Raw genomic sequence first — 57,671 nt, forward strand, 5'->3', positions numbered from 1 at the left:
GGATGCTGGAGGTATCAGAAGTGCGAATGCTGACATGAGTAGCGATAATGCGGGTGAAAAGCCCGCACGCCGTAAGCCCAAGGTTTCCTGTTCAACGTTCATCGGAGCAGGGTGAGTCGGCCCCTAAGGCGAGGCAGAGATGCGTAGCTGATGGGAAGCAGGTTAATATTCCTGCACCGTCGTATGATGCGATGGGGGGACGGATCGCGGAAGGTTGTCTGACTGTTGGAATAGTCAGTTTTTGACTCATAGAAGGTGCTTAGGCAAATCCGGGCACGTAATTCAAGGGGTCGAGACGAGCGGGTTTATCCTGCGAAGCAATCGGAAGTGGTTCCAAGAAAAGCCTCTAAGCTTCAGTCATACGAGACCGTACCGCAAACCGACACAGGTGGGCGAGATGAGTATTCTAAGGCGCTTGAGAGAACTCGGGAGAAGGAACTCGGCAAATTGGTACCGTAACTTCGGGAAAAGGTACGCCCCGGTAGCTTGATTGGTTTACTCCATGAGGGCGAAAGGGTTGCAATAAACTGGTGGCTGCGACTGTTTAATAAAAACACAGCACTCTGCAAACACGAAAGTGGACGTATAGGGTGTGACGCCTGCCCGGTGCTGGAAGATTAAATGATGGGGTGCAAGCTCTTGATTGAAGTCCCAGTAAACGGCGGCCGTAACTATAACGGTCCTAAGGTAGCGAAATTCCTTGTCGGGTAAGTTCCGACCTGCACGAATGGCGTAACGATGGCCACACTGTCTCCTCCCGAGACTCAGCGAAGTTGAAATGTTTGTGATGATGCAATCTACCCGCGGCTAGACGGAAAGACCCCATGAACCTTTACTGTAGCTTTGCATTGGACTTTGAATCAATCTGTGTAGGATAGGTGGGAGGCTTTGAAGCGGGGACGCCAGTTCTCGTGGAGCCATCCTTGAAATACCACCCTGGTTCATTTGAGGTTCTAACCTTGGCCCGTTATCCGGGTCGGGGACAGTGCATGGTAGGCAGTTTGACTGGGGCGGTCTCCTCCTAAAGTGTAACGGAGGAGTTCGAAGGTACGCTAGGTACGGTCGGACATCGTGCTAATAGTGCAATGGCATAAGCGTGCTTAACTGCGAGACCGACAAGTCGAGCAGGTACGAAAGTAGGACATAGTGATCCGGTGGTTCTGTATGGAAGGGCCATCGCTCAACGGATAAAAGGTACTCTGGGGATAACAGGCTGATTCCTCCCAAGAGTTCATATCGACGGGGGAGTTTGGCACCTCGATGTCGGCTCATCACATCCTGGGGCTGTAGCCGGTCCCAAGGGTATGGCTGTTCGCCATTTAAAGTGGTACGTGAGCTGGGTTTAAAACGTCGTGAGACAGTTTGGTCCCTATCTGCCGTGGGCGTTGGAAATTTGAAGGGGGCTGCTCCTAGTACGAGAGGACCGGAGTGGACGAACCTCTGGTGTACCGGTTGTCACGCCAGTGGCATTGCCGGGTAGCTAAGTTCGGAAGAGATAACCGCTGAAAGCATCTAAGCGGGAAACTCGCCTTGAGATGAGATTTCCCGGAGCCTTGAGCTCCTTGAAGGGTCGTTCGAGACCAGGACGTTGATAGGCTGGGTGTGGAAGTGCAGTAATGCATTAAGCTAACCAGTACTAATTGCCCGTACGGCTTGTCCCTATAACCTTGGCAGTGACAAGGTTGAGATGACAGCTGTTTGTTGATACCAGATTCAAAAACTAAATACTTCTTCCGGATTCAGAGTGGCGCCCAGCACAAGCGAAGCGCACTCGTACAAGTTATGCCTGATGACCATAGCAAGTCGGTACCACCCCTTCCCATCCCGAACAGGACCGTGAAACGACTTTGCGCCGATGATAGTGCTGCAACCAGTGTGAAAGTAGGTTATCGTCAGGCTAATTAATAAGTAGTAATGCAAAACCCCACCAGGTGACCCTGGTGGGGTTTTTTGCTTTTCGCCCACAGAAAACCCCTGTTGTGAGTTTGTTTTTGCAATAAAACATCTGATCCAGATCAAGATGTCTGCTATCGTCATGACGATGATAAATACTTTTGCATCACATTCTCATAAGAAAAAGGGTGTTCATGAGACAGCTATTACCGATCGCGACCGCAACACTGCTCAGCGCCGCCCTGAGCGCCTGTCATAACAACAGCAATGACAGCACCCCGGCCCCGATTCCGGCCGCCAAATACAGCGCCGAACTGACCCGCACGACCCATGGCGTCGTCCACGTGCGCGCCGATAATTTCCGCGGCATCGGCTATGGCATGGCCTATGCCTATGCCCAGGACAATGTCTGCATGTTCGCCGATTCGCTGCTGACCGCACGCGGTGAGCGCTCGCAATTCTTCGGTCCGGATGCGCACGCAACCGCACGCACCGGCGACGAATACGGCGCCGCCAGCGGCTTCATGGACCTCAGCAACCAGGAAAGCGACTTCTTCTTCAAGGGCTACGTCGACCTCGAGCAGCTGCGCGCCGGCTACGCCGCCGGCGGCCAGGAATCGCGCGACGTCCTCGAAGGCTATGTGGCGGGTTACAACCGCTACATCACGGAATATGCCGGCAAATACCCGGCGGCCTGCAACGGCGCCAAGTGGGTGCGTACCATCAGCGTCGACGACATGTACCTGGTCCTCGCCGAAAAGTCGCTGCACGCGTCCGGTGAAGTCTTCGCCAGGGAAATCGTGGCCGGCGCGCGCGATCCGAACGCCGTGGTGCGCCTGGCCGCACGTTCGAACCGCAAGCCGGACATGGGCTTCGTGGCGGCGCGCCTCGACAAGCTGCATTATGAAGGCTTCGGCAGCAATGGCCTCGCGGTCGGCAAGGACCTGTCGACCAGCGGACGCGGTCTCCTGCTCGGCAATCCGCACTTCCCCTGGACCAGCACCGACCGCTTTTACCAGGCCCACCTGACCGTCCCAGGCCGCTACGATGCGATGGGTGCGATCCTGGGCGGCATGCCGGCGATCGTGATCGGCTTCAACCGCGACGTGGCCTGGACCCACACCGTCACCGCCGCCAACCACTTCACGACCTTCCGCCTGCCGCTGGACCCGGGGGACGCCACCGGCACCACCTACCTGGTGGACGGCGAAAAGATCAAGATGACGTCGAAGACGGTGACGATCGACGTGCTGCAGGCGGATGGCTCCACGGCCAAGCGCAGCAAGACCTTCTACTTCAGCAAACAGGGCGCGGTGCTGGTCAAGCCGGAAGCCGGCCTGACCTGGAGTACGGCTGCCGCCTACGTGTTCGCCGACCCGAACCGCAACAACACGCGCATGCTCGAGCAATGGCTGGGCATCGGTAGCGCGACCAGCGTGCAGACGCTCAAAGCCTCGCTCGACAAGACCGTCGGCCTGCCATGGGTGAACACCCTGGCGGCCGACCGCGCCGGCAATGTACTGTTCGCCGATGCCAGCGTGGTGCCGCACATGACTACCCAGAAGTTCGGCAGCAACTGCCTGCTGCAGCCGGCGCTGCTGATGTTCGATGGTTCGCGCGCCGCCTGCGGCTGGGGCCAGGATGCGAACGCGCCGACCGGCATTTTCTCGCCGGCGAACGGTCCCTGGACCATCCGCACCGATTACGTCGGCAATTCCAACGACAGCTATTGGCTGAACAACACGCGCGCTCTAATGACCGGCCCGGCGCCGCTCGGCTATTCGCCGCTGTACGGCCGCGTCGGTGTCGAGCAGCGTCTGCGCAGCCGCATCGGCTTCATCCAGCTCGAGGACAGGATTGCCCAGCGCAAGACCCTGCAGACTAGCGACCTGCAGGAGCTGATGTTCGCCGAACGCGTCTATGCGGCCGAACTGGTGCTGCCAGACCTGTTGCCGGCCTGCGCCGTGAGCCAGGATGCGACTGTAGTGCAGGCGTGCTCGGTGCTGCGCAGCTGGGACCGCAAGGCGAACGTCGACAGCCGCGGCGCGCTGCTGTTCCGCGAGTTCTGGAATATCGCGACCACACTGCCGAACAAGTGGGCGGTGCCGTTCGATGCGGCCGATCCGGTGCATACGCCGGCGGGCGTGGCCCCGGCTGCGGTGCCGGCGATGCTGGCGGCCATCAAGACCGCCGCTACCAAGCTGCAGGGCCTGGGCATCCCGCTCGACGCCATGCTGGGTGATTACCAGGCCGATACCCGCAACGGCGTCAGGGTGGCGCTGCACGGCGGCCTGGGCGACGTCGACGGCGCCTACAACTCGATCCGCTGGAACACGGAGATCAGCAAGACCGGCTACAACAACCCATACTGGGGCGCCAGCTATATCCAGACCGTGACCTTCGACGCCGACGGACCGCAAGCCCAGGGCATGCTGGTGTACGGCCAGTCGACCGATCCGAAATCGCCTTACTATGCCGACCAGATCGGCGTGTATGCGCGCAAGGAATGGCCGGCGCTGCCGTTCACCCAGGAGAAGATCAAGGCCGATCCGGCCTACAAGATGATCACGCTGTCGCAGTAAGGCAGAAAGCTTCAGTCATCACGCTTGCGAGAGTGGCGCAGGATCCTGCGCCACCGCGGTCGCGGCCTTGCCCTTGCTGATGCTCTCGCCGTCGCTGCGGCGCAGGCGCCAGAACACCAGCGAGGACAGCATGGTCGTCACCGCCAGCGTGATGAAGGCGTGGTGCAGCGCCTGCGTCACCATCACCTGGTTGGTCTGCGGCACCCGCCCCAGGAACCAGGCCGTCACCAGCGACCCGGAGGCCAGCCCGAAGCTCATCGACAGCTGCTGGAACGAGCTGGCGATGGTGCTGGCCATGCTCGAATCCTTCTGCTCGACGTCGGAATAGGCCAGCGTGTTCATGCTGGAGAACTGCAGCGAATTGAAGAAGCCCTGCAGCAGGCCGATGCCGGCGATCGCATACCACGGCGTGTTCACGCCGACCAGCGAGAACAGCGCGATCGTCATCCCCATGCAGATCGTGTTCACGACCAGCACCTGGCGGTAGCCGAAGCGCGCCAGGAGTTTCGGCGCGACCAGTTTCATGCACATCGCCGCGGCGGCGGTCGGCATCATCAGCAGGCCCGATTGCCAGGCCGGCAGCTTCAGGCCGAGCTGGTACAGCAGCGGCAGCAGGAAGGGCAGGCCGCCCACGCCGATGCGCGTGATGAAGCCGCCCAGCACCGAGGCGCGGAAGGTGCGGACCTTGAACAGCGACAGCCGCAGCAGGGGGAATTGCGCTTCCCTGGCATGCCACACGTAGGCCACCAGCAGCGCCACCGACAGCGCCAGCATCAGGCCGGCCGTGATGCCGTCCAGCGTATGCTCGCCGAATACTTCGAGCAGCCAGGACAGGATGGCGGTGCCGGAACTGAACAGGATCAGGCCGATCACGTCGAGCGGACGCGTCTCGGCGCCGCGGTAGTCGGGCATGTGGTTCAGCACGAAATACAGCGCCAGCAGGCCGACCGGCACGTTGACGAAGAAGATCGCGCGCCACGACAGCCAGTGCACGATCAGGCCGCCGACCGTGGGGCCGAGCAGGGGCCCGATCAATGCCGGCAGGATCACGAAATTCATGGCCTTCAGCAGCTCGTTCTTGGGGAAGGTGCGGATGATCGCCAGGCGCCCGACCGGCATCATCATCGCCCCGCCCAGGCCCTGCAGCAGGCGCGCCGCCACCATCATCGGGGCATTCAGCGACAGCCCGCACAGCACCGAAGCCAGTGTGAAGACGGCGATCGCGGTGGCGAACACGCGCCGCGTGCCGAAGCGGTCGGCCATCCAGCCGCTCACCGGGATACCGACGGCCAGGCTGAGGATGTAGCTGGTGGCGACGGACTTCAGGCTCAGCGGCGTGACCTCCAGGCTGGCGGCGATGCTGGGGATGGCGGTATTGAGGATGGTGGCGTCGAGCTGCTCCATGAACAGGGCAGTCGCCACCAGCCATGGAAGGTAGCGTTTGACGGTGCTGGTGTCGGTCATCGGGATCTGCGCAATTCTGCGTTCGGTCGCGACGCCCGGGGCAGGCGCCGCCTGAGCAGATTGTTACATAAATCGGGCGGCGCCGATTTTTAATACCAGGAAGCCAGAGCCAGCAGGGCATCGCCCCCGGGCGGGGGCGACGTGCGAGGGCGGCGTGTTGACGTGTTGCGTCTTAGAAGCCGTAAGACACCCGCAGCAGCGCCAGGTTGACGCCGCCGTTCGGATGCTTGATGCCGCCGTTCGAGTAGTGCTGCAGGCGCACGCCCACGTCCCACTTGTTCGCGAACACGTAGCCGGCGCCGATGTGGTCGGCGAATTCGAATGCGGTCGACAACTGGCGGTGCGTGTTCGTGTACACGCTCGAGAACACGCTGGCGCCGATGCCGGCTTCGCCGTAGAAGCCAAGCTTGTCATCGGCTTCCCAACGGAATACCGGCGTCACGCCGACCACGGCCAGGTTCTTGCGGTTGTCCTGGATGTCGTCCCAGCGGTTGGCACGCCAGTAGGCGACGTTGGCATCCCAGTAGCCCGACAGGTGGTAGCCGCCGCGGGCGAACCAGTTCTTGTTCCAGTTCTTCTGGGCCGACCAGCGCACCACCTGGACGTGCTCGCCGCCACCGGCTTCGATCGCGACCGAATCCAGGCCGCCGAACTCGTCTGCGGCAAAACTGGCCTGGGAAGCGGCCAGCGCGGCCACGGCGGCGAGGGACATCGCGATGTTTTTAGCGGAAACCATATTCTGTATGCCTTTTGTGAATGAGCGCCGTGGAAATAAAAGAGGGTACGGCGAATACCGGTATTTTAGCTGTGCCGCGATTTTTACGTGGTCGACTCGCCAATTGTTAGAATCGACATGACGTTTTTACCACTGAGGACAGCAATGACTTCCACGACACTGACATTTCTCGGCATCGGCCTGATGGGCAAGCCGATGGCGACCCGGCTGGCCCGGGCCGGCTATCCGCTGCGCGTCTGGAACCGCAGCCCGGCCAAGGCGGCAGCACTGCGCGATGCCGGCGCCCAGCCTTGCGCAAGCTTGTCCGAGGCGGTGCAGGACGCGGACATCGTGATCTCGATGCTGGAAGCGGGGCCGGTGGTCAGCCACGTGCTGGATGCCGCACTGGCGCACCTGGCGCCCGGCACGCTGTGGATCGACATGAGTTCGACGCGCCAGGACGAAGCGCTCGCCTTTGCCGCCCGGCTGGCGGCACGCGGCTGCCGTTTCGTCGATGCGCCGGTGTCCGGCGGGGTGCAGGGTGCGGAGCAGGGCACCCTGGCGATCATGGCCGGCGGCGGTGCGGACGATGTTACCCAGGCCGAGCCGGTGCTGCAGGTGCTGGGCCATCCCCGCCACGTGGGGCCGGCCGGCAGCGGCCAGGTAGCGAAAATGTGCAACCAGCTGATCGTCGGCGCCACCATCCATATCGTGGCCGAGGCGCTCCTGCTGGCCGAGGCGGCCGGCGCCGATGCCGGCGCGGTGCGTGAAGCGATCCGCGGCGGCTTTGCCGGCAGCCGCGTGCTGGAGGTGCATGGCCAGCGCATGCTGGAGCGGAATTTCGTGCCGGGCGGGAAGGTGAGTACCCAGATCAAGGACCAGCGCAACGTGCTGGCGGCGGCCGCGGCGGCCGGGGTGAGGCTGCCGCTCACCGATCTGGTGACGCGGCAGTACGAGACGATCGAGACCGAGCTGGCGGGGGCCGATCACGCTGCGGCGTTGATTGCACTGGAGCGGATGAATCCCGGCAGGCGCCTGGGAACTGGCGTAGACCAGTTGCCTGAAGCGTGAACGCATGCGAACTTGGGCCCCTGCCTTCGCAGGGGCGACGGTTCATCGGTTAACTATTCCAGAAGCCAAACCCATCTCCACCAGCCGCACCCAGTAACTCGCCCCGATCGGCAGCAGTTGGTCGTTGAAGTCATAACTGCCATTGTGCAGCTGGCAAGGCCCGAGTCCGTGCCCGCCCAGGCGGTGTTCGCCTTCGCCATTGCCGATGAAGACATAGCAGCCCGGCTTGGCCTGCAGCATGAAGGCGAAATCCTCGGCCCCCATGGTCGGTTCGACATCGGCGTTGACGTTGTCCGGCCCCACCACGGCGCGCATCGCCTCGATCGCGAACGCGGTTTTTTCGGCGTCGTTGACCAGCGGCGGGTAATTGCGCTTGAAGGTGAAGTCGACGCCGGCGCCGAAACCGGCGGCGACGCCGCCCGCGATCTCGTTCATGCGGCGCTCGATCAGGTCCAGCACGCCGGTCGAGAAGGTGCGCACGGTGCCGATCAGCACGGCCTCGTCCGGGATCACGTTGGTGGCGCTGCCGGCGTGGATCTGGGTGATCGACAGCACGGCCGTGTCGAGCGGGTTCTTTTCGCGCGAGATGATGGTCTGCCAGGCTTGCGCGATCTGCACCGCCACCATCACCGGGTCGATGCCGCGGTGCGGCTGGGCCGCGTGCGCACCTTTACCCTTCACGACCACGCGGAACTCGTTACTGGAGGCCATCATCGGCCCCGGTACCACGGCGAAGGTGCCGGCCTTGATGCCCGGCCAGTTGTGCATGCCGTACACCGCGTCCATCGGGAACTTGTCGAACAGCCCATCCTCGATCATGCGGCGGGCGCCGGCGCCGCCTTCCTCGGCCGGCTGGAAGATCAGGTAGACGGTGCCGTCGAAGTTGCGGTTCTGCGACAGATAGTGGGCTGCGCCCAACAACATCGCCGTATGGCCGTCGTGGCCGCATGCATGCATCTTGCCCGCGTGGCGCGACGCATGCTCAAATGTGTTGAGCTCCTGCATCGGCAGCGCGTCCATGTCGGCGCGCAGGCCGATCGCACGGTCGGACGTGCCGCTCTTGATGATGCCGACCACGCCGGTCACGCCGAGGCCGCGCACGACCGGGATGCCCCAGTCGGTCAGGCACTGCACGACCACGTCGGCGGTGCGCTGTTCTTCGTAGGAGAGCTCGGGGTGGGCGTGGATGTCGCGCCGGATCGTTTCGAGCTCGGTTTGAAAAGCGAGGATAGGTTCGACAAGTCTCATATTCTTCTCCCTGGGTGCCTGCCTGGCAATACATGGTCGAGCCTATTTTAGCCCGACCCGAATGCCGAAGGCCAGCACCCATACAAGCACTGCCGGAATCGTTTACAGTAGTGGATTCTCGACGTTTTTTCCCGGATTGATTCGATGACCAAGACCCTTGTCAGGGCCACCTGCCCCCATGATTGTCCCGATACCTGCGCCATCCACGTGACCGTGGAAAACGGCGTGGCGACGGAGATCAAGGGCGATCCGGACCATCCGACCACGGCCGGCGTGCTGTGCACCAAGGTATCGCGCTACATCGACCGCACCTATCATCCGGACCGCATCCTGACCCCGCTGCGCCGCGTCGGCAAGAAGGGAGAAGGCCGGTTCGAACCGATCAGCTGGGACCAGGCGCTGGACGAGATCGCCGCTCGCCTGAAACCGATCGCCGCCCGCGATCCGCAGGCGATCCTGCCCTACAGCTATTGCGGCACCATGGGCCTGGTGCAGGGCGAGGCGATGGCGATGCGTTTCTTCCATAAACTGGGCGCTTCGTTCCTGGACCGCACCGTGTGCGCGACCGCCGGCTTCACGGGCTACAAATACACCATCGGCGGCTCGATCGGCACCGACATCGAACAGTTCCAGGACGCCAAGCTGATCGTCATCTGGGGCGGCAATCCGATCGCCTCCAACCTGCATTTCTGGATGCGCGTGCAGGAAGCCAAGCGGCGCGGCGCCAAGCTGATCGCGATCGATCCCTACCGCTCGCTGACGGCGGAAAAATGCCACCAGCACATCGCCTTGATGCCGGGCACCGATGCCGCGCTGGCGCTGGGGCTGATGCATGTGCTGATCGAGGAAGACCTGCTCGACCACGACTATATCGCGCAGCACACGGTCGGCTTCGAGCAACTGAAGGAGCGGGCGGCCGAATGGACGCCGGAGCGCACCGCCGAGACCTGCGGCATCAGCGTCGAGGAAGTCGTGAACCTGGCGCGCGAGTACGGCGGCACCGCGATGCGCGGCGAGCCGGTGGCGATCCGCCTGAACTACGGCGTGCAGCGGGTGCGCGGCGGCGGTATGGCGGTACGTAACATCACCTGCCTGCCGGCGCTGGTGGGCGCCTGGCGCCACGCGGCCGGCGGCGCCCAGCTGTCGACCTCGGGCTCGTTCCCGGCCAACCGCGCGGCGCTGCAACGCCCGGACCTGCTGCGGGGACCGCGGCCGCGCACGATCAACATGAACACCATCGGCGACGACCTGCTGCGCGACAGCGCGCCCGATTTCGGCCCGAAGATCGAAGCCGTCATCGTCTACAACGCGAACCCGGTGGCGATCGCGCCCGATTCGGCCAAGGTGCAGCGCGGCTTCGAACGCGAAGACCTGTTCACGGTGGTGTTGGAGCACTTCCTGACCGACAGCGCCGACTACGCCGACATCGTGCTGCCGGCTACCACCCAGCTGGAACACGTCGACGCCCACCTGGCCTACGGCCACCTGTACATGATGGCCAACAATGCGGCGATCGCGCCGCTGGGCGAATCGAAACCGAACACCGAGATCTTCCGCCTGCTGGCCAGCCGCATGGGCTTTACCGATGCGGCCTTCCGGGAAAGCGACGACGAGATGGCGGCCACGGCCTTCAACAACAAGGATGCGCGCGCCGTCCACTTCGACTGGGAGTCGCTCAAGCGCATCGGCTGGAGCAAACTGAACATGCCGGCCGCGCCGTTCGCCGACGGCGGTTTCCCGACCCCGTCCGGCAAGTGCGAGTTTTACTCGAGCTCGATGCTGGCCGACGGCCTCGATCCGCTGCCGACCTATATTCCGAACTACGAATCCGTCGCATCCAATCCCGAACTGGCGGCGAAGTACCCGTTGGCGATGATTTCACCGCCGGCCAGGAACTTCCTCAACTCAACCTTTGTCAATGTTCAGAGCCTGCGCGCAACCGAGGGTGAACCGCACCTGGACATCCATCCCGACGACGCTGCCGTGCGCCGCATCGCCGACCACGACATGGTGCGCATCTTCAATGACCGGGGCTCGTTCGTCGCGCGTGCCCGTGTCACCCCGAAAGCACGGGCCGGCCTGGTGGTCGGCCTGTCGATCTGGTGGAAAAAGCTCGCCAGCGACGGCAAGAACGCCAACGAAGTGACCAGCCAGCGCCTGACCGACATGGGCCGGGCGCCCACCTTTTACGACACCCTGGTGCAGGTCGAAAAGGTCGAACCATGAACCCGCGCACCATGACCCCGAGACATGACATTCTTATCGCGAATCACCCCGTGGTTGCGCCCCGTGCTGCTCGCCGGCACGGCGGCGGGACTGCTGGCCAGCTGCTCGACGCTGAATTACTACGGGCAGGCGGCGCAAGGCCAGCTTGAACTCCTGTCGGACGCCCGTCCGATCGACGACTGGATCGCCGACCCCGGCACCAGTTCCAGACTGCGCCTCCGCCTCGAGACGGCGCGCCAGATCCGCCGCTTCGCTGTTAGCGAAATGGCTTTACCCGATAACAACAGCTACAAGAACTACACCGCGCTCAAGCGCCAGTACGTGCTGTGGAACGTGGTCGCCACGCCCGAGTTGTCGCTGAAACCGCTGGAGTGGTGCTTCCCGGTGGCCGGCTGCGTGAATTACCGCGGCTACTACAGCAAGGAGGCGGCCACCGCCTATGCCAGGGAGCTGAAGGCCGAGGGCAACGACGTCGAAGTCGGCGGCGTGCCCGCGTATTCGACGCTGGGCTGGTTCAGCGACCCGCTGATCTCGACCTTCATCAACTACCCGGATGCCGAGCTGGCGCGCATGATCTTCCACGAGCTGGCGCACCAGGTGGTCTACGTGCCGGGCGATTCCCAGTTCAACGAATCCTTTGCCAGTACGGTGGAAGAGGTGGGCGTCGAGCGCTGGATGGAGCGCTTCGGCAACCAGGCCATGCGCGAAGGCTATGCGCGCTACAAAAGCCGCAAGCACGATTTCCTGGCGCTGCTGCTGAAGTACCGTAAGGCGCTCGAGCAGAACTACGCCATCGTCGACCGCAGCGATGCCGAGAAGCGCGTGGTCAAGGCGCGCCTGTTCCAGGGCCTGAAGGACGAGTACCAGGTCCTGAAAGGCAGCTGGGGCGGCTATGCCGGCTACGACCGCTTCTTCGAGCAGCCGCTGTCGAACGCCCACCTGGCGTCGATCGCCACCTACGAAGACTTCGTGCCGGCCTTCCGCACCATGCTCAAGCGCGACCGCAGCTTCCCGAGCTTCTACAAGTCGGTCAAGCGCCTGGCCGAGCTGGACCGCAAGGAACGCCACCGCATCCTCAAGGCGCTGGCGCCGCAACTGCCAGCCACGCCGCTGATGGTGCAGCGCAGCGACGCTCCCGCGTCGCCCGCCGTCGCCCCTTCTCACTAGACGCTGTGTTCCAATTGCTATAAAAATGCTTGCTATCGGGCGCGCTGCCCGATAGCATCATATTTATCAATAGAGAACGACCGTGCGTTTTTTCGGCGGCACATAAAACAGAGACGGAGACGAGGCATTGATGGACAAGATTTGGCTCAAGTCGTACCCTCCCGGCGTGCCCGCGGATATCGATCCCGACCAGTACGGATCCCTGGTGCAGCTGCTCGAAGAATCGTTCCGGAAGTACGCGGCCAACAAGGCTTTCGTCTGCATGGACAAGTTCATGACCTATGGCGAGCTGGACGCCATGTCGAAGCGGCTGGCGGCCTGGCTGCAAAGCCGCGGGTTGCAAAAGGGCGCGCGGGTGGCGGTCATGATGCCGAACGTGCTGCAGTATCCGGTGGCGCTGGCGGCGATCCTGCGCGCCGGCTACACGGTGGTGAACGTCAATCCGCTGTACACGCCGCGCGAGCTCGAACACCAGCTCAAGGATTCCGGCAGCGAAGCCATCATCGTGCTCGAGAACTTCGCCCACACGGTGCAGCAGGTGCTGGGCAAGACGCCGGTGCGCCACGTGGTCGTGGCCAGCATGGGCGAGCTGCTGGGCGCCAAGGGCCTGCTGGTGAATTTCGTGGTCCGCTCGGTCAAGAAGATGGTGCCGGAGTTCTCGATTCCGCACATGGTGCGTTTCAGGGACGCGCTGATCCAGGGCCGGCGGATGCCGTTCACGGCGCCGCGGATCGCTGCCTCGGACGTCGCCTTCTTGCAGTACACCGGCGGCACCACCGGCGTGTCGAAGGGCGCCACGCTTACCCACCGCAACGTGATCGCCAACGTGCTGCAGTCGGAAGCCTGGCTGAATCCGTCGATGAGCCAGCCGCCGGTGGTCGATTTCCCGACCATCGTGTGCGCGCTGCCGCTGTATCACATCTTCGCGCTGACCGCGTGCGCGCTGCTGGGCATGCGGGTGGGGGCGCTGAACATCCTGATCCCGAACCCGCGCGACATCCCGGGGTTCATCAAGGAGCTGGCGAAGTACAAGGTCAACATGCTGCCGGCCGTGAACACGCTGTACAACGCGCTGGTGAACCACCCGGACTTCCGCCACGTCGACTTCTCCAGCCTGAAGGTGGCGAACGGCGGCGGCATGGCGGTGCAGAAGGCGGTCAACGACAAGTGGCACGCCCTCACCGGCACCAACATCATCGAGGGCTACGGCCTGTCGGAGACGGCGCCGGTGGCCACCTGCAACCGCAGCGACACGGCCGGCTTCACCGGCACCATCGGCCTGCCGGTGCCGTCGACCGAGATCGCCATCGTCGACGACGACGGCCGCGCGCTGCCGCTGGGGAGCATCGGCGAGATCGCGATCCGCGGCCCGCAGGTGATGAGCGGCTACTGGAACCGGCCGGACGAGACGGCCAAGGTGATGACGGCCGACGGTTATTTCCGTTCGGGCGACATCGGCATCATGGACGACAACGGGTACGTCAAGATCGTCGACCGCAAGAAGGACATGATCCTGGTGTCGGGCTTCAACGTCTATCCGAACGAGCTGGAAGAAGTGATCATGGCGCATCCGGGCGTGCTGGAATGTGCCGTGGTCGGCGTGCCGGACGAGCATTCCGGCGAGGCGGTCAAGGTGTTCGTGGTGCGCAAGGATCCGGCGCTGGACGCCGAACAGCTGATGGCCTACTGCAAGCAGGAGTTCACCGGCTACAAGAAACCGAAGTACATCGAATTCCGCGACGAACTGCCGAAGACCAACGTCGGCAAGATCCTGCGGCGCGCGCTGCGCGAAGAGAAGCAGGCGGCGTGAAATGGATTCAAACGGTTGTCGGCTTAAAACCGTCGTTGGCTTGATATTGTCGTTGGCTTAAAAACCGTCGTCCCCGCGAAGGCCGGGACCCAAGTTCTGCTGGCGTTGCCGCTACGCTTGCAAACTTGGGTCCCCGCCTGCGCGGGGACGACGTGCGTATGGCGCGGGCCGCCATTTACATGAGCGCACATCGACGTTTGTAATTGAACTGAACAAGAAACAAGAAACGAGGCAAACAATGGACAAATTCTGGCTGAAGTCGTACGAGGCGAAGGTGCCCCAGGAAATCGACTGGACGCAATACCGCTCCCTCACGCACCTGCTGGAGGAAGCCTTCCAGAAGTATGCCGACCGCAAGGCCTATGCCTGCATGGGCAAGTCCATGACGTTTGCCGAACTCGATCGCCTGTCCGCCCGCATGGCGGCCTGGCTGCAAAGCCGCGGCCTGCAGCCGGGCGCGCGCGTGGCGATCATGCTGCCCAACGTGCTGCAGTATCCGGTGGCGATGGCGGCCGTGCTGCGCGCCGGCTACACCATCGTCAACGTCAACCCGCTGTACACCGCGCGCGAACTGCAGCACCAGCTGACCGACTCGGGCGCCGAAGCATTGGTGGTGCTGGAGAACTTCGCCCACACGGCGGCCGAAGTCGTTGGCCACACCCGCGTCAAGCACGTGGTGGTGGCCAGCATGGGCGACCTGCTGGGCATGAAAGGCTTGCTGGTCAACTTCGTGGTCCGCAGCGTCAAGAAGATGGTGCCGGCGTGGTCGCTGCCGGGCGCGGTGTACTTCAGGCGCATGCTGGACGAAGGCGCGGGCCTGACCCTCAAGCCGGTGAACGTCGGCCGCGACGACGTCGCCTTCCTGCAGTACACCGGCGGCACCACCGGCGTCTCCAAGGGCGCGGTACTGACGCACAAGCAGGTGATCGCCAACGTGCTGCAAAACGAAGCCTGGTTTGGCCCGACCCTGGGCAAGATCCCGGCCGGCGAGCAGCCGCAGTTCGTGTGCGCGCTGCCGCTGTACCACATCTACGCGCTGACCGTGTGCGCACTGCTGGGCCTGCGCGTGGGCGGCATGAATCTCCTGATCCCGAATCCGCGCGACATCAAGGGCTTCATCAAGGAACTGGGCAGCTACCGCATCAACATCTTCCCGGCCGTGAACACGCTGTACAACGGCCTGCTGAACAACCCGGATTTCGCGAAGCTGGACTTCTCCGGCCTGCTGGTCTGCCCGGGCGGCGGCATGGCGGTGCAGAAGCCGGTGGCCGACAAGTGGCTGGCCGTGACCGGCATTCCGATCGTCGAAGGCTACGGCCTGTCCGAGACTTCGCCGGTGGTCACCGCCAACCGCTGCGACATCAAGGAATTTACGGGCACCATCGGCCTGCCGCTGCCCTCGACCGAGATCCGCATCCTCGACGAGACCGACCGGGAAGTCCCGTTCGGCACCCGCGGCGAAATCGCGGTGCGCGGCCCGCAGGTGATGAGCGGCTACTGGCAGCGTCCGGACGAAACCGCGAAGGTCATGACCGCGGACGGCTTTTTCAAGACCGGCGACATCGGCGTGATGGACGAACTGGGCTACACCCGCATCGTCGACCGCAAGAAGGACATGATCCTGGTGTCGGGCTTCAACGTCTACCCGAACGAAGTCGAGGAAGTCGTGATGGCGCACCCAGGCGTGCTCGAAGTGGCCTGCGTCGGCGTACCCGACCAGCATTCGGGCGAGGCCGTGAAGCTGTACGTGGTGAAGAAGAACGCGGCGCTGAACAAGGACGAGCTGCAGGCTTACTGCAAGGAGCAGCTGACCGGCTACAAGCGTCCGAAGTACATCGAGTTCCGCGAGACGCTGCCGAAGACGAATGTGGGCAAGATCCTGCGGCGCGAGTTGCGGGATGAAAAGCAGACGGCGTGAAGCTTTACTGCGCCAATCGAGCCATTTTACCGTTAGCTTAAAACCGTCGCCCCTGCGAAGGCAGGGGCCCAAGTTCTGCGAGCGCTATCGATACGCGTGCAACTTGGGCCCCTGCCTGCGCAGGGGCGACGTTCCAGGGCAGCGGGCCTAGATCGACGTTACTTCGACGCCCACCTTCCCATCCACAACCCTGAACCCCGCCAACGTCCGCTGCGCCGTCCGCGCATCCCGCACCTCGTCCAACCCCATGAACCGGGTCCGCGTCTCCTTCGGCGTCACCTCCAGCAGCATGTAGCCGCGCCGGTCGCTGCGTCCATATTTGATGTGCGGATTGAGCGCCACCTGCTGCGCGGTACGTTCCTGCGGCCGCGAGCTCGACGTCACCGACGTCCCGACGAATTCGGTGGCCACCAGCGGATTGGCCTTCGATACCGGCCGGCCGAAGTCGGCCCGCAGCTCGCTCGCATAAAAGGTGTGCACGTCGCCGCCCAGCACCAGCGGATTGGCGGCGCGGGTTTTCAACAAGGTATCCAGCAGGCGCCGCCGCGCCGCCGGGTAACCGTCCCAGCCGTCGGTCCAGAAGCGGCCGCCGTCCGGTCCCGTCACCGGCACCTGGCTCGATTGCGCCATCAGCGTCTGCTGGGCCAGGATATTCCAGCGCGCCTTCGATGCACGCAGCCCGGCCTCGAGCCGGGCTTCCTGCTCGCCGCCCAGCATGCTGCGGCGCGGGTCGAGCAGGGACGGGCAGGCGCGCGCGTTCACCGACGAGGAGCCGCCGGCGTTCGGGCGCGGACAGACCTGCACGGCGCGGTACTGGCGGTCGTCCAGCACGTAGAAGCGCGCCAGCCGGCCCCAGTCGTAGCGCTGGAACATGCGCACGCTGGCGAAGCTCGTCGGCGGCGGCAGGCGCAGCGGCATGTGTTCGTAGAAGGCCTGGTAGGCCGCGGCGCGGCGCGCGGCGAAGGTGGGCGATAAACGCTCGTCGCGCCCGGCGGCGTAATCGTTGGCGACTTCGTGGTCGTCCCAGGTCACGATCCAGGGCGCGACCAGGTGCGCGGCCTGCAGGTCCGGATCGGATTTGTACTGGGCGTAGCGGCGGCGGTAATCGTCCAGCGTGAACGATTCGTCGCTCCTCACCTGGCGCTGCGGATGCTGCAGGCGGTACGGCCCCCATTCATAGATGTAGTCGCCGAGGAAGGCCACCAGGTCGGGGGACGCTTGCGCGATGTAGCGGTGCGCCGCATAGCTGCCGAACTCCCAGTGCTGGCACGAGGCCACCGCCAGCTTCAAGAGGTCCGGCATCGCCCCTGCGGCAGGGGCGGTGCGGGTGCGGCCGGCCGGGCTGACGGCGTCGCCCAGCATGAAGCGGTACCAGTACCAGCGCGCCGGCTGCAGGCCGGTCACGTTCACGCGCACGCTGTGCGCGAGTTCCGGCGTGGCGACCGCCGTGCCCCTGGCCGCGATCTTGCGAAACGCCTCGTCGTGCGCGACTTCCCAGCGCAGCGCCACCGCCAGCCTGGGGCTGCTGGCGGCGTTCAGCGGATCGGGAAGGATGCGGGTCCACAGCACGACCGCATCGGGCAGCGGGGCGCCGGAAGCGACGCCGAGCCCGAACGGGTAGCCGGCGCCATTGGGCGGCGCCGCGTGGACGATGGAGGACGCCGATGCGGCGGCCGCGAGACGCGCCGCATCGAGCAGGAACAGGCGGCGCGCCGGCTGCACAGGCAAATGCTTACGGCTCGATCATCAGGGAGTCGAGCGGCGGCAGCTGGCGCGGCTTGCGGTCCGGGCCGGTGGCGACATAGGTCAGCGTCGCTTCCGTCACTTTGACGACGTGGGTCTGCAGGCGGTTGCGTTCGGCGTAGACTTCGACGTACACGGTGATCGAGGTGTTGCCGACCTTGGTGATGTCGGCATAAAAGGAGAGCAGGTCGCCCACGAACACCGGATTCTTGAACAGGAAGGAATTGACGGCGATGGTGGCCACGCGGCCATTGGCGCGGCGCACCGCCGGCAGCGAACCGGCGACGTCGACCTGGGCCATGATCCAGCCGCCGAACACGTCGCCGTACACGTTGGCGTCGGACGGGGAGGGCATCATCCGCAGCACCGGCATTTTGCCTTCGGGCAGGCGCAGCGTGGATGGGGTCTGGTTTTCTGGCTGGGTCATCTCGAAATCTCGGTAAAGGCTACAATCATCCCAGATTACAACATATATTTTGCCTACCTGTCATGCGACGCTCATCCGCCAGTTCCCCTCCGCCACCGTCCGATCCGAATGTCCAGCGTAACGACTGGACCACCATCCGCACGCTGCTGCCTTACCTGTGGGTCTATAAATGGCGCGTGCTGGCGGCCATGATCTGCCTGGTCGGCGCCAAGCTGGCCAACATCGGCGTGCCGCTGGTCCTGAAACGCATCGTCGACAGCCTCAGCATCAGCCCGACCAACCCGCACGCGCTCCTGATCCTGCCGCTGGGCGCCCTGGTGGCGTATGGCGCGCTGCGCTTCTCGACCACGCTGTTCACCGAACTGCGCGAATTCCTGTTCGCGCGCGTGACCCAGCGCGCCGTGCGCACCATCGCGCTGCGCGTGTTCCGCCACCTGCACGCGCTGTCGCTGCGCTTTCACCTGAACCGCCAGACCGGCGGCATGACGCGCGACATCGAGCGCGGCACGCGCGGCGTCAGCTCGCTGGTCTCGTACTCGCTGTTTTCCATCTTGCCGACGCTGGTCGAGATCACGCTGGTGCTGGGCTACCTGGCGCTGCACTACGATAAGTGGTTCTCGATCATCACCGGCATCGCGCTGGTGACCTACATCGCCTTCACCATCAGCGTCACGGAGTGGCGCACCCACTTCCGGCGCACGATGAACGAACTCGATTCGAAGGCGAATACCAAGGCCATCGACTCGCTGATCAACTACGAGACCGTCAAGTACTTCGGCAACGAGGACTACGAAGCCAAGCGCTACGACGAAGGCCTGCAGCACTACGAGCGCGCCGCGGTGCGCTCGCAGACCTCGCTGTCGCTGCTGAACAGCGGCCAGTCACTGATCATCGCCGCCGCCGTCACCGCCATCCTGTGGCGCGCCACCCAGGGCGTGATCGACAAGAGCATGACCCTGGGCGACCTGGTGCTGGTGAATTCCTTCATGCTGCAGCTGTACATCCCGCTCAACTTCCTGGGCGTGATCTACCGCGAGATCAAGCAGAGCCTGGCCGACATGGAGCGCCTGTTCGGACTCCTCGAGCAGAACCGCGAGGTGGCCGATTCGAAGGATGCCAAGCCGCTGGTGACGCAGGGCGCCCGGGTCGAGTTCTCGCACGTCGAATTCAGCTACGACCCCAAGCGCCAGATCCTGTTCGACGTCGATTTCAGCATCCCGGCCGGCACCACCACCGCCGTGGTCGGCCACAGCGGCTCCGGCAAGTCGACCCTGTCGCGGCTGCTGTTCCGCTTTTATGACGTGCAAAGCGGATCGATCCGCATCGACGGCCAGGACCTGCGCCACGTGACCCAGGATTCGCTGCGCCACGCGATCGGCATCGTGCCCCAGGATACGGTGCTGTTCAACGACACCATCGAGTACAACATCGCCTACGGCCGCCCGGGCGCCAGCCGCGAGGACATCTTCGCAGCGGCGCGCGCGGCCTCGATCCACGAGTTCATCGAGAGCCTGCCCGACGGCTATGCGACAATGGTGGGCGAGCGCGGCCTCAAATTGTCCGGCGGCGAAAAGCAGCGGGTGGCGATCGCGCGCACCCTCCTCAAGAATCCCGCGATCCTGATCTTCGACGAAGCGACTTCCGCCCTCGACTCCAAGTCGGAGCAGGCGATCCAGGCGCAGCTGAAGGAGATCGCCAAGCAGCGTACCACGCTGGTGATCGCGCACCGCCTGTCGACCATCGCCGACGCCGGCCAGATCCTGGTGCTGGACCATGGCCGCATCGTCGAACGCGGCACGCACGCGTCCCTGATCGCGGCCGATGGCCTGTACCGGCAGATGTGGGACCGCCAGCAGGCCAAGCAGGACGAAGCCCTGGCTTCGCCGCAGGAAGTGGAACAAGACTAAGGGAACAACATGGATAAACAGATCGTCGACATCGACATGGCCGACGTCGGCCACGGCAACCCGGCCTGGATCGCCGCGCTGGAAGCAGGCAAGGTGCTGTACTTCCCGAACTTCGGCACTTATGGCAAGGCCGGCTTTGCGCCGCAGAAGGAAGAGCTGGCGCTGTTCCGCGAAGACATCCGCGACCCCAAGAGCCGCAACATCAGCCTGGACTCGGGCGGCAACCTGAAGGGCGCGGCCGGCGACGACGCCGACAAGGCGATGCTGGCCGGGATGATCGGGCGCTTCCGCGCCGAGGCCGAGGGCCTGCTGGGCAACCTGGTGCCGCGCTACGGCGAGCACCTGCGCCGCGGCGCCACCAGCTTCCGGCCGTCGGTGGTGCAGACCCGCGTGCAATCCTGGCGCGCCGACGACCGGCGCCTGCACGTCGACGCCTTCCCGTCGCGGCCCAACCGCGGCGAACGCCTGCTGCGCGTATTCACCAACGTCAACCTGGAAGGCCAGCCGCGCGTGTGGCGCGTGGGCGAGCCGTTCGAGGACGTGGCCCGGCGCTTCCTGCCGCGCCTCAAGCCGTACGCGGCCTGGCAGGCGAAACTGATCAATGCACTGGGCATCACGAAATCGCTGCGCAGCGAGTACGACCACCTGATGCTGCAGCTGCACGACGCCATGAAGTCGGACCTCGACTACCAGAAGAACGCACCGCAGGAAACATTCGGCTTTCCGCCGGGCTGCGCCTGGGTGTGCTTCTCGGACCAGACCTCGCACTCGGTGATGGCGGGGCAGTACATGATGGAATACACGGCCCAGCTGTCGCCGCTGCACCAGTACGACAAGGAAGCCAGTCCGCTGGCGATCCTGACGCGGCTGCGGGGACACGCGCTGGTGTAAATCAGCAGCCTTGGATTGAGGCCGGGGTATTACATGACGGCCTCATCATGCGCAATGAGGCAACCAAAGTTACACACGCAGAAATGGCTTCCAGCCCTTTTGCCTTGAATTAACTGAAAATCGTGGGACTTAACCTACATTCTGGCTGCATGTACACCGGCAGCGCGTTCTCCATCCGCTAATAAACTAGGTTCGCTCTAAGAGTTCGGGAGCGTTCACTATGTTATTCAGCAGCTACTTTCTCGGCGGGTTCGAATGTACAACCGGATTCAACCGCGACGGCGATTGGATCGACCTGATGCAGGAGACCTGGCACCTGCGTCATGCCGACGCCGACTACCGCCGCCTGTGCGAAGTCGGCATCCGGGCCGTGCGCGACGGCATCCGCTGGCCGCTGGTCGACAAAGGCCGTGGCGGTTTTGATTTTTCCTCGGTCGAACCGCTCGTCCGCGCGGCGCGCAAGTACAAGGTCGACGTGGTGTGGGACCTGTTCCATTTCGGCTACCCGGCAGGCCTTGACCTGCTGTCGGCCTCCTTCGTCTCCAGGTTCGCCGAGTATTGCGCAGCCTGTGCCCGCTATCTGCGCCGCCGGCTCCAGGGTACCTTGTGGTTCACCCCGGTCAACGAGCCATCGTATTTTTCGTGGGTGGCGGGGGAGGTCGGCCGTTTCGCACCCTATATCACTGGCCGCCACCACGAGTTCAAGGTGGCGCTGGCCCGCGCCGCGATCGCCGGCATCGACGCAATCCGCGCCAGGGTCCCGGACGCGCGCTTCCTGAATGCCGACCCGCTGTGCCATGTGGCGCCAAGGGACGAGCGGCCCGCATCGCTGCGCGAGGCCCGCGTCTTCAACGACGACCAGGTATTCGAAAGCTGGGACATGCTGTGCGGGCGGACCTTGCCCGAACTGGGCGGCAGCCGCGCGCACCTCGACGTGGTCGGCATCAACTATTACTGGAACTCGCAATGGGAGCTCGGGCGGGAAGGGGAATGGCTCGGCGACGCCGACCCGCGCCGGGTGCCGCTGCGGGACCTGATCCGCTCGGTGCATGCGCGCTACGGCGGCGAGCTCGTCATTTCGGAAACCTCGCATTGGGGCGTGCACCGGGCGCGCTGGATCCACCAACTGGCGGACGAAGTCGACGGCCTGCTCGACGCCAGCGTGTCCCTGGGCGGCATCTGCATCTATCCGATCATCGGCATGTTCGACTGGCACCGGCCGCGTCCGTGGATGCCGATGGGCCTGTGGGACTGCGACAGCGAACGCCGCATGCGCCGGCTGGTGCACCGGCCGATGCTCGATGCGCTCGCCCTTGTGCAGGAACGCTTCAGCCGTACCCTGACGGCGCGCCCGCCTGCGCAACTCGCACCCCGCATCCTTGTCTAAACCGGTCACGTATCCGCAGCCGGAGGTCAGCGATGAGTTCGAATATTGCCCAGTCTCCCGACGTGGCCGCACAGGCCGCCACGCATGGCGCCCTGGCGGACGCCTCCCACGACCGCGAGGTGCCGGAGGTCGACCTGCTCAGCCCACTGAACTTGCGGGGCGTGGTGCTGCGCAATCGGATCGCGATGGCACCCATGTGCCAGTATTCCGCCGAGGATGGGTTCGCCAACGACTGGCACCTGGTGCACCTCGGCAGCCGCGCGGTCGGCGGCACCGCCCTCGTCATGGTCGAGGCCACCGCCGTCAGCCCGGAAGGCCGCATCACACCGGGCGATGTCGGCATCTGGAGCGACGCCCACGTCGCACCGCTGGCCAGGATCGCCGCCTTCGTCCACGGCCAGGGCGCGGTGGCCGGTATCCAGCTGGCGCACGCCGGCCGCAAGGCCAGCACCGCGGCGCCGTGGACAGGCGGTGCAACCCTCAAGACCAGCGCCGAGGGCGGCTGGCAGGTGGTGGCGCCCAGTGCGATTCCGTTCTATCCGGACGACCCGCTGCCCGTCGCGCTGGACAAGCAGGCCATCGACGGCATCGTCGACCTGTTCGAGGAGGCGGCGCGCCGTGCGCTGGCAGCCGGATTCAGGCTGCTGGAAATCCACGCTGCGCACGGCTATCTGCTGCACCAATTCCTGTCGCCCCACAGCAACCAGCGCGACGACGAGTACGGCGGCAGCCTGGACAACCGGATGCGCCTGGTGCTGCGCGTGACCGAGCGCGTGCGCGCCATCATGCCCGGCGAGCTGCCGCTGTTCGTGCGCATCTCCGCGACCGACTGGACCGCGGGCGGCTGGGATATCGAGCAATCGGTGGCATTGTCGCAGCGGCTCAAGGCGGCCGGCGTCGACCTGATCGACGTCTCGACCGGCGGCAACCTGCCGACCGCACGCATCCCGGTCGCCAAGCGCTACCAGGTGCCCTGCAGCCGCAGGATCCGCGACGGCGCCGATATCCCGACCGGTGCCGTGGGGCTGATCACCGACCCCAGGGAAGCTGACGACATCGTCACCGGCGGCGATGCCGACCTGGTGCTGGTCGGGCGCGAACTGCTGCGTGAACCGTACTGGGCGCTGAAGGCCCAGCATGCGTTCGAGGAAGAGCCCGCGTGGCCGGTGCAGTACGGCTACGCGGTGAAGCGCCGGGCCAAGTGAAGGGCAGGCGGGCCGGGAAGACCGTGCCCGTCTGCGCGCTCACACCGTGCCGGCGTAGGGCAGCATCAGCGGCTCGCGCAGCCGGATGATCTGGCGCATGTCGTCGTCGCCGATCACTTCCATGCTGGCCAGGCCGATGGGGCCGTGATCGATCCAGACTTCGCGCGGCTTGGGGATCAGGTGATCGAGGCCTTCGACGAGAATCTGGATCAGATCGTTCTTGGGGTCGTAGCTCATGCCCAGCAATTGAATCCACTCCTGCTCGATCTGGTCGCCGATATGCAGTCCTGTCACTTCGATTTCGACCTGTTTACCGACCAGCAGCGATTTCGACAACTGGTCGAAGGTTGTCTGCCATGCAGCCTTATCAAGTTTTGTCGTCGACATGATATTTGCCTCTACCTCTCACTCTGCGATGGTCTTAGAGCACCTAACAAAACCTCCATGGCGGCGTTGCATCGTCTCCCCGTACATTCGTACTGTCTTCGACGCTGCGCCTTGCCCTGAAGGTTTTGTTAGGTGCTCGCACCCGCGTATCAATACGTTTTAAGATATTCTCGTTCCGCTGCCGGTGCAAGCGCCCTGAACCGGGCGGCGCTACCGTCCCCGTGCCGGCACCTGTCCCTTCAGCCCACGCATTTTGGAGATCTGCATGTTCACAGCAATCCTGCTCGACAAGAACGATGACGGCACCACCGCTGCCCGGCTTACCGAGATCGATGACGCGCAGTTGCCGCTCGACGGCGACGTGACGGTGCGCATCGACTATTCGACCGTGAACTACAAGGACGCCCTGGCCATCACCGGCAAGGCGCCGGTCGTGCGCAGCTGGCCGATGGTGCCCGGCATCGATGGGGCGGGGGAGGTCATTGCATCCTCGCATCCGGACTGGAAGGCGGGCGACGCATTCATCCTGAACGGCTGGGGTGTCGGCGAAACGCACTGGGGTTGCCTGGCGCAGCGTGCCAGCCTGAAAGGCGGGTGGCTGGTCCCGCGGCCGCCGGGCATGTCGGCCCGCACCGCGATGGCCATCGGGACCGCCGGCTACACCGCGATGCTGTCCGCGATGGCGCTGCAGGAGCAAGGCGTCGACAAGCGCAGCGGCGACATCCTGGTGACCGGCGCATCGGGCGGCGTCGGCAGCATTGCGATTGCGATCCTTGCCGGCTGGGGCTACCGCGTGGTCGCGTCCACCGGCAAGCTGGCCGAGGCCGACTACCTCACATCCCTCGGCGCGGCCGAGGTCATCGATCGCGCCGAATTGTCCGCGCCCGGCAAGCCGCTGCAGAAGGAGCGCTGGGCCGGCGTCGTCGACGCCGTCGGCTCGCACACGCTGGCCAATGCGGTCGCACAGACCCGTTATGGCGGCACCGTCACGGCCTGCGGACTGGCCCAGGGCATGGATTTTCCGGCGTCGGTTGCGCCATTCATCCTGCGCGGCGTCAGGCTGGTCGGCATCGACAGCGTGATGGCGCCGCTGCCGAAACGGTTGGCGGCATGGGAGCGGCTGGCGAACGAGCTGGACGCCGGTACATTGGCGACCATTACGCGGGAAATCGGTTTGGCACAGGCAATCACGCTGGCGCCGGACCTGCTCGCCGGGACGCTACGCGGCCGCCTGGTGGTGAACACCCATGCCGACGCAGCGTCGTCGTAGCCGGCTTCATACGTCCTGCGCTTGATGGCAGGGCTTGCAGGCGACCGAGGCCACCGAGCTGGCCGGCAGGGCCGGGGCGTACAGGAAGCCCTGGTAGGCATCGCAGCCGTGCTCGAACAGGAAGTCGCGCTGGGCCGCCAGCTCGACGCCTTCGGCCAGTACCCGCAAGCCCAGGCTGCGGCCCAGCGCGATGATGGTGCGGGCGATCACCGCGTCGTTCTGGTTGGTCAGGAGATCGAGCACGAACGAGCGGTCGATCTTGAGCATGTCGAGCGGCAGCTGCTTGAGGTAGGCCAGCGAGGAATAGCCGGTGCCGAAGTCGTCCAGCGCAAAGCTGACCCCGTGCAGCTTGAGCGCATGCATCTTGGCGATCGTATCGTCGACGTTTTCCAGCAGCGAGGTTTCGGTCAGTTCGAGCTTGAGCCGGCGCGCATCGATGCCGGGCACCGACACCAGCGCCAGCACCTGTGCCACGAACTGCGGGTGGTGGAACTGGTGCGCGCTGACGTTGACCGCGATCTCGATCTGCGCCGTCGCCGGGTTGGCGGCCCAGGCGAGCAGCTGGTCGCAGGCCTTCTTCAGCACCCACTGCCCGAGTGCCACCACCAGTCCGGTTTCCTCGGCCAGCGGAATGAACTCGGCCGGTGAAATCATGCCGCGCGCCGGATGGCGCCAGCGCACCAGCGCTTCGACGCCGGTGAGCTTGCCGTCGCGGTCGATCTGCGGCTGGTAGTGCAGCGCGAATTCGTGTTCGCAGTGGCGCAGGGCCTGGCGCAGGTCGTTCTCGAGCGCCATGCGCGCCGCCAGCGCGTCCTCCATGTCGGGGTTGAAGAAGCTGAGCGTGCCGCGGCCCGCATTCTTGGCCTCGTACATCGCCATGTCGGCGCGCTTGAGCAACTCGCCGCTGTCGTCCACGGCGTCCTTGAACAGCACGATCCCGATGCTGGCCGTGCTGTGGTGCGTGTACTGGCCGAGGTCGTACGGCTGGCGCAGCGTCACCAGCATGCGCTCGCCCACCCGCCGCGCCTGGGAGCATGCCTGGCTTAGGTCCATGCTCAAGCCTTCGAGCAGCACCACGAACTCGTCGCCGCCGAAGCGCGCCACGGTGTCATGGCGGCTGAGGCAGCTGCGCAGGCGCTGCGCCGCCTGCCTGAGCAACTGGTCGCCCAGCGCATGGCCGTGGGTGTCGTTGAGCGACTTGAAATTGTCCAGGTCGATGAAGAACAGCGCGCTGGCGGAACGGCCGCGCGCACTGTCGTCGAGCGCCCGCTGCAGCCGCTCCATCAGCAGCTGGCGGTTCGGCAGCTCGGTCAGCACGTCGTAGTAGGCCAGGTATTCGATCCGTTGTTCGGCCCGGCGGCGCTCGGTCAGGTCGACCATGGCGCCGATCATGCGCATGGCGCGTCCGCCGCCGTCACGGGTGATGTAGCCGCGGTCCAGCACGATGGCAACCGAGCCGTCCTTGCGCAGGAAGCGGTATTCGTCCATCCAGTGGTCGTCGCTACCCGCGATGGCCGACCTCATTTGGCTGACGACGCGCTCCCGTTCGTCCGGATGGATGCGCTCCGACCATGCTCCGATTGCCCCGGAAAAATCGGCCGGCGTGTAGCCGAACACGGATTCGACGCTGTCGCTGATCCACAGGCTGTCGTCTTCCAGGTCCCAGTCCCACACCACGTCCGTGGTGGCGCGGGCGATGGTGCGGAAGCGTTCTTCGCTGAGGCGCAACGATTCCTCGGTCTTGCGCGCTTCGGTGATGTCGCGGAAGTAGACGGTCAGTCCTTCATCGGAGGGATAGGCGCGCAACTCGGACCAGACCTGGTAGGGCGCATAGTATTCCTCGAACACGACGGTGCGGTTCTCGCGCACCGCGCGATGGAATTCGCGCTCGCCGATCTTGCCCTGGAGCGCGCTGAACTCTTCCCACAGTACCTTGCCGAGCAGCTGCGCGCGCGGGCGCTTGAACAGGCGCTCGGCTTCCCGGTTCATGTAGGTAAAGCGCCATTCCCGGTCCAGCGTATAAAAGGCGTCGGTGATCGACTCGAGCGTGGTGGACAGCTGCTCGGCCATGCGCGCGACCCGCTGTTCGGCCTTGCGCTTGTCGCTGATGTCCTGGAACGCGCCCTGCAGCCCGGTGATCGTCCCGTCCGCGCCGCGCACCGGCTCGCCGATCGAGCGCACCCAGACGCTGCGGCCGCGCGCGGTGACGAGCTCCAGTTCCTCGTCGTAGGGCGTACCGTCGCGCAGGCAGGCTTCGACCAGGCAGCCCAGCCTGACGCGCGACTCCGGCGCGAAATACCCGATCGCCTCCTCGACCGTGGGCGCGGTCCCGAGCGGCGCCTCGTGGATGCGGCAGACTTCGTCCGACCAGATCACGCGGCCCTGCGCCGCATCGTAGCTCCAGCCGCCCAGGTGCGCCACACCGCTCGCCATTTGCAGTAGCCACGCATTGCGCTCGGTTTCGGGCTGGCGCCGCACCTGTTCGGTCACGTCCTCGATCGTGCCCAGGTAGCGCGCACGGTTGCCGCCCGCGCGCAGCAGTTCGGCGCGCATGCGCACGTGCCGTGTGTCGCCCGCGGCACGCACGATGCGGTACCCCAGGTCGAGTTGCTTATCGGCGTCCAGTGCCTCCCGCAGCGTGTCGCCAACGCGTTGCCGCTCGTCCGGGTGCACGCGCTGCAGCAGGTCGTCCAGGCGCCAGGTGGCCGCCCCGAGGCCGTAGATGGCACGGCTCCCGTCCGACAGCACGAGCGTCATGTCGTACAGGTCCATTTCCCAGCAACCAAACTGGCCTGTGGACGCGCCGCCGTGCGGCGGATCAGCTGGGAGCGGGGCTGGGAGCATGGCAGATCATGTATTGACGGAATTGCCTGCATTGTAGACCGCCAGTCCACGACCCTGCCACCCCGCGCGTGCGCGCCGCTGTGCGATTTCTACGGCGCGAACACCGCGCGCACGCAGCCATCCTTCTTGTGCTTGAACATGTCGTAGCCGCGCGGCCCGTCCTCGAGCGAAAAGCGGTGGGTGGCAAGGTAGGCCGGGTTGAGCTCGCCCTTCTGGGCGTGCGCCAGCAGCCGGTCCATGTAGGCTTGCCCGTGCTGCTGGGCGGTGCGCACCGTCATGCCCTTGTTCATGAGGGCGCCCATCGGGAACTTGTCGAGCACCCCGTAGACGCCCAGCACCGACAGCGTGCCGCCCTTGCGGCAGGCCATGATCGCTTCGCGCAGCGCCTGGCCGCGGTCGGTCTCCAGGCGCAAGGCCTGCTTCACGAGGTCGTAGGCGTATTGCGGCCCGGTACCATGCGCTTCCATCCCGACCGCGTCGATGCAGGCATCGGGGCCGCGTCCGCCGGTCATCTCCTTGAGCACGTCCAGCACGCTGTCGACCTGGGTGTAGTCGATGGTTTCGGAACCGGCATGCTCGCGCGCCATCTGCAGGCGCTCGGGAAAGCGGTCGATCCCGATCACGCGCTCGGCGCCCATCAGGCGCGCGCTCTGCTGCGCCATCAGGCCGACGCCGCCGCAGCCCCAGACCGCGACCGTGTCGCCCAGCTTGATGTCGCAGAAGTCGGCGCCCATGTAGCCGGTCGGCGCCGCGTCCGACAGGAACAGCGCGGTCTCGTCGGCCACGCCGTCGGGCACCTTGAAGCAGTCGTTGTCGGCGAACGGCACGCGCACGTATTGCGCGTGCGCACCGGCGTAGCCGCCGAAGGCGTGGGTGTAGCCGTAGATGCCGGCCGTGGTCTGGCCGCCGAGCAGCGGTTCCTGCAGCTCGGGCTTGGGATGGGTGTTGTCGCACAACGAGTAAAGGTGGTGCTGGCAGTACCAGCATTGGCCGCACACGATGAAGGAGGGTACGACGACGCGGTCGCCCTTCTTCACGCGCTTCACCTCGCTGCCGACTTCTTCGATCACGCCCATGAACTCGTGACCGATCACGTCGCCGGCCTTCATGGTCGGGATGTAGCCGTCGATGAAGTGCAGGTCGGAACCGCAGGTGGTCGACAGGGTCACGCGCAGGATGGCATCGCGCGGGTTCAGGATTTCGGGGTCCTTCACGGTGCCGACCCGCAGGTCGTTCACGCCGTTCCAATAAAGTGCTCGCATGGCCTGCTCCTCAGTGTTTGTCGGCGCGCGCAGCGGGCTGGCGCACGGTGGTCGGGATCTCGCCGGTTTCGACGAGGTTCTTGAAGCGCCGCAGCGCCGCCTCGGCGACCAGCTCCAGCGGTGTGCTGCCGAGCAGCTTGATCAGCCCTTCGCCGAGCGCGCCGCCCGGCGGGTCGAAGCGCACGCGCAGGGTCACCACGGTGCCGCGGCCGGCCGGGGCGGGCTGGAAGCGCACCGATCCCTCGTTCGGGATGGCGGCGTCGGGTAGCGCGCGCCAGCCGATGTCGGCGCCGGGGCGGTCCACCGTCTCGGCGTCCCATTCGTAGGCATGGCCGAGCGGCCCCTCGACCTTCCAGTGCATGCGGCCTTCGCCGGCGCCACGCACGGTCGCGAAGCGTGCCATGACCTGCGGCAGCGTCCTTGGGTCGAGCCAGGTGCGGCGCAGTTCGTCCGCGCCCTTGCTGATCGTGATCGAGCGCTCCACCTCGGCCTGGCCGGCGGCGGCGCCCTGCCTGCTGTGGCCGGATTGCACGCCGCGCAGCGCGCCCATCGCACCGGCGCCGGCGACGGCGCCGAGCGCGAGCGCCGCGGCGCCTTTCTTGCGGCCTTGGACGCCGGCCACGATGGCGGCGGCGCCCAGCGCGATCGGAATCCAGTTGACGTTTTGCGTGGGCCTGCCGGCCCGAGCAAGGTGACTGCTTGCCATGATCAAACCTCCTTGTGACGACTTGAGAAATATTCGGCCGTCACCTGCATTCCAATGGCGGCCGCAGCCATGTCGCCTCAGTCTAGACACGTTTATGCATGGTGCAAGGCTTTTTTTTCCAGCGTATTCGCGTGGAAATCCAGTGCCGCGTGATGCCGAAAGGCTAGCGAATCGCTGCTTGCAATCGAACGAACCCATGCCTAATCTTTAGCGATCCACCCACGGCGGGTAAAGGCGCGCACGGTGGACACGGTCCCGTGGGCCCGCCTGCGGATTTCCCAACAACTGCCAGGATGCGGCCTCAAGTCCTGTGAGCAGGACATGCTATTTCCTGGCGGGTCATAGGAGTAGATGATGAAAGCTGTTGTCTATCGAGGTCCACGGCAGGTTGCAGTCGAAAACGTGCCGGACCCTAAGATCGAACGTCCCACGGATGCGATCATCAAAATCACCAGCACCAATATCTGCGGCTCCGACCTGCACATGTACGAGGGCCGGACCGATTTCGAGCAGGGCCGCGTCTTCGGCCACGAGAACCTGGGCGTGGTGATGGAAGTCGGGCCGGCGGTCGAGAATCTGAAACCCGGGGACTGGGTCTGCATCCCCTTCAACGTCAGCTGCGGCCACTGCAAGAACTGCGAACGCGGCCTGACCAACTACTGTCTGAAGTCGAACCAGCCGGGCATCGCCGGCGGCGCCTTCGGCTTTGCCGACATGGGACCATGGCAGGGCGGCCAGGCCGAATTCCTGCGCGTGCCCTGGGCCGACTTCATGTGCCTGAAGCTGCCGCCGGACGCGGAGCAGAAGCAGTCCGACTACGTGATGTGCGCCGACATCTTCCCGACCGGTTGGCATGCGACCGAACTGGCCGGCATGAAGCCCGGGGACGCGGTGGTCATCTACGGCGCCGGGCCGGTGGGCCTGATGGCGGCGCACTCGGCGATGATCAAGGGAGCCTGCAGCGTGATGGTGGTCGACTGCCATGCCGACCGGCTCAAGCTGGCCGAGTCGATCGGCGCGATCGCGATCGATTATTCGAAAGAAGACCCGGTACAGCGCGTCATGGACCTGACCCATGGACGGGGTGCGGACGCCGGTTGCGAATGCGTCGGCTACCAGTGCCACGACCACCATCATCACCGCCAGGAACGTCCGAACCTCACGATGAACAACCTGGTCAACTCGGTCAAGTTCACCGGCGGCATCGGGGTGGTCGGCGTGTTCGTGCCGCAGGATCCGGGCGGCCCCGACGACCTGGCGAAGGAAGGCAAGATCGCACTCGACTGGGGCATGCTCTGGTTCAAGGGGCAGCGCGTCGCCACCGGCCAGTGCCCGGTCAAGGCGTATAACCGGCAACTGCGCGACCTGATCCACGCCGGCCGCGCCAAGCCGTCGTTCATCGTGTCCCACCAGCTGAGTCTGGACCAGGCGCCGGATGCCTACCAGCACTTCGACGAGCGCGACCACGGCTGGACCAAGGTGATCCTGCATCCGGGTAGCTAGCGGGGCAGGGCGGTGTTGTGAAAAAATGCCCCGCGTTCGTCATACGAATGCGGGGCGATAAATTTCCTTTTTTTCCCTCCATCAGTAACGGTCGCGCCGCTTCAGCAAGGCCATGACGCCGCCCACCACGACGGCGGTGACGAGCGCCTTGCGTACCAGTCCCGCCGGGTTGTGGCGCAGTTCCGACCGGATGCCCATTTCCCCGAGCACATTGGGTACGTGGCCGTGGCGCAGGTCGTCGACAATGCCCTCGACCACGTTGACGCGGTCGGCGGCGATCAGCATCAGCCAGTGGCGCACGTCGTTCTCGGGCAGCTTGTAGGCCAGGCGCCGGATCGCGCCCGATACCCACTTCGGCGGCTGGGCCGTGCCGAAGATCGGTGTGATGCCCGGCCGTTCCGGCGAACAGAACACTTCGACGGTCTGAGCCTGCTGTACCGGCTGTCCCTGCGGCACGTGGATGAAGCGCGGCGGCATGCGCTCCATCGGGATGGCAGGACGGTTCTTGTGGTCGAGGTCCGAGCCCCAACCCGGAATGTGCTGTAGCTGTTCGCGGGGCGGACTGTGGCGGTTCAGGTCGTGGTCGAGCTGGCGCTCGTAATCCACATGGCCGTGGTGCTGCGGGTTGCGCCGCTGCTCGGCCAGATCGCGGCGGGCGATGTCGGTGTTCATGGCGGCTCCTTCAGTGAATGACGCTGCCGGCCAGCGCGCGTGCCGAGCCGGCGCGTGGGGGAATCAGCACGGTTTTGATGCAACCGTCGTACTTGCTCGAGAAGATGTGGTACGCATCCGATGCCTCTTCCAGCGGTACGCGGTGGGTGATGATCTCTTTCGGGTTCAGGTGTCCCTGACGGATGTGCTCGATCAGGTGCGGCACATGGCGTTTCACGGAGGCCTGGTTCATGCGCATCGTCAGGCCCTTGTTCAGCGCATTGCCGATCGGGACCGCGTTGAAGGTCGGCCCATACACGCCGACGATCGAGATATTGCCGGCCTTGCGCACGGAGTTGATGGCCCAGAACAGCGCGGTGGCCGCGCCTGCCTGCAGCATGGTCCAGCGCCCGGTGAGTGTCTGGGCCAGGCTGCCCGACGCCTCGCAGCCGACGGCATCGATGCAGGCATCCGCGCCCAGCCAGTCCGTCATCTTCTTGATGTGCAGGGCGACGTCGCCCACCTCGCGGAAATTGACGATCTCGGCGGGAGCGTAGCGGCGCACGAAGTCGAGCCGGTAGTCGATATGGTCGACCACGATCACGCGGCCGGCGCCGAACAGCCAGGACGACCTGGCCGCGAAGATGCCGACGGGACCGGCGCCGAACACCACCACGGTGTCGCCTTCGTGGATGTCGGCCATCTCGGCGGCCTGGTAGCCGGTCGGCAGCGCATCCGTCAACAGCACCGCGTCGTCGTCGACGATATCGTCCGGTACCTTGTACGGTCCGACGTCGGCCATCGGCACGCGCACGAACTCGGCCTGGCCACCGTCGTAGCCGCCGGTGGTATGCGAATAGCCGTAGAAGCCGCCGACCGCCGTCGCTTCCGGATTGGTGTTGTGGCAGTTGCCGTACAGCTCGCGCTGGCAGAAGAAGCAGGAGCCGCAGAAGACATTGAACGGCACCAGCACGCGGTCGCCCGGCTTGAGCGTCTCGACCGCCGAGCCGACCTCTTCGACGATGCCGACGAACTCATGGCCGAAGGTGTGCCCGACGCGCAGGTCGGGCACCAGGCCGTGGTACAGGTGCAGGTCCGAGCCGCAGATGCAGGCGCGTATCACGCGGACGATGGCGTCGCCCGGGTGTTCGATCACGGGATCCGGTTTTTGCGATACCCGGATCCGGTAGGGTCCACGAAAGTTAGTTGCCAACATAAAACCTCCTGTCAAAAATGCTCCGCGTTCGCAGTGCGTCCGCGCGAGAGAAGGTTTGACACCAGGGACGGCGACAGGTGCGCACCTCACATGATCAGCAGCTCTTTTCCGCGCGCGCGCAGGATGGCGGCGACGCGCGCCGCCACCGGTGACAGGTAGCCGTTCTTGCGGTACGCCAGTCCCAGCCGCCGCTGCATTTCGGTCTCGGCCAGGACCACTTCGCGCAGGCGCGCCCTGCCGGCCACCAGGTTGAGGCGGGTAACGAAGCCCAGCAAGGGCGCTTTCTCGAGGATCGGCAGGATCGCGTTCAGCACGTTCGACTCGATCTGCACCCGCGGCCGCGCCAGGCCGTGCCGTTCGAAGGTCTGGTCCAGCCATTGGCGCGAGGCCACCGTGGTGGCCGGCAGCATCCATTTGTAGTCCAGCAGGCCGGCCAGGGTGGCGGGCGCGTTGAACACCGGATGGTCTTCGCTGGCCATCACGACCACCGTGTCTTCCGCGATCTGCTCGCTCACGATGTCCGCATCGGCATCCAGCATCGGACCGATCACCAGGTCGATCTCGCCGTCGCGCAGGTGCGCCAGCAGGTGGTCGTTCATACCGACAAACAGGTTGACGGTGATCGCCGGCGCTTCGGCCAGCAACTGTGCGAAGACGGCCGGCATCAGGTGCTCGCCCAGCGTCGGCACGCAGCCGATGCGCACCGTGCCCTGCAGGCCGCCGGCATGGTCCTGCATCTCGCGCGCGGTCTCCTCGACCATGATCGCCATCAGGCGCGTGCGCTTGAGCAGCACCTGGCCGGCCGCCGTCAGGCGCATGCCGCGGCCGTCCTTTTCGAACAGCGCGGCGCCGAGATCTTCTTCCAGCCGGTCGATGCATTTGGTGAGTGCAGGCTGGGTGCGGTGCAGGCGCTCGGCGGCGCGTCCCAGGTTGCCTTCGGTGGCGATCACTTCGAAATATTTCAGGTCACGGAAGTCCATCGATATATTCCTGAAAGTTTAAGAATCTCAAAATTAAGTGAATATACATTATGAATTCGGCTTCCTATACTCGATCCATACAAAAGCTTCCCTGAGCAGGCTGCCTTCGCAGCGCCAGAGGACGCCAACGCAACAAGGAGACAGCCGTACCTGCCGCGCGCCCCGGAGCACATCCCCGGCGCACGCCTCCTGGCCGCGTCGCGCCTTTCTGACCAGTTGATGGCAGTCCTCACCACCACGACCGAGGACTAACCATGAGCCATTCCACTCCACCCGACGTAATCCGCGACATCGAACGCACCAGCCCGGACCTGGTCGCCCGCGCCGCCGCATACCCATCGTCCATCCTGGCCGACGTGGCCGGCCGCCGCGGCGCCCTGAGCAGCCGCATCGCGCCGCTGGCACCCGGCATGCGCATCGCCGGCACCGCGATCACGGTCGAAGTCCGCCCCGGCGACAACCTCATGATCCACGCCGCGATGGCGGTCGCCAAGCCGGGCGACGTGCTGGTGGTCGACGGCAAGGGCGACGAATCCTGCGCGCTGATGGGCGAGATCATGGTCAGCCAGTGCATGGCGCTCGGCATCGCCGGCGTGATCCTGTACGGCGCCGTGCGCGACACCGAAGCGATCCGCGCGCTCGGCTTCCCGATGTATGCCATCGGCGCCAACCCCAACGGTCCGACCAAGCTGGTGCCGGGCCGGATCAACTGGCCGGTGTCGGTGGGCGGCGTGACCGTGCAGCCGGGCGACCTGGTGGTGGCCGACGCCGACGGCGTGGTCGTGGTCGAACTAGGCAAGGTGCCGGCCGTGCTGGACGCGGCCAAGCAGAAACTGGCCGACGAAACCGCGCGCATCGACGGCATCCGCAGCGGCAAGCAGCTGCGCCCGACCTGGCTGGACGGCGCCCTGCGCAAGGCCGGCGTGCTGGCCGAAGGAGAGACCCTGTGAACGCCGTCCTCGACACCAACCAGCAGCGCCCGGTCGTACTGGTGACCGGCGCCGACCTCGCCGAGCAGGCGGTGGCGCTGTTATCAAGCTTCGACATCGTCTACGCCGGCAAGACGCCCGGCGAAGACGACCTGGTCGCCCTGAGCCGCCAATACCAGCCGGTCGCCATCATCGCGCGCTACGGCCGCATCAGCGAGCGCGTGATGGAAGCCAGCGCCAAGCTGCGCGTGGTGTCCAAGCACGGCACCGGCATCGACACCATCGACAGCGAGGCGGCCAAGCGCCGCGGCATCGCCGTCAAGGCCGCCACCGGCGCCAATGCGCCCGCGGTGGCCGAGCATACCTGGGCCCTGATCCTGGCCTGCGCCAAGAACGTGCCGGCACTCGACGTGCGCATGCACGCGGGCCACTGGGACAAGGCGACCCATAAAAGCCTGGAACTGCGCGGCCGTACGCTCGGCCTGGTGGGACTCGGCGCGATCGGCGCCCGCGTGGCGGCGGTCGGCATCGCGATGGGCATGACCGTCATTGCCCACGATCCGTTCGCCAAGGCGGCGCCGGAAGGCGTCGACCTGCTGCCGCTGGCGGACGTCATCGCCGGGTCCGACGTGCTGTCGCTGCATTGCCCGCTGACCAAGGACAACGCCAACATGCTGAACGCCGAAACCCTGGCGACGATGCGGCCGGGCGCGATCGTGGTGAATACCGCGCGCGGTGGTCTGATCGACGAGGCGGCGCTGGAGGCTGCCCTGCGCAGCGGCGCGCTGCTGGCCGCGGGCCTGGACAGCTTCCAGGTCGAGCCTTTCGCGCCTGACCACGCGTTCACCCGCGTGCCCAACGCGATCCTGTCGCCGCACATCGGCGGCGTGACCAGCGATGCGTATGTGGGCATGGGTACGGCGGCGGCGCAGAACGTGCTCGCGGTACTCGAACAGCAAGGCTGAGGAAACAAAACAACACAAAAAAGCGCGCACCAAGACGCGCCCCGGACGATTAATATTGGAGACGACATGAGCGAGATCCAACACAACGCGCGCCTCGAGGCAGACACCATCCGCAAGGTGACCTGGCGCCTCATCCCCTTCCTGATGCTGTGCTACCTGCTGGCCTTCATCGACCGCGGCAACATCGGCATGGCTTCCCTGCAGATGAACGACGACCTCGGTCTTACCAAGAAGATGTTCGGTTTCGCCGGCAGCCTGTTCTTCATCTCGTATTTCCTGTTCGAGGTGCCCAGCAACCTGGCGCTGCAAAAGTTCGGCGCGCGCAAGTGGGTCGCCCGCATCATGGTCACCTGGGGCCTGGTCTCGGCCAGCATGGCGGCGGTGCAGGGCCCGACCTCGCTGTACATCATGCGTTTCCTGCTGGGTGCGGCCGAAGCCGGCTTCTTCCCCGGCGTGGTGTTGTATCTGACCTACTGGTTCCCGGCCGCCTACCGTGGCCGCATCGTCGCCATCTTCATGGTCGCGGTGCCGATGGCCAGCTTCGTCGGCTCGCCGCTGTCGGCGCTGCTGCTGCAGGCCGACGGCCTGCTGGGCCTGCGCGGCTGGCACTGGCTGTTCATCCTCGAAGGCATCCCGACGGTGCTGATGGGCTTTGCCTGCCTCTACTTCCTGACCGACCGTCCGGAGCAGGCCAAGTGGCTGAGCGCGGAACAGCGCAACTGGCTGTCGGCGCGCCTGGAAAAGGAGCGCAGCGAGAAAAAGACGGCCGCCCACATCCCGCTCGCCAAGCTGCTGCGCAGTAAGGAAGTGCTGGGCATGGCGCTGGTGTGCTCGACCGCGTCGGCGGCGGGCACGGTGCTCGGCGTATGGCAGCCGCAGCTGCTCAAGTCCTTCGGCCTGAGCATCATGGAGACGGGCCTGATCAACTCGATTCCCTACGTGATCGCGGCCGTCCTGATGGTCTGGTGGGGCCGCCATTCCGACCGCAAGGCCGAGCGCCGCTGGCATACCGCGATCCCGCTGGCCCTGATTTCGGGCGGCATGCTGAGCTCCCTGTTCATCACCTCGCTGGCGCCGACCGTGGTGCTGCTGTCCTGCGTCCTGATCGGCGCGTACTCGTTCAAGGGACCGTTCTGGGCGCTGAGCTCGTCCTGGCTGCCGGCCTCGGGGGCGGCGGCCGGCCTGGCGGCGATCAATGCATGCGCGAACCTGATCGGCGGCGGCCTGATGGTCAATGTCTACGGCTGGATCCGGGAAGAAACCGGCAGCTATTCGCTGGCGCTGCTGCCGATCGCGATCCTGGCGCTGGCCAGCATCGTGACCCTGCTCATACTGAGCAACGGTGCGCACCAGGCGACGCGCAACGCGTCCGCCAAAGCGGCGGCCTAAACCCGCAGCCTGAATCCTTCTTCGCACGCGGCGGCCAGGCGGCCGCCGCTTTTCCCAAGCATCGGCACCGGCAGCCCGCGGAGAAGGGCGTGCGCGCCTGCTGCCGGCCGCGCTACCTATAAAACATACAACGAGACAGCCATGAACAAATTTCTTCCGACGCTGGCGGTGGCATGGATGCTGCCCGCCGCGGCGTTCGCCCAATCGACGGTGTCCATCTACGGCGCCATCGACGCCGGCCTGCGCTACCAGACCAATGTGGATGCCGCCGGCAACGGCCAGCTGACGATGGGTTCCGGTAACTCCTTCTCGAACCGCCTCGGCTTTCGCGGCGAAGAAGACCTCGGCAATGGACTCAAGGCGCGCTTCCGCCTCGAGAGCGGCTTTTCCAGCAAGTCGGGCGCGCTGGACAACACCAACAACGTGCTGTTCAACCGTACCGCCTCGGTCGGGCTGGGCGGCAAATGGGGCTACATCGACCTGGGCCGCCAGTACACGATCGGCTTTCGCACCGAACTGTTCCTCGATCCCTACGACCACCACTACACCGGCATCGTGCCGCTGTCCTCGGGCGCTGGCACCACCCTGCCGGCGGCGGCCCGGACCGCCGGCCTGGGCGCTTCCTCGTCGTCGGGTACGCGCTTCAACAACGACATCCAGTACACCGGCACCTTCGGGCCGTGGACCTTGCGCGCCGAGCACGCGCCGGGCGAAAACGCCGAAGACCGGTCCCGGGGCACGGCCCAGGCGCTGGGCGTCCTGTACGCCGGTGGCCCGGTGCTGGCGGGCGGCGCCTACACCTACAAGCAGACCACGGCGGGCCTCGGCAACCGCGCCTGGATCGTGGGCGGCGGCTACAAGGCGAAGGACTTGACTGTCAAGGCGGGGGTATCGCGCGAGCGCCAGGAAACCGCCGGCGGCGCCGGCATCTACCAGAACCGCACGGTGTTCGGCGGCGCCAGCTACCAGGTGAACGGGCCGGTGGCGCTGACCGCCGCCGTCTACCGTTCGGACTACGACGGCCTGGTCGACGGAGGCAGCCGCACCTTGTACCTGCTGGGCGGCGTGTATGCGTTCTCCAAGCGCAGCAATATCTACGCGGAGCTGGACCTCAACCGCTACAGCGGCGCGCTGGTGCCGTCGAAGCAGACGTCCCAGCGCGGGGTGTCGCTGGGCTTGATGCACACGTTCTGAACCGGGGGACGGATCAATAGGTAGTGAACATCCGCTGGATGTCCTTGGTGCTGGTGGTCTTCGTCAGCGCCAGCATCAGGAGGATGCGTGCCTTTTGCGGATTCAGGGTATCCGACACCACGAAGTCCAGCTCGTCATCGTTGGCTTCGCCGTTGCGGGCCACGATGCCCTGGCCGACGCGGCTCGAGCGGACGATGACCACGCCGTTCTTGCGCGCGCTCGACAGGGCAGGGCGCACCTTGGTCGGCAGGCTGCCGTCGCCGACGCCGGCATGCACCAGGCCCTTGGCACCGGCCGCCACCAGCGCGTTGATCGCGGTCGGGCCGACGTTGGCGTAGCTGTAGGCGATGTCCACCTGCGGCAGCGAGGTCAGGTTCGACACGTCGAACTCGGTATCCGCGGTGTGCTTGCGGGTCGAGGCGCGGTAGAAGTGCGGCTGGTTGCCGACCACGTAGCCGAGCATGCCCAGTTCCGGCGATTTGAAGGTGTCGGTGGTGACCGTGTTGGTCTTGGTGACTTCGCGCGCGGCGTTGATCTGGTCGTTCAGCACCACCAGCACGCCCTTGCCGACCGCTTCCTGGCTGCCGGCGGTGAGCACCGCGTTGTACAGGTTGATCGGACCGTCGGCCGAGATCGCGGTCGACGGCCGCATGGCGCCGACCACCACCACCGGCTTCCTGCTCTTGACGACCAGGTTCAGGAAGTAGGCGGTTTCCTCGATGGTATCGGTGCCGTGGGTGATCACGATGCCGTCGACGTCCGGCTTGGCCAGCAGCGCGTTGACGCGCTTGGCCAGCGTCAGCCACTGCTCGTTGCCCATGTTTTCGCTGGCGATCTGGAACACCTGCTCGCCGCTGACCTGGGCCACCTTCTGCAGCTCGGGCACGGCCTTGATCAGGGCATCGACGCCGACCGTGGCGGCGGTGTAGCCGACCGTGGTGGTGCTGGTGGCGCCGGTGCCGGCGATGGTGCCGCCGGTGGCGAGGATGACCACGCGCGGCAGCCTGGCGGCGGTGGTCTGGGCCTGGGCGGCGAGGGCGAACAGGCAGAGGAAGAGCGCGAACAGGGTGCGCGCGGGATTCCGGATCATGAGTATCTCCTTGGACTGATAACTAAATATATCGTCGCCCCTGCCTGCGCAGGGGCCCAAGTTCGTGGCGGGTCGTAAAACTTGGACCCCTGCCTGCGCAGGGGCGACGTTCGGATGCTGCGTTCATAAAAAAAGGCTTTCCACTTCGGGAAAGCCTTGTCTGGTTCAGTGCCGGATCAGCGCAGCGTCGCCGTCGACATATCCTTCTCTTCGGCGACCGGCTGGCCCAGTTCGCCCTCCCACTTCGCCACCACCGCGGTGGCGATGCCGTTGCCGATCACGTTGGTGGCCGAGCGGCCCATGTCCAGGAAGTGGTCGATGCCGAGCAGCAGCAGCAGGCCGGCTTCCGGGATGTGGAACTGGTTCAGGGTGGCGGCGATGACGACCAGCGAGGCGCGCGGCACGCCGGCGATGCCCTTCGAGGTCAGCATCAGCACCAGCATCATGGTCAGCTGGGTCGACAGCGGCAGTTCGATGCCGTAGGCCTGGGCGATGAAGATGGTCGCGAAGGTGCAGTACAACATCGAGCCGTCCAGGTTGAACGAGTAACCGATCGGCAGCACGAAGGCGGCCAGGCGGTTCTTCACGCCGAAGCGCTCGAGGCCTTCCAGGGTTTTCGGGAAGGCGGCTTCCGACGAGGCGCAGGTGAATGCCAGGATGGTCGGTTCGCGCAGCAGGCCAAGCAGCTTGAGGATGCGCGGGCCCACGAACAGGATGCCGATCAGGATCAGCACGATCCACAGCAGCACCATGCTGAGGTAGAACTCGCCCATGAACAGGCCATAGGTGGCCAGCACGCCGACGCCGCTCTTGGCGATGGTGCTGGCGACCGCTGCGAACACCGCGAAGGGTGCGAAGTTCATCACGTAGCCGGTCACCTTCAGCATCACGTGGGCGACGCCGTCGATGGCGTCGATCAGCGGGGTGGCGCGGGCGCCGACGGCGGCGGCACCGGTGCCGAAGAAGATCGAGAAGATCACGATCTGCAGGATTTCGTTCTTGGCCATGCCGTCGACGATCGAGGCCGGCACCAGGTGGGTGACGAAATCGTTCAGGGTGAAGCCGGCAGTGGTGATGCCGGAAGAGGCGGTGGCCGCCGGCAGGTGTCCGGACAGCGCCATCGCGTCGCCCGGACGGAAGATGTTAACCAGGATCAGGCCCAGGGTCAGCGACAGCAGCGAAGCGATGATGAACCAGCCGAGCGCCTTGACCCCGATGCGGCCGACTTCCTTGGCGTCGCCCATCTTGGCGATGCCGACCACCAGCGTGGCAAACACCAGCGGCGCGATGATCATTTTAATCAGGCGCAGGAATAGCGTGGTCACCAGCGACATCTTGTCGGCGAAGCCGGCCGGATCGGCCATGTTCGTGTTCGCGACGTAGCCGACGACGATGCCCAGCACCAGGCCTACGAGGATGTAGGTGGTGAGGCGGTTTCGATTGGTCATATTGCTTCCTCTGGTGATGGCGGCGCAGTAGGGCAGGGGTTCAGGAGAAGATCGTCCGTCCTGTTCCTCCCAAGTTTCAGGCAAAATCCGGGACAGAATGCGGGTGGTTCCGAGCGGTGCCGTTAAGCTGATGATATTGACAAGTTCCGCAGTATCCTAGGCGTTGATGGTGCTGTCAAGCACGCGCAAGTCTTTGTAAATGCACGACAATGCAAGGAAAGCAGATGATCGAAATCGATGGGGTCAGCAAATGGTACGGCGCCTTCCGGGTGCTCGATGGGTGCAGCACCCGGGTGGCGCGCGGCGACGTCGTGGTGGTGTGCGGCCCGTCCGGTTCCGGCAAGTCGACCCTGATCAAGACCGTCAACGGCCTCGAGTCCTTCCAGCAGGGCAGCATCCGCGTCGACGGCATCGAGGTCGGCGACCCGCGCACCGACCTGCCGGCGCTGCGCGCGCGCATCGGCATGGTGTTCCAGAATTTCGAACTGTTCCCGCACCTGTCGGTCCGCGACAACCTGACCCTCGCGCCGATGAAAGTGCTGAAACGCTCGCGCGACGAGGCCACCGCCAACGCCCTGCAATACCTGGAGCGGGTCGGCCTGCTGGCGCACCAGGACAAGTTCCCGGCCCAGCTCTCGGGCGGCCAGCAGCAGCGGGTGGCGATCGCGCGGGCGCTGGCGATGGATCCGGTGGCCATGCTGTTCGACGAACCGACGTCCGCGCTCGACCCGGAGATGGTGGGCGAGGTGCTGGACGTGATGGTCGGCCTGGCGCGCGACGGCATGACCATGATGGTGGTCACCCACGAAATGGGCTTTGCGCGCAAGGTGGCCGACCGCGTGCTGTTCATGGATGGCGGCCGCATCGTCGAGGACAGCGCCAAGGAAGCGTTTTTCGAGGCTCCGAAGTCGGAGCGGGCGCGCGAGTTCCTGTCGCGGATCATCCATTAATAATAGGGACCGCCAACCCCGGTAGGGTGGGCACCCGGTGCCCACGCAAACGTTCGCACGATGTTGGCGCCTGCGACACAGGCCGATACGATGCATGCATGCGTCGCGCGTGGGCACGGGGTGCCCATCCTACGCCAGCGCTTCCAGCTGCGCCAGCAGCGCGGCCGGCACGGCGATGCCCTCGACGCCGGCGCGATCCGCCAGCGCCTCGCGCCGCGACCCCGGCAGGCGCACGTCCTCGTCCACCAGCATCGCCTCCACCAGCGTCTCGATCCGGGCGTGGAACACCTCGCCGCCGGCCAGCGCCGCCGGGTCGATCACCAGGAAGGCCTGGCCGATGCGCGGCCGGTTGCCTTCGGCCGGGAAGAAGGAATCGGCCTCGAAGCCGAACGAGGCCCCGGTCAGCGCGCAGCACAGCAGCTCGACCACCAGCGCCAGCATCGCGCCCTTGACGCCGCCGGCCGGCAGCATCATCCCCTCCATGCCTTCGGCCGGATCGGTGGTCGGGTTGCCGTCCTTGTCCAGCGCCCAGCCTTCGGGAATGCTGCGGCCCTCCTGCTTGGCCACCATCAGCTTGCCGCGCGCGACCTTCGACAGCGACAGGTCGATCACCAGGGGAGATGCGTCACGGCGCGGGAACACGGCGGCGATCGGGTTGGTGCCGAACAGCGGCCGCTTGCCGCCCCAGGCCGGCATCGCGCCGGGCGAATTCGAAAATGCCAGGCCGACCATGCCGGCGGCGGCCACCGGTGCCAGCTGCAGGGCGGCGGCGCCGGAGTGGTGGCTGTTGGTGACGCCGGCAAAGGCGGCGCCGCATGCGCGCGCCGAGCGGATCGCTTCCTGCACTGCCAGTTCGCAGGCCGGAAAGGCAAAGCCGTCGGCGGCATCCACCAGCAGGGCGGCGGGGCGGGTCTGCTGCACGCGTGGCACGGCCTGGCCGTCGACCCGGCCGCTGGCCAGGTGCGAGCAGTATTGCGGCACGCGCGACAGGCCGTGCGAGCTGAGGTTCTGGGCTTCGGCCGCGACCAGCGCACGCGCGGTGGATTCGGCCATGGCGCGCCCGGCGCCGGCGCGCACCAGGGCGTCGGTGGCGAGGGTGGTCAATTCGGTAATGCTGCGTGTCGGCATGAAAAATCCTGTCTCGGTGGCGAGCCGGCATTAGATCACGAGTGCGCCATGAGGTGTGCTCCGGGCGATGTCCACGGGGTAGAATATCGCCGTCCGCAATCCGAGAACCGCCATGTCCATCATCGAATCCCCCGACACCCGCATCGATACCCTTACTATCACCCGCCCCGACGACTGGCACCTGCACCTGCGCGACGGCGCCACGCTGGCCGATGTCCTGCCGCACACCGCCCGCCAGTTCGCGCGCGCGATCGTGATGCCGAACCTGAAACCGCCGGTCACCACCGCCGCCGCCGCTGCCGACTACCGCCAGCGCATCCTGGCCGCCCTGCCGCAGGGCATGAGCTTCGAGCCGCTGATGACGCTGTACCTGACCGACAACACCGATCCGGACGAAATCCGCCGCGCGGTCGACACCGGCTTCATCCACGCCGTCAAGCTGTACCCGGCCGGCGCCACCACCAATTCGGCGGCCGGCGTGACCGACCTGCGCAAGTGCTACAAGACGCTGGAAGTGATGCAGGAACTCGACATGCCGCTGCTGGTGCACGGCGAAGTCACGGATAATGAGATCGACCTGTTCGACCGCGAAGCCGTGTTCATCGAGCGCGTGATGCGTCCGCTGCGCCGCGATTTCCCGGAACTCAAGATCGTGTTCGAGCACATCACCACGCGCGACGCCGCCCAGTACGTGGCCGAAGCCGAAGGTCCGATCGCCGCTACCATCACCGCGCACCACCTGCTGTACAACCGCAACGAGATCTTCCGCGGCGGCATCCGCCCGCATTACTACTGCCTGCCGGTGCTCAAGCGCGAAGAACACCGCCTGGCGCTGGTAACGGCGGCAACCAGCGGTGACGAGCGCTTCTTCCTCGGCACCGACTCGGCCCCGCACGCGCTGCATGCCAAGGAAGCCAGCTGCGGCTGCGCCGGCTGCTACACCGCGCTGCACGCGATGGAACTGTACGCCACCGCCTTCGACGAAGCCGGCGCGCTGGACAAGCTGGAAGCCTTCGCCAGCCTGAACGGCCCGAACTTCTACGACCTGCCGGTCAACCAGGGCACCATTACCCTCAAGCGCGAAAACTGGACCCTGCCGGCCACCGTGCCGATGGGCGAGCACGAGCTGGTGCCGCTGAACGCCGGCGAGCAAATCGGCTGGAAGATGGTGTAAGCCGGCGCATGGTCCCGCACATCGCGGAGATCGACTGGGCGCGCCCGTGGTATGACGCGGTGCGTCCCGCCTGGGACAGCCTGCGCGGTGACGTCGTTGCCGGCGCGGGCTTCATCGATGCGTTCAACGCCAACGCCACGCGCCTCGGGCTGCAGAACCACCGCGGGTTGCCGATCCGCTTCGTGCCGCAGGACGACCTGCCGCCCGGCACCGCCTACGAAGCCTTCATCGGCACCACGGGCGGCGTGCCGACGCGCGACAACCTGCACGATTTCTTCAATGGCCTCGTGTGGCAGACCTTCCCGCTCATCAAGCGCGAGCTGAATGCGCTGCAGGCGGCGCAGATCGCGGCCGCCGGCGTCGGCAAGTCGCGTGGCCCGGCGCGCGATGCCGCCACCCTGTTCGACGAGAACGCCGCGCTGCTGGTGGTGCGCGACAACGACGGCGGCCGGGCGCTGGCCGAAGGCTTGCGCACGCACCGCTGGCACGAGGTCCTGCACGCCGGGCGCGTGCGCTTCCTCGCCGATGCCCAGGTCTGGCTGTTCGGCCACGCGCTGATGGAAAAGCTGGTCGCGCCGCGCAAGGCGATCACCGCCCACACGCGCGTGCTATTCGCGGGCGACGCCTGGTTCGCCCTGGGATGGCAGGAACGGCGCGACTGGATCGACCAGACCCTGGCCGGCAGCCTGGCGGCCGAGGGCTTGACGACCGCCGCCTTCACGCCGCTGCAGGTGCTGGGCGTGCCCGGCTGGTGGCCGGAACAGGATGCAGCGTTTTATCTCGACGAGACCGTATTCAGACCCAAGAAGGAGAAAAAATGACCGCAAGCGTACGATGGGGCATTCTCGGCACCGGCCGGATCGCCAAGGCCTTTGCCAATGCGTTGAAGGATACGCCGGATGCGGTGCTGGCCGGCGTCGGCTCGCGCACGCAGGAGAGCGCGCAGGCGTTCACCCAGGAGTTCGGTGGCACGGCTTACGGCTCCTATGAAGCACTGGCGCAGGCGGCCGACATCGACCTGATCTACGTCGGCACGCCGCACCCGATGCACTTCGAGAACGTGCGCATGGCGCTGGAAGCGGGCAAGGGCGTGCTGTGCGAAAAGGCGTTCACTGTCAACCGCGCCGAGGCGGAGCAGCTGGTGGCGCTGGCGCGTGCCAAAAACCTGTTCCTGATGGAAGCGATGTGGTCGCGCTACCTGCCGGGCCTGGCCGAGGTGCGCCGCATCGTGGAATCCGGCGAGATCGGCAAGGCGGTGCAGGTGATCGCCGACCTCGGCTTTGTCGCGCAGGCCGGTCCCGAGCACCGCCTGTTCAATCCGGCACTGGGCGGCGGCGCGCTGCTCGACATCGGCATCTACCCGCTGTCGATCGCGGTGGCACTGCTGGGACCGGTCGAATCGGTGGTGGCGCAGGCCGACATCGGCGCCACCGGCGTCGACGAGCAGACCAGCTTCGTGCTGAAGCACCGGGGCGGCGGCATGTCCAGCTGCAGCTGCTCGCTGCGCGCACACCTGCCGAGCGAACTGACGATCGCCGGCGACCTGGGCCGCGTACGCATGAACACCAAGTTCCACCACGCCCAGACCGTGACCGTGACGCGCCTGGATGGCGTCGCCCGCACCGTGGCCACGCCCTACCTGGGCAACGGCTATGTGCACGAAGCGATCGAGGCCCAGCGCTGCTGGCAGGCCGGCCTGATCGAAAGCCCGGGTATGACCCACGACGACACCCTGGCCCTGATGGGCGTGATGGACGAGATCCGCCGCCAGATCGGGCTGAAGTATGCAGCCGACGCGCTGTTCAACCAATAAAGGAAGACCATGAAAAAGAACCCCTGCGCCAACTGCCGCGTGCGGCGCCTGAGCCCGCGCCAGCGCAAGAAGCAGCGCGTCGCCGAATTCCAGGAACTGAGCTTCGAAGTCGACCTGGTGTTCGCCAGCCCGATGGACGGCGAACCCTATGATGATTTCCTGAGCGCATTCTCGAATTTCCTGGACACGCACGGCCTGCTGGCAGGCGGCTTCGGCGGGCGCATGCCGCTGCTGGAAACCGGCGGCATCGTGGCCCGGGCCGAGCGTGGCTCGGCCGGCGAAGCGGATATCGAGACCGTGGTGACGTGGCTGCGTGCCCGCCCGGAAGTCAAGGATGCCAAGGCCAGCCACCTGTTCGACGCCTGGTACGGCTACGAGCCGAAGGCAGCGTAGATCGCGGCAGATGTAAGCACCTGTCAGCGCCGTAAGCGTTTGTAAGCGCGGTCAACAGGGGCGGCCGGGACTGCGTTGTAGGGCCATGTGACACGTTCATGTGCACCAACCGTATTTCACCCAAGGACGCACCATCATGAAAAAAATCGCCGCTACCCTGATCGCCGGTCTGTTCGCTACCGCCGCCTTTGCCCAGACTACCACCGCCCCGACCACCGCATCGGCAGCGCCGACCGCCATGCCGGCGGCCGGCCAGGACAAGCAGGACGGCGGTTCGGATGCCAAGGACAGTCCGGTCGCCCACAAAGCGACCACCAAGCACACTGCCAAGAAGCACGCCGCGACCAAGTCCAAGGCGAAAATGCCGTCTGACGCGCAGGGCACGACTGCCGGTTCGGCCAGCAATGGTGCGGTCGAGGCCGGCAGCGCTGCCCCGGCCAGCAAGTAATACCTCACGCTCCACGACAAGCCCGCGCCGGTTCGCCGCGCGGGCTTTTTTTATTAGGCCTGTGGTCGTCCTGCGGTCGCCGGTGATACGATGAAGCTGCCTGGTACCCCAACGCCATGAGGAGTCGCATCATGAAACCAAACATCGTGACCATCGTGACCATGCTCGCCGGCCTGTGCGCCGGCAGCGCCTTTGCCCAGGCCACGCCGCCCGCAGCCGCCCCGGCGACGGCGGCGCCGCAATCGGCCGTGCCGCCCGAAGTCGCGAAGGCGCAGGCTGCGCACGAGAAGAATGCCGCCAAGGCCGCTGCCAAGGGCGAAAAGAAAGCGGCGCCCAAGAAGGCCAGGAAAGCTGCACCGGCCAAGCCGAAGGACAAGGACAAGATGCCGGTCGATGAGCACAACACGACGGCCAGCACGGCGGCGGCGCCTGCAGGCGCTGTCGCCATTTGACCACGCATGCATACGCGGTTTGCTTTGACGGCGCGCGTGGCCGGCACGATACTTTGACGGTCACCGTGACTCATCAGGGAAAACCCATGCTCCGCCGCGCCGCCATGTCCACCGCCTGCCTGCTGGCCGGCGCCCTTGTCGCTGCCCCCAGCTTCGCCGACCCGGTGCCGGTCCCCGCCGACAAGGCGGCCTACGTCGGCGACTGGCGCGGCCAGGACATGCGCATCCATCTCAAGCCGGATGGCCACGTCGAATACGCGCGCAAGCAGCCGGGCAAGAACCTGAACCTGAACGTCGACCTGCAAGGTTTCAACGGCGACAACTTCGACGTCGGTTTCAGCCTGGTGCGCTCCACCTTCGTGGTCAGCAAGCCGCCGCACCGCGAAGGCGGCAAGTGGAAGATGACGGTGGATGGGGTGGAGCTGACCAAGGTCGAATGAGGCGTATACGGCTGAGTTGTAAGCATCTGTCAGCGCGGTAAGCGTTTGTAAAGGCCGTCAACAGGGCGATGAGGTGCCAAGTTTTATGGACAGGCGACACGATGAACGTGCGCTGCAACCGAAAACGAAACTAAGGACCATTCATCATGAAAAAGACCATCGCTACCCTGATCGCCGGCCTGTTCGCAACCGCAGCATTCGCCCAGACCCCGGCACCGGCGACCACCCCGGCTGCCACCACCGTGGCGGCCGCCAAGGCGGAAGCCAAGCACGAAAAGCAGGCCGCGAAGGCTGAAGTGAAAGAGACCAAGGCTGCGGCCAAGGCCGACGTGAAGGAAGCCAAGCAGACCGCCAAGACCGAAGTGAAGGAAGCCAAGGCGGATGCGAAAGAGACCAAGGCCGAAGCCAAGGCCGAGGTGAAGGAAGCCAAGGCCGAGCACAAGGCGGCGAAGGCCCATCACAAGGCAGCGGCGCACACCACGGTGGCTGCTGCGACGCCTGCCAAGTAACCAGTAGCGTTAGCACGTCGCCCCTGCGAAGGCAGGGGTCCAAGTTCTGCGCTAACGAAGCGCCTACAACCTTGGGCCCCTGCCTTCGCAGGGGCGATGTATACGCGCCAGTGTTATTTGAGGCCACGCCTCAAACCTTCAGAAACTCCTCACGCCCCCCAAGCCACCTTTGCAGGTGCGCATCCACGATCGCCTCCGCCTCCGGCGTCCCCGCATCCAGCAGCCACTGCGCCACGTCGCGCGCCTGTTCCACGATCCACTGGTCGGTCTCCAGGTTGGCAAAGCGCAGCATCGCTTCGCCCGACTGGCGCGCGCCCAGGAATTCGCCGGGGCCGCGGATTTCCAGGTCGCGCCGCGCGATCTCGAAGCCGTCGGTGGTCTCGCGCATCGTCATCAGGCGCTGCTTGGCCACGTGGCCGAGCGGGCTTTGGTACAGCAGCAAACACACGCTGGCCGCCGAGCCGCGCCCGACGCGACCGCGCAACTGGTGCAGCTGCGACAGGCCGAAGCGCTCGGCGTGCTCGATCACCATCAATGACGCGTTGGGCACGTCGACGCCGACCTCGATCACGGTGGTCGCCACCAGCACGTGCACGTGGCCGGCGGAGAAGGCATCCATGATCACCTGCTTTTCGGCCGGCTTCATGCGCCCGTGCACCAGGCCGACCACGAGGTCGGGCAGGGAAGCGGCCAGGGTCTCGAAGGTGTCGGTGGCGGTCTGCAGCTGCAGCGCTTCCGATTCCTCGATCAATGGACAGACCCAGTACGCCTGGCGGCCCTCGAGCGCGGCCGCATGCACGCGTTCGATCACTTCGTCGCGCCGGTTCTGGTCGATTGCGCGCGTGACGATCGGCGTGCGGCCCGGCGGCAGTTCGTCGATGACCGATACTTCGAGGTCGGCGTAATAGGTCATCGCCAACGTGCGCGGGATCGGCGTGGCCGACATCATCAACTGGTGCGGCACCAGGCCGTCGCTGCCTTTATTGCGCAAGGTCAGGCGCTGGCCGACGCCGAAGCGGTGCTGCTCGTCGACCAGCACCAGGCCCAGCTTCGCGAACTGCACCGAGTCCTGGATCAATGCGTGGGTGCCGATCACCAGGTTGGCCGCGCCGGTTTCGGCCATCTCGTTGGCCGCCTGCTTTTCCTTTTTCTTCAGGCTGCCGGTCAGCCAGGCGACTTTGACGCCCAGCGGTTCCATCCAGGCGGCGATCTTGCGGAAGTGCTGTTCGGCCAGGATCTCGGTCGGCGCCATCAGCGCGGCCTGGTAGCCACTGTCGATGGCCTGGGCCGCCGCCAGCGCGGCGACCACGGTCTTGCCGCTGCCGACGTCGCCCTGCAGCAGGCGCTGCATCGGGTAACCTTCGCGCAGGTCGACACTGATTTCCTTGACCACGCGCGCCTGGGCATCCGTCAGCTTGAACGGCAGCGTTTCCAGGAAAGCGGTCGAGAGCGCACCCACCGTGCGCAGGTGCGGCGCGCCCTTTTCCCGGCGGGCCTGCTGTGCGCGCTTCAGCGACAGCTGCTGGGCCAGCAGCTCGTCGAATTTCACGCGGGTCCAGGCCGGGTGGCTGCGCTCGATCAGCGCATGGGTGTCGACGTCGGCCGGCGGGTAGTGCAGCAGGCGCACCGCCGGCTGGAACTCGGCCAGGTTGAGGCGCGTGCGCACCGACGGCGGCACCGTGTCCTGCCATTCGACCCGCTTCATCGCATCGTTGATCGCGCGCCGCAGAATGGTCTGCGACAGGCCTTCGCCGGCCGGGTACACCGGCGTCAGCGAGGTCGGCAGCGGCGCGCCTTCGTTGACGATTTTATACACCGGGTGCACCATCTCGGCACCGAAGAAGCCGTGGCGCACTTCGGCGCGGGCGCGCACGCGCGTGCCTTCGGCCAGCTGCTTGACCTGGCTGCCGTAGAAATTCATGAAGCGCAGCTGGATGTCCGATGTCTCGTCGGCGATCGATACCAGCAGCTGCTTCCTCGGCTTGTAGCTGATTTCATTCTTGATCACGACACCTTCGACCTGCGACACGTGGCCGCCGCGCAGGCAGGCTTCGCGGATCGGGACGATCTCGGTCTCGTCTTCGTAGCGCATCGGCAGGTGCAGAACCAGGTCCATGTCGGTGCGCAGGCCGAGCTTGGCGAGCTTGGCTTCGATGTTTTTCGCTGCCGGTGTCGGTGCGGCTTTGGCTTTGGTGGCGGGCATAAAAGGCTTGTTGATGCATGTCGGCGGCCCTCCCGCCGGAAATCAGGGGTAAAATAGAAGGTTCGCCGTACACGCTTGAGCCTCTATTGTAAAGGGGGCAGCGATGATTCCAAAGAAGAGCAGAATGTATTCCCTTTCCGATTTCGATTTTGACCTGCCGCCCGAGCGCATCGCCCAGGTGCCGCTGCCGGACCGCAGCGCGTCGCGCCTGCTGCAGCTGGACGGCGACCGCATCACGGACCGCCATTTTTCCGACATCGTCGACCAGTTGCAGGCCGGCGACGTGCTGGTGATGAACAATACCCGCGTGCTGAAGGCCCGCTTCTTCGGCCAGAAGGACACCGGCGGCCAGGTCGAGGTGCTGGTCGAGCGCGTGCTCGATCCGCGCACGGTGCTGGCGCAGGTGCGGGCTTCCAAGTCGCCCAAGCCGGGCACCCGAATCCGCCTGGCCGACGCCTTCGAGGTCGGCGTCGGCGAACGCGAAGGCGAATTTTTCACGTTGCACATTCCGGAGGAGGAGCGTGGCGACGTGTTCGAGCTGATCGAGGCCCACGGCCGCCTGCCGCTGCCGCCCTACATCGAGCACGATGCCGACGATTTCGACGAGCAGCGCTACCAGACCGTGTATTCCAAGGAGCCGGGCGCGGTTGCCGCGCCGACCGCCGGCCTGCACTTCGACCAGCCGCTGCTGGACCGCGTGGCCGCCAAGGGCGTCACCATCGCCTACGTGACGCTGCACGTGGGCGCCGGCACCTTCCAGCCGGTGCGGGTCGAGAACCTGGCCGAGCACAACATGCACAGCGAGTGGTACACGATTCCGCAAGAGACCGTGGAACTGGTCGCCGCCGCCCAGGCCGCGGGCCGCGACGTGGTCGCGGTCGGCACGACCTCGCTGCGCGCGCTGGAGTCGGCGTCGCAGAGCGGCGCCCTGCAGGCCGGCAGCGGCGACACCCGCCTGTTCATCACCCCGGGCTACCTGTTCAAGACGGTGACCCGCCTGATCACGAATTTCCACCTGCCCAAGTCGACGCTGATGATGCTGGTCTCGGCCTTTGCCGGCTACGACGCCATCCGCAGCGCCTACGCGCACGCGATCGCCAGCGAATACCGCTTCTTCAGCTATGGCGACGCTATGCTGTTGACCACGCAGGCACGCGCAACCAACACTATTTAATTACATGCTGGAATTTACCCTCCTCAAGAAAGACACGAGCGGCCTGTCGCACGCCCGCCGCGGCCGTTTAAAACTGAACCACGGTACCATCGAGACCCCGATCTTCATGCCGGTCGGCACCTACGGCTCGGTCAAGGCGATGGACCCGAACGAACTGAAAGAAGTCGGCTCGCAGATCATCCTCGGCAATACCTTCCACCTGTGGCTGCGCCCGGGCACCCAGGTGCTGGATAAATTCGGCGGCCTGCACGGTTTCATGGGCTGGGACAAGCCGATCCTGACCGACTCCGGCGGCTTCCAGGTATTCTCGCTGGGCGCGATGCGCAAGATCACGGAAGAAGGCGTCAAGTTCGCTTCGCCGATCGACGGTTCGCGCCAGTTCCTGTCGCCGGAAATCTCGATGCAGATCCAGCGCTCGCTGAATTCCGACATCGTGATGCAGTTCGACGAATGCACCCCGTATGAAATCGACGGCCGTCCGGCCACCAGCGAGGAAGCCGCCAAGTCGATGCGCATGTCGCTGCGCTGGGCCCAGCGTTCGATGAACGAGTTCAAGGCCGGCGAGAATCCGAACGCGCTGTTCGGCATCGTCCAGGGCGGCATGTACGAGCGCCTGCGCGACGAATCGCTGGCCGGCCTGGAAGACATCAACTTCCCGGGCCTGGCGATCGGCGGCCTGTCGGTCGGCGAGCCGAAGGAAGACATGATGCGCATCCTCGAGCACGTCGGGCCGCGCCTGCCCGAGAACAAGCCGCACTACCTGATGGGCGTCGGCACGCCGGAAGACCTGGTGGCCGGCGTGGCCAACGGCGTCGACATGTTCGACTGCGTGATGCCGACCCGCAACGCGCGCAACGGCTGGCTGTTTACCCGCTTCGGCGACCTCAAGATCAAGAATGCGCGCTACAAGGACGACCAGGCGCCGCTGGACGAATCCTGCACTTGCTACTGCTGCAAAAACTTTTCGCGAGCGTACTTGCACCACCTGCACCGCTCGAAGGAAATCTTGGGGGCGCGCCTGAATACCATCCACAACCTGCACTATTACTTGAACCTGATGCAGGAAATCCGCGACGCGATTGATGCGGATCGCTTCCATGAATTCCGCTTGCAGTTCAATGCGGATCGGGCCCGTGGCGTTTAAATTTTTGCAATCTCTTGCAATCAGGCATGTCATTACTACATGATGGTAATGGCCCGCGCCGAACCACGGGTGCTAGAATACAGCGCTTAATTTTTACCTTTTATACTTAGAATCGGAGTCTTTGTGTTCATTTCCAACGCTTACGCGCAAACCGCTGGTGCCGCCGCCGATCCGGGCATCATGGGCACTCTGGGCATGTACGGCCCGTTCGTCATCCTGTTCGTGCTCATGTATTTCCTGATGATCCGCCCGCAACAGAAGCGCCAGAAAGAACTGCGCACGATGATGGATGCGTTGGCCAAGAACGACGAAGTCATCACCGTCGGTGGCGTCCTCGGCCGCGTGACCAAGGTCAGCGAAGGCTATGTGACCATCGAAGTCGCTGCCGGCACCGAAATGGTGGTGCAGAAGAGCGCCGTCACCGCGCTGCTGCCGAAGGGCACCCTGAAGTCGCTGTAACAGCCGGCCGCGCCGGTCGACGATCGAGCGCACCTGCCCATTCTTGAACGCTGGAACATCATGAATCGCTATCCCCTCTGGAAATACATACTGATCCTGGTGGCAGTAATGCTGGGCTTGTTGTACACCTCGCCCAACTACTTCGTCGACTCGCCGGCACTGCAGATCACCACCGGCAAGGCCACCGTCCGGGTCAACAGCGACACCGTCACCCAGGTGGCCGACACGCTCAAGCGCGACGGCGTGCCTGCCGAACAGGTCAGCCTGGAAGGCGCCGGCGACACCAGCGCGGTGCTGGCCCGCTTCAACAGCACCGACGCCCAGTTCAAGGCCAAGCTGGCGCTCGAGCGTGACCTCAACCGCGACCAGGCCGACCCCGACTACACCGTGACCGTCAACCTGGTCAAGAACACCCCGGTCTGGATGCAGAAGCTGGGCGCCAAGGCGATGAACCTCGGCCTCGACCTGCGCGGCGGCGTGCACTTCCTGCTGCAGGTGGACGGCAAGGCGGTCCAGGAAACCCGCATCAAGGGTATCCAGGCCGCGGCCCGTTCCCAGCTGCGCGACCAGAACGTGCGCCACGCCGGCATCGACCGCGTCGGCAACAACATCGAGATCAAGTTCCGCGACGCCGATACCCGCGCCAAAGCGCGCAGCGTGCTGGCCAACCAGAACAGCGACCTGGTGTTCACCGAAGCCGCCGACGGCACCGACCTGAAACTGCTCGTCACCATGAAGCCGGACGCGCTGCAGCGCGTGGTGGAAGAGGGCGTCAAGCAGAACATCTCGACCCTGTCCAAGCGTATCAACGAGTTGGGCGTGTCCGAGCCGGTGATTCAGCAGCAGGGCAAGGACCGTATCATCGTGCAATTGCCGGGCGTGCAGGACGTGGCCCATGCGAAGGACATCATCGGCCGCACCGCGACCCTGGAATTCCGCATGGTCGACGATTCGATCACCCCGGGTACCGAACTTTCCGCCGCCATCCCGCTGAACTCGGAACTGTTCAAGGACGGCCCGGCCGCACCGGTCGTCGTGTACAAGGACGTGGTGCTGACCGGCGACTACATCGCCAGCGCCAGCGCCAGCTTCGACGAAAACCAGCGTCCCGCCATCAGCATCGACCTGAACGGCGACGGCGGCCGCAAGATGCGCGAAGCGACCCGCCCGCGCGTCGGCAAGCGCATGGCCGTGCTGCTGAAGGAAAAGAACAAGTACATCGTGCTGCAGGCACCGAACATCCAGGAAGAACTGGGTTCGCGCTTCCGCATCACCGGCCTGGAATCGCCGCAGAAGGCGGCCGAAACCGCGCTGCTGCTGCGCGCCGGCGCTCTGTCGGCACCGATGGAATTCGTCGAGGAACGCGTGGTCGGCCCGCAACTGGGCGCCGAGAACATCTCCAAGGGCCTGCATTCGACCCTGTGGGGCTTTGTCGCCATCGCGATCTTCATGATCATCTACTACCAGCTGTTCGGTTTCTTCAGCGTGATCGCGCTGGCCTGCAACCTGCTGTTCCTTCTGGCCCTGCTGTCGATGCTGCAGGCAACGCTGACCCTGCCGGGTATCGCGGCAATCGCGCTGGCACTGGGTATGGCGATCGACGCCAACGTGCTGATCAACGAGCGTATTCGTGAAGAGCTGCGTGCGGGTAATACCCCGCAGGCGGCGATCGCGGCCGGCTTCGAGCACGCCTGGGCCACCATCCTGGACTCGAACGTCACCACACTGATCGTCGGCCTGGCACTGCTGGTGTTCGGCTCGGGCGCGGTGCGCGGCTTCGCGGTCGTCCACTGCCTGGGTATCCTGACCTCGATGTTCTCGGCAGTGTTCCTGTCGCGCGGCGTGGTCAACCTGTGGTACGGCCGCCGCGGTAAGAAACTGGGCAAGCTGGCAATCGGTACCGTGTGGAGCGCTGGTTCTGGCAACAGCGCCACCGCCACCGCAGGGACTGGCACCAGCGCCGGCACCAAGCCGGTCGTGAAGAAATAAGGTAAGCGAGAGCAATCATGGAATTTTTCAAGATCAAGCGGGACATCCCGTTCATGCGCCACGCGTTGATTTTCAACGTGATTTCGGCGCTGACCTTCGTCGCGGCGGTGTTCTTCCTGCTGACCAAGAACCTGAACTACTCGGTGGAGTTCACCGGCGGCACCACGATGGAGCTGCGCTATAACCACGCGGCCAATCAGGACAAGATCCGCCACACCCTGGAACAGCTGCACTACGAGCCGGTGGTGACCAGCTTCGGCACCGCCAGCGATATCATGCTGCGTTTGCCGCCGGCCAAGAACACCACCAGTGTGGCGCCATCGGCAACCGTATTCAACGCCCTGTGCGCATCGGAAAGCGGCACCCCGAAGCAGATCCAGGAAACCACCGACAAGGGTGAAAACATCACCCGCACCAGCTGCGTCAACGCGGCCGGCGCCGAAGTCGTGAAACTGCAGCGCGTGGATTCGGTCGGTTCCCAGGTCGGCGACGAGCTGGCCCAGAATGGCCTGAACGCGCTGATCATGGTGGTGGTGGGCGTGATGATCTACCTGGCCGTGCGCTTCGAGTGGAAGTTCGCGGTGGCGGCGATCATCGCCAACCTGCACGACGTGGTGATCATCCTCGGCTTCTTCGCCTTCTTCCAATGGGAATTCTCGCTGACCGTGCTGGCGGCGATCCTGGCGGTGCTGGGCTATTCCGTCAACGAATCGGTCGTGATCTTCGACCGGATCCGCGAAACCTTCCGCAAGCAGCGCAAGATGAGCGTGACCGAGGTCATCGACCACGCGATCACCAGCACCATTTCGCGTACCATCATCACCCACGGCTGTACCGAGATGATGGTGCTGTCGATGCTGTTCTTCGGCGGCCAGGCACTGCACTTCTTCGCCGTCGCGCTGACCATCGGCATTTTGTTCGGTATCTACTCGTCGGTGTTCGTGGCGGCGGCCATCGCCATGTGGCTGGGCGTGAAGCGCGAAGACCTGATCAAGCCGGTCAAGGAACGCGACGAAACCGACGGCGCCGTCGTGTAAGCGATACGCTCCGGTTTGCGCCACATGAAAACGCCACGCTAGTCGTGGCGTTTTTTATTGTTGCCATGGTATGGCGTGCTTTGTAAATGCCTGTCGGAAAAACTTACATCGTATTCCGACCGCATATTTAATCTGTTGATTCCTAAAAGAATTTACTGGCGGCATATTTCTTGCATCAATAAATTTTTCGCTATAACAACTAGGGATTCCAGATGAAAACGCTTTTGCAGGCAGCATGTGCCGCAAGCCTTGGCCTGATCGCCTCCGTGCCGGCACACGCCAGCCTGTACACCACGTCGTATGGGACCCAGCTGGAGACGCTCAGCAACTGCGATGATTGCGCCAGCGACGCCTTGCGTTTTTCGGGTACGGGCCAGTCGATCAACTTTTTCGGCAAAAACTACAATTCGCTGTACGTCGGCTCGAACGGGTATGTCACCTTCGGGACGCAGCGTACCAGCTTTACGCCGGCGCCACTGGATACCCAGACCCTGGCCCCGATGATCGCTGCCTTGTACTCCGACCTGGATACACGGGGCGACGATGCATCGAACATCTATGTCAATGCGGCGAACCCGGGAGAGCTGGTCATCACCTGGGAAAAGGTCGGCATTTTCTCGGTCAACTACAGCCAGCGCAACACGTTCCAGATCGTCGTGCGTTCCGACCAGTTCAGCGTCCCGGCCGGCAGCGGACAGATCGGTGTGTACTACGGCGATATAGGCTCCACCGCGATGGTAGCGGCCGGCTTCGGCGATGGCCTGGAAAGCGTGAACGCGGGCGAGAAATCGTTTGCCTACAACGTGCCCGGCACCACGCTGAGCAACAGCCCGCCGCAGTTCTTCAACCTGAATAACGGCATCCCGGTGG

The 57,671-nt window shown here is 65.1% G+C and carries 47 protein-coding genes and 2 rRNA genes (1 of these 49 running past the window's edge); 33 read left to right on the forward strand and 16 right to left on the reverse strand.

Annotation, left to right across the window (positions count from 1 at the left end):
• The 3 genes from U1H99_RS00005 to U1H99_RS00015 form a co-directional block, all read left to right on the forward strand.
• Positions 1 to 1,661, forward strand: a 23S ribosomal RNA gene (locus U1H99_RS00005); the annotation flags it as partial.
• 124 nt (positions 1,662 to 1,785) lie between these two features.
• Positions 1,786 to 1,898: ribosomal RNA gene (gene rrf / locus U1H99_RS00010) — 5S ribosomal RNA — on the forward strand.
• A 189-nt stretch (positions 1,899 to 2,087) separates the two neighbouring features.
• Positions 2,088 to 4,475 carry a penicillin acylase family protein gene (locus U1H99_RS00015; protein ID WP_323139744.1) on the forward strand — a complete coding sequence of 796 codons (2,388 nt, stop codon included), beginning with the start codon at positions 2,088 to 2,090 and terminating at the stop codon, positions 4,473 to 4,475.
• An 18-nt stretch (positions 4,476 to 4,493) separates the two neighbouring features.
• On the opposite strand, the gene U1H99_RS00020 is transcribed toward U1H99_RS00015, so the two are convergent.
• Positions 4,494 to 5,939, reverse strand: a complete 1,446-nt coding sequence (locus tag U1H99_RS00020) for a DHA2 family efflux MFS transporter permease subunit (protein ID WP_323139745.1) — start codon at positions 5,937 to 5,939, stop codon at positions 4,494 to 4,496.
• A 172-nt stretch (positions 5,940 to 6,111) separates the two neighbouring features.
• Positions 6,112 to 6,675, reverse strand: coding sequence for an acyloxyacyl hydrolase (locus tag U1H99_RS00025; protein WP_323139746.1), 564 nt, complete (start codon positions 6,673 to 6,675; stop codon positions 6,112 to 6,114).
• A gap of 144 nt (positions 6,676 to 6,819) precedes the next feature.
• Here U1H99_RS00025 and U1H99_RS00030 point away from each other — a divergent pair, with 144 nt between their 5' ends.
• Positions 6,820 to 7,725: an NAD(P)-dependent oxidoreductase gene (locus tag U1H99_RS00030; RefSeq protein WP_323139747.1), complete on the forward strand. Its 906-nt coding sequence runs from the start codon at positions 6,820 to 6,822 to the stop codon at positions 7,723 to 7,725.
• 42 nt (positions 7,726 to 7,767) lie between these two features.
• On the opposite strand, the gene U1H99_RS00035 is transcribed toward U1H99_RS00030, so the two are convergent.
• Entirely contained in the window at positions 7,768 to 8,973 is a 1,206-nt protein-coding gene (locus U1H99_RS00035; protein WP_323139748.1) for a M20 aminoacylase family protein, read from the reverse strand.
• A 144-nt stretch (positions 8,974 to 9,117) separates the two neighbouring features.
• Here U1H99_RS00035 and U1H99_RS00040 point away from each other — a divergent pair, with 144 nt between their 5' ends.
• The 4 genes from U1H99_RS00040 to U1H99_RS00055 all read left to right on the forward strand — a co-directional run bounded on the left by U1H99_RS00040 (position 9,118) and on the right by U1H99_RS00055 (position 16,094).
• Positions 9,118 to 11,199 (forward strand): molybdopterin-containing oxidoreductase family protein, encoded by a 2,082-nt coding sequence (locus tag U1H99_RS00040; protein WP_323139749.1) that lies wholly within the window; start codon positions 9,118 to 9,120, stop codon positions 11,197 to 11,199.
• Between the two features lie 24 nt (positions 11,200 to 11,223).
• A complete protein-coding gene (locus U1H99_RS00045) occupies positions 11,224 to 12,366 on the forward strand; it encodes an aminopeptidase (RefSeq protein ID WP_323139750.1) in 1,143 nt (380 codons plus the stop codon).
• 130 nt (positions 12,367 to 12,496) lie between these two features.
• Positions 12,497 to 14,176 (forward strand): long-chain fatty acid--CoA ligase, encoded by a 1,680-nt coding sequence (locus tag U1H99_RS00050; RefSeq protein WP_323139751.1) that lies wholly within the window; start codon positions 12,497 to 12,499, stop codon positions 14,174 to 14,176.
• A 238-nt stretch (positions 14,177 to 14,414) separates the two neighbouring features.
• Positions 14,415 to 16,094: a long-chain-fatty-acid--CoA ligase gene (locus U1H99_RS00055; protein WP_323139752.1), complete on the forward strand. Its 1,680-nt coding sequence runs from the start codon at positions 14,415 to 14,417 to the stop codon at positions 16,092 to 16,094.
• A gap of 147 nt (positions 16,095 to 16,241) precedes the next feature.
• On the opposite strand, the gene U1H99_RS00060 is transcribed toward U1H99_RS00055, so the two are convergent.
• Positions 16,242 to 17,816, reverse strand: a complete 1,575-nt coding sequence (locus tag U1H99_RS00060) for an alkaline phosphatase D family protein (RefSeq protein ID WP_323139753.1) — start codon at positions 17,814 to 17,816, stop codon at positions 16,242 to 16,244.
• 10 nt (positions 17,817 to 17,826) lie between these two features.
• Positions 17,827 to 18,264 (reverse strand): acyl-CoA thioesterase, encoded by a 438-nt coding sequence (locus tag U1H99_RS00065; protein ID WP_141831114.1) that lies wholly within the window; start codon positions 18,262 to 18,264, stop codon positions 17,827 to 17,829.
• Between the two features lie 62 nt (positions 18,265 to 18,326).
• Here U1H99_RS00065 and U1H99_RS00070 point away from each other — a divergent pair, with 62 nt between their 5' ends.
• The 4 genes from U1H99_RS00070 (at position 18,327) to U1H99_RS00085 (ending at position 23,654) form a co-directional block, all read left to right on the forward strand.
• Positions 18,327 to 20,171 (forward strand): ABCB family ABC transporter ATP-binding protein/permease, encoded by a 1,845-nt coding sequence (locus U1H99_RS00070; protein ID WP_323139754.1) that lies wholly within the window; start codon positions 18,327 to 18,329, stop codon positions 20,169 to 20,171.
• A 9-nt stretch (positions 20,172 to 20,180) separates the two neighbouring features.
• Positions 20,181 to 21,062, forward strand: a complete 882-nt coding sequence (gene kdoO, locus U1H99_RS00075; RefSeq protein ID WP_323139755.1) for a Kdo hydroxylase KdoO — start codon at positions 20,181 to 20,183, stop codon at positions 21,060 to 21,062.
• A 220-nt stretch (positions 21,063 to 21,282) separates the two neighbouring features.
• Positions 21,283 to 22,449, forward strand: a complete 1,167-nt coding sequence (locus tag U1H99_RS00080) for a family 1 glycosylhydrolase (protein ID WP_323139756.1) — start codon at positions 21,283 to 21,285, stop codon at positions 22,447 to 22,449.
• Positions 22,450 to 22,481: 32 nt separating this feature from the next.
• Positions 22,482 to 23,654: an NADH:flavin oxidoreductase/NADH oxidase gene (locus U1H99_RS00085; protein WP_323139757.1), complete on the forward strand. Its 1,173-nt coding sequence runs from the start codon at positions 22,482 to 22,484 to the stop codon at positions 23,652 to 23,654.
• A gap of 39 nt (positions 23,655 to 23,693) precedes the next feature.
• On the opposite strand, the gene U1H99_RS00090 is transcribed toward U1H99_RS00085, so the two are convergent.
• Entirely contained in the window at positions 23,694 to 24,041 is a 348-nt protein-coding gene (locus tag U1H99_RS00090; protein ID WP_323139758.1) for a DUF5335 family protein, read from the reverse strand.
• Positions 24,042 to 24,306: 265 nt separating this feature from the next.
• Between U1H99_RS00090 and acuI the strand changes: the two genes are divergently transcribed.
• Positions 24,307 to 25,311 carry an acrylyl-CoA reductase (NADPH) gene (gene acuI, locus U1H99_RS00095; RefSeq protein WP_323139759.1) on the forward strand — a complete coding sequence of 335 codons (1,005 nt, stop codon included), beginning with the start codon at positions 24,307 to 24,309 and terminating at the stop codon, positions 25,309 to 25,311.
• Positions 25,312 to 25,317: 6 nt separating this feature from the next.
• Here acuI and U1H99_RS00100 read toward each other — a convergent pair whose 3' ends face one another.
• The 3 genes from U1H99_RS00100 to U1H99_RS00110 form a co-directional block, all read right to left on the reverse strand.
• The gene (locus tag U1H99_RS00100) at positions 25,318 to 28,083 is read right to left on the reverse strand and encodes an EAL domain-containing protein (RefSeq protein ID WP_323139760.1); all 2,766 of its coding nucleotides are present in this window, start codon (positions 28,081 to 28,083) and stop codon (positions 25,318 to 25,320) included.
• 161 nt (positions 28,084 to 28,244) lie between these two features.
• Positions 28,245 to 29,417, reverse strand: coding sequence for a zinc-dependent alcohol dehydrogenase (locus tag U1H99_RS00105; protein WP_323139761.1), 1,173 nt, complete (start codon positions 29,415 to 29,417; stop codon positions 28,245 to 28,247).
• Between the two features lie 10 nt (positions 29,418 to 29,427).
• Positions 29,428 to 30,123, reverse strand: coding sequence for an SRPBCC family protein (locus U1H99_RS00110; RefSeq protein WP_323139762.1), 696 nt, complete (start codon positions 30,121 to 30,123; stop codon positions 29,428 to 29,430).
• Positions 30,124 to 30,477: 354 nt separating this feature from the next.
• Here U1H99_RS00110 and U1H99_RS00115 point away from each other — a divergent pair, with 354 nt between their 5' ends.
• The gene (locus tag U1H99_RS00115) at positions 30,478 to 31,626 is read left to right on the forward strand and encodes a glutathione-independent formaldehyde dehydrogenase (RefSeq protein WP_323141184.1); all 1,149 of its coding nucleotides are present in this window, start codon (positions 30,478 to 30,480) and stop codon (positions 31,624 to 31,626) included.
• An 81-nt stretch (positions 31,627 to 31,707) separates the two neighbouring features.
• Here the strand turns inward: U1H99_RS00115 and U1H99_RS00120 are convergent, their stop codons facing one another.
• From U1H99_RS00120 to U1H99_RS00130, 3 genes are all read right to left on the reverse strand, one after another.
• On the reverse strand, positions 31,708 to 32,298 hold the full coding sequence (locus U1H99_RS00120; protein ID WP_323139763.1) for a hypothetical protein: 591 nt from the start codon (positions 32,296 to 32,298) through the stop codon (positions 31,708 to 31,710).
• A 10-nt stretch (positions 32,299 to 32,308) separates the two neighbouring features.
• The gene (locus U1H99_RS00125; protein ID WP_323139764.1) at positions 32,309 to 33,493 is read right to left on the reverse strand and encodes a zinc-dependent alcohol dehydrogenase; all 1,185 of its coding nucleotides are present in this window, start codon (positions 33,491 to 33,493) and stop codon (positions 32,309 to 32,311) included.
• 86 nt (positions 33,494 to 33,579) lie between these two features.
• A complete protein-coding gene (locus U1H99_RS00130) occupies positions 33,580 to 34,473 on the reverse strand; it encodes a LysR family transcriptional regulator (protein ID WP_323139765.1) in 894 nt (297 codons plus the stop codon).
• 254 nt (positions 34,474 to 34,727) lie between these two features.
• Here U1H99_RS00130 and U1H99_RS00135 point away from each other — a divergent pair, with 254 nt between their 5' ends.
• From U1H99_RS00135 to U1H99_RS00150, 4 genes are all read left to right on the forward strand, one after another.
• Positions 34,728 to 35,423, forward strand: a complete 696-nt coding sequence (locus tag U1H99_RS00135) for an RraA family protein (protein ID WP_323139766.1) — start codon at positions 34,728 to 34,730, stop codon at positions 35,421 to 35,423.
• Positions 35,420 to 36,367 (forward strand): hydroxyacid dehydrogenase, encoded by a 948-nt coding sequence (locus U1H99_RS00140; protein WP_323139767.1) that lies wholly within the window; start codon positions 35,420 to 35,422, stop codon positions 36,365 to 36,367. The genes U1H99_RS00135 and U1H99_RS00140 overlap by 4 nt, the downstream gene beginning before the upstream one ends.
• A 66-nt stretch (positions 36,368 to 36,433) precedes the next feature.
• Positions 36,434 to 37,756 (forward strand): MFS transporter, encoded by a 1,323-nt coding sequence (locus U1H99_RS00145; protein WP_323139768.1) that lies wholly within the window; start codon positions 36,434 to 36,436, stop codon positions 37,754 to 37,756.
• A 141-nt stretch (positions 37,757 to 37,897) separates the two neighbouring features.
• Positions 37,898 to 38,950: a porin gene (locus tag U1H99_RS00150; RefSeq protein WP_323139769.1), complete on the forward strand. Its 1,053-nt coding sequence runs from the start codon at positions 37,898 to 37,900 to the stop codon at positions 38,948 to 38,950.
• A gap of 13 nt (positions 38,951 to 38,963) precedes the next feature.
• On the opposite strand, the gene U1H99_RS00155 is transcribed toward U1H99_RS00150, so the two are convergent.
• Positions 38,964 to 40,040, reverse strand: a complete 1,077-nt coding sequence (locus U1H99_RS00155; RefSeq protein WP_323139770.1) for a type II asparaginase — start codon at positions 40,038 to 40,040, stop codon at positions 38,964 to 38,966.
• Positions 40,041 to 40,216: 176 nt separating this feature from the next.
• Positions 40,217 to 41,488, reverse strand: coding sequence for a dicarboxylate/amino acid:cation symporter (locus U1H99_RS00160; protein ID WP_323139771.1), 1,272 nt, complete (start codon positions 41,486 to 41,488; stop codon positions 40,217 to 40,219).
• Between the two features lie 224 nt (positions 41,489 to 41,712).
• Here U1H99_RS00160 and U1H99_RS00165 point away from each other — a divergent pair, with 224 nt between their 5' ends.
• Complete coding sequence (locus U1H99_RS00165) at positions 41,713 to 42,438, forward strand: amino acid ABC transporter ATP-binding protein (protein WP_323139772.1); 726 nt, start codon at positions 41,713 to 41,715, stop codon at positions 42,436 to 42,438.
• A gap of 129 nt (positions 42,439 to 42,567) precedes the next feature.
• On the opposite strand, the gene U1H99_RS00170 is transcribed toward U1H99_RS00165, so the two are convergent.
• The gene (locus tag U1H99_RS00170; RefSeq protein WP_323139773.1) at positions 42,568 to 43,566 is read right to left on the reverse strand and encodes an Ldh family oxidoreductase; all 999 of its coding nucleotides are present in this window, start codon (positions 43,564 to 43,566) and stop codon (positions 42,568 to 42,570) included.
• 112 nt (positions 43,567 to 43,678) lie between these two features.
• On the opposite strand from U1H99_RS00170, the gene pyrC reads away from it, so the two are divergent.
• The 8 genes from pyrC to U1H99_RS00210 all read left to right on the forward strand — a co-directional run bounded on the left by pyrC (position 43,679) and on the right by U1H99_RS00210 (position 48,795).
• Positions 43,679 to 44,740 (forward strand): dihydroorotase, encoded by a 1,062-nt coding sequence (pyrC, locus tag U1H99_RS00175; RefSeq protein ID WP_323139774.1) that lies wholly within the window; start codon positions 43,679 to 43,681, stop codon positions 44,738 to 44,740.
• A gap of 8 nt (positions 44,741 to 44,748) precedes the next feature.
• Complete coding sequence (locus tag U1H99_RS00180; RefSeq protein ID WP_323139775.1) at positions 44,749 to 45,561, forward strand: DUF3025 domain-containing protein; 813 nt, start codon at positions 44,749 to 44,751, stop codon at positions 45,559 to 45,561.
• Entirely contained in the window at positions 45,558 to 46,553 is a 996-nt protein-coding gene (locus U1H99_RS00185) for a Gfo/Idh/MocA family protein (RefSeq protein ID WP_323139776.1), read from the forward strand. The genes U1H99_RS00180 and U1H99_RS00185 overlap by 4 nt, the downstream gene beginning before the upstream one ends.
• A 9-nt stretch (positions 46,554 to 46,562) precedes the next feature.
• A complete protein-coding gene (locus U1H99_RS00190; protein WP_323139777.1) occupies positions 46,563 to 46,946 on the forward strand; it encodes a YggL 50S ribosome-binding family protein in 384 nt (127 codons plus the stop codon).
• Between the two features lie 136 nt (positions 46,947 to 47,082).
• Positions 47,083 to 47,394 (forward strand): hypothetical protein, encoded by a 312-nt coding sequence (locus U1H99_RS00195; protein ID WP_323139778.1) that lies wholly within the window; start codon positions 47,083 to 47,085, stop codon positions 47,392 to 47,394.
• 131 nt (positions 47,395 to 47,525) lie between these two features.
• Positions 47,526 to 47,846 carry a hypothetical protein gene (locus U1H99_RS00200; RefSeq protein ID WP_323139779.1) on the forward strand — a complete coding sequence of 107 codons (321 nt, stop codon included), beginning with the start codon at positions 47,526 to 47,528 and terminating at the stop codon, positions 47,844 to 47,846.
• Positions 47,847 to 47,932: 86 nt separating this feature from the next.
• Positions 47,933 to 48,286 carry a hypothetical protein gene (locus U1H99_RS00205; RefSeq protein ID WP_323139780.1) on the forward strand — a complete coding sequence of 118 codons (354 nt, stop codon included), beginning with the start codon at positions 47,933 to 47,935 and terminating at the stop codon, positions 48,284 to 48,286.
• A gap of 146 nt (positions 48,287 to 48,432) precedes the next feature.
• On the forward strand, positions 48,433 to 48,795 hold the full coding sequence (locus U1H99_RS00210) for a hypothetical protein (protein WP_323139781.1): 363 nt from the start codon (positions 48,433 to 48,435) through the stop codon (positions 48,793 to 48,795).
• Positions 48,796 to 48,925: 130 nt separating this feature from the next.
• Here U1H99_RS00210 and recG read toward each other — a convergent pair whose 3' ends face one another.
• On the reverse strand, positions 48,926 to 50,998 hold the full coding sequence (gene recG, locus U1H99_RS00215) for an ATP-dependent DNA helicase RecG (RefSeq protein ID WP_323139782.1): 2,073 nt from the start codon (positions 50,996 to 50,998) through the stop codon (positions 48,926 to 48,928).
• 124 nt (positions 50,999 to 51,122) lie between these two features.
• Between recG and queA the strand changes: the two genes are divergently transcribed.
• The 6 genes from queA to U1H99_RS00245 all read left to right on the forward strand — a co-directional run.
• Entirely contained in the window at positions 51,123 to 52,172 is a 1,050-nt protein-coding gene (gene queA, locus U1H99_RS00220) for a tRNA preQ1(34) S-adenosylmethionine ribosyltransferase-isomerase QueA (RefSeq protein ID WP_323139783.1), read from the forward strand.
• A 4-nt stretch (positions 52,173 to 52,176) separates the two neighbouring features.
• On the forward strand, positions 52,177 to 53,316 hold the full coding sequence (gene tgt, locus U1H99_RS00225; RefSeq protein ID WP_323139784.1) for a tRNA guanosine(34) transglycosylase Tgt: 1,140 nt from the start codon (positions 52,177 to 52,179) through the stop codon (positions 53,314 to 53,316).
• A 123-nt stretch (positions 53,317 to 53,439) separates the two neighbouring features.
• Complete coding sequence (gene yajC, locus U1H99_RS00230; RefSeq protein WP_323139785.1) at positions 53,440 to 53,775, forward strand: preprotein translocase subunit YajC; 336 nt, start codon at positions 53,440 to 53,442, stop codon at positions 53,773 to 53,775.
• A 60-nt stretch (positions 53,776 to 53,835) separates the two neighbouring features.
• Entirely contained in the window at positions 53,836 to 55,764 is a 1,929-nt protein-coding gene (secD, locus tag U1H99_RS00235; RefSeq protein ID WP_323139786.1) for a protein translocase subunit SecD, read from the forward strand.
• Between the two features lie 17 nt (positions 55,765 to 55,781).
• A complete protein-coding gene (gene secF / locus U1H99_RS00240; RefSeq protein WP_323139787.1) occupies positions 55,782 to 56,801 on the forward strand; it encodes a protein translocase subunit SecF in 1,020 nt (339 codons plus the stop codon).
• Between the two features lie 212 nt (positions 56,802 to 57,013).
• Positions 57,014 to 57,671, forward strand: the 5' portion of a protein-coding gene (locus U1H99_RS00245; RefSeq protein ID WP_323139788.1) for a nidogen-like domain-containing protein. 83 nt of this gene lie beyond the right edge of the window; only the first 658 of its 741 coding nucleotides appear in the window; its start codon is at positions 57,014 to 57,016; its stop codon lies off the right edge, out of view.

This window comes from Massilia phyllosphaerae, from assembly GCF_034659755.1.
Taxonomy (GTDB): domain Bacteria; phylum Pseudomonadota; class Gammaproteobacteria; order Burkholderiales; family Burkholderiaceae_D; genus Telluria; species Telluria phyllosphaerae.

Coding starts and splice junctions, on each gene's coding strand:
- U1H99_RS00080 (WP_323139756.1), top strand. CDS start 21,283: ATGTTATTCAGCAGCTACTTTCTCGGCGGGTTCGAATGTACAACCGGA.
- U1H99_RS00090 (WP_323139758.1), bottom strand. CDS start 24,041: ATGTCGACGACAAAACTTGATAAGGCTGCATGGCAGACAACCTTCGAC.
- recG (WP_323139782.1), bottom strand. CDS start 50,998: ATGCCCGCCACCAAAGCCAAAGCCGCACCGACACCGGCAGCGAAAAAC.
- U1H99_RS00170 (WP_323139773.1), bottom strand. CDS start 43,566: ATGCCGACACGCAGCATTACCGAATTGACCACCCTCGCCACCGACGCC.
- secD (WP_323139786.1), top strand. CDS start 53,836: ATGAATCGCTATCCCCTCTGGAAATACATACTGATCCTGGTGGCAGTA.
- U1H99_RS00065 (WP_141831114.1), bottom strand. CDS start 18,264: ATGACCCAGCCAGAAAACCAGACCCCATCCACGCTGCGCCTGCCCGAA.
- tgt (WP_323139784.1), top strand. CDS start 52,177: ATGCTGGAATTTACCCTCCTCAAGAAAGACACGAGCGGCCTGTCGCAC.
- U1H99_RS00210 (WP_323139781.1), top strand. CDS start 48,433: ATGAAAAAGACCATCGCTACCCTGATCGCCGGCCTGTTCGCAACCGCA.
- U1H99_RS00195 (WP_323139778.1), top strand. CDS start 47,083: ATGAAAAAAATCGCCGCTACCCTGATCGCCGGTCTGTTCGCTACCGCC.
- U1H99_RS00145 (WP_323139768.1), top strand. CDS start 36,434: ATGAGCGAGATCCAACACAACGCGCGCCTCGAGGCAGACACCATCCGC.
- U1H99_RS00200 (WP_323139779.1), top strand. CDS start 47,526: ATGAAACCAAACATCGTGACCATCGTGACCATGCTCGCCGGCCTGTGC.
- acuI (WP_323139759.1), top strand. CDS start 24,307: ATGTTCACAGCAATCCTGCTCGACAAGAACGATGACGGCACCACCGCT.
- U1H99_RS00155 (WP_323139770.1), bottom strand. CDS start 40,040: ATGATCCGGAATCCCGCGCGCACCCTGTTCGCGCTCTTCCTCTGCCTG.
- U1H99_RS00115 (WP_323141184.1), top strand. CDS start 30,478: ATGAAAGCTGTTGTCTATCGAGGTCCACGGCAGGTTGCAGTCGAAAAC.
- U1H99_RS00150 (WP_323139769.1), top strand. CDS start 37,898: ATGAACAAATTTCTTCCGACGCTGGCGGTGGCATGGATGCTGCCCGCC.
- pyrC (WP_323139774.1), top strand. CDS start 43,679: ATGTCCATCATCGAATCCCCCGACACCCGCATCGATACCCTTACTATC.
- U1H99_RS00040 (WP_323139749.1), top strand. CDS start 9,118: ATGACCAAGACCCTTGTCAGGGCCACCTGCCCCCATGATTGTCCCGAT.
- U1H99_RS00190 (WP_323139777.1), top strand. CDS start 46,563: ATGAAAAAGAACCCCTGCGCCAACTGCCGCGTGCGGCGCCTGAGCCCG.
- U1H99_RS00180 (WP_323139775.1), top strand. CDS start 44,749: ATGGTCCCGCACATCGCGGAGATCGACTGGGCGCGCCCGTGGTATGAC.
- U1H99_RS00160 (WP_323139771.1), bottom strand. CDS start 41,488: ATGACCAATCGAAACCGCCTCACCACCTACATCCTCGTAGGCCTGGTG.
- U1H99_RS00100 (WP_323139760.1), bottom strand. CDS start 28,083: ATGGACCTGTACGACATGACGCTCGTGCTGTCGGACGGGAGCCGTGCC.
- U1H99_RS00135 (WP_323139766.1), top strand. CDS start 34,728: ATGAGCCATTCCACTCCACCCGACGTAATCCGCGACATCGAACGCACC.
- U1H99_RS00185 (WP_323139776.1), top strand. CDS start 45,558: ATGACCGCAAGCGTACGATGGGGCATTCTCGGCACCGGCCGGATCGCC.
- U1H99_RS00050 (WP_323139751.1), top strand. CDS start 12,497: ATGGACAAGATTTGGCTCAAGTCGTACCCTCCCGGCGTGCCCGCGGAT.
- U1H99_RS00020 (WP_323139745.1), bottom strand. CDS start 5,939: ATGACCGACACCAGCACCGTCAAACGCTACCTTCCATGGCTGGTGGCG.
- U1H99_RS00055 (WP_323139752.1), top strand. CDS start 14,415: ATGGACAAATTCTGGCTGAAGTCGTACGAGGCGAAGGTGCCCCAGGAA.
- U1H99_RS00070 (WP_323139754.1), top strand. CDS start 18,327: ATGCGACGCTCATCCGCCAGTTCCCCTCCGCCACCGTCCGATCCGAAT.
- U1H99_RS00125 (WP_323139764.1), bottom strand. CDS start 33,493: ATGTTGGCAACTAACTTTCGTGGACCCTACCGGATCCGGGTATCGCAA.
- U1H99_RS00045 (WP_323139750.1), top strand. CDS start 11,224: ATGACATTCTTATCGCGAATCACCCCGTGGTTGCGCCCCGTGCTGCTC.
- U1H99_RS00110 (WP_323139762.1), bottom strand. CDS start 30,123: ATGGCAAGCAGTCACCTTGCTCGGGCCGGCAGGCCCACGCAAAACGTC.
- U1H99_RS00120 (WP_323139763.1), bottom strand. CDS start 32,298: ATGAACACCGACATCGCCCGCCGCGATCTGGCCGAGCAGCGGCGCAAC.
- U1H99_RS00085 (WP_323139757.1), top strand. CDS start 22,482: ATGAGTTCGAATATTGCCCAGTCTCCCGACGTGGCCGCACAGGCCGCC.
- U1H99_RS00205 (WP_323139780.1), top strand. CDS start 47,933: ATGCTCCGCCGCGCCGCCATGTCCACCGCCTGCCTGCTGGCCGGCGCC.
- U1H99_RS00165 (WP_323139772.1), top strand. CDS start 41,713: ATGATCGAAATCGATGGGGTCAGCAAATGGTACGGCGCCTTCCGGGTG.
- U1H99_RS00130 (WP_323139765.1), bottom strand. CDS start 34,473: ATGGACTTCCGTGACCTGAAATATTTCGAAGTGATCGCCACCGAAGGC.
- U1H99_RS00105 (WP_323139761.1), bottom strand. CDS start 29,417: ATGCGAGCACTTTATTGGAACGGCGTGAACGACCTGCGGGTCGGCACC.
- U1H99_RS00035 (WP_323139748.1), bottom strand. CDS start 8,973: ATGAGACTTGTCGAACCTATCCTCGCTTTTCAAACCGAGCTCGAAACG.
- U1H99_RS00025 (WP_323139746.1), bottom strand. CDS start 6,675: ATGGTTTCCGCTAAAAACATCGCGATGTCCCTCGCCGCCGTGGCCGCG.
- kdoO (WP_323139755.1), top strand. CDS start 20,181: ATGGATAAACAGATCGTCGACATCGACATGGCCGACGTCGGCCACGGC.
- U1H99_RS00015 (WP_323139744.1), top strand. CDS start 2,088: ATGAGACAGCTATTACCGATCGCGACCGCAACACTGCTCAGCGCCGCC.
- queA (WP_323139783.1), top strand. CDS start 51,123: ATGTATTCCCTTTCCGATTTCGATTTTGACCTGCCGCCCGAGCGCATC.
- U1H99_RS00030 (WP_323139747.1), top strand. CDS start 6,820: ATGACTTCCACGACACTGACATTTCTCGGCATCGGCCTGATGGGCAAG.
- secF (WP_323139787.1), top strand. CDS start 55,782: ATGGAATTTTTCAAGATCAAGCGGGACATCCCGTTCATGCGCCACGCG.